We start from the raw sequence: 57,460 nt of genomic DNA on the forward strand, positions 1-57,460 counted from the left end.
ACCGGGACGACGGGAGCGCTCGTTCCCAAGGGTGGTGAAAGAGAGACCCTATAAATATCCGACAGCCAGAAGAAAAAATGCCAGTCAGGCTTAACTGACTGGCATTAGGCCAATTGGCCCGTTTTTTTTATGGATGCATTTCTCAATAACGGCGCGATTGATCGCGCATCAGAACCGCGTTTACATGGTGCGATTCATCGTGCCGCGACAGCAGATGTAAAAAAGGAAGCTCATGAGCTTCCTTTTTTTGGGCCTTAGTAGACGTCACGCAGATAGCGCTTATCTTTCTTCAACTGGTCAATGTAAGCCGCTGCACGTTCGCTAGAGAGTCCACCAAACTGGCGCACCACTTCATACAGCGCTGCATCCACATCTTTCGCCATGCGCGAAGCATCGCCACAAACATAGAAGTACGCGCCATCCTGCAGCCAGGCATACAGCTCAGCGCCTTTTTCCAGCATACGATTCTGCACGTAGATCTTCTCTTCCTGATCGCGTGAGAATGCCAGGTCGAGATGTGTTAACAGACCGCTTTGCTGCCAGCCATTAAGCTCATCTTCATAAATGTAGTCGTGTTCCTGATGCTGATCGCCGAAGAACAGCCAGTTCTTACCTTCAGCGCCGGTTGACTGGCGTTCCTGCAGGAAGGCACGGAACGGGGCAATACCGGTGCCAGGTCCAACCATAATCAGCGGAGCATTGCCGTTAGCCGGCACGCGGAACGCTTTGTTTGGCGAAATAAAGATCGCTGGCTTCTCACCACGGCGCACGCGCTCAGCCAGGTAGGTTGAACAGACGCCTTTACGCTCACGGCCACCGCTGTGATAGCGCACGGAAGCAATCGTCAGGTGCACCTGATTCGGATGCGTTTTGGAACTGGAAGAGATGGAATACGCGCGGTGCTGCAACGGACGCAGCATCGCCACCAGTTCTGGAACGGACAGCGTGCGCTTCAACTCAAGCTGCAGCAGGTCCAGCGTGTCTTTGCCCCACAGCCAGTTAGCCAGCGTGTCTTTATCGTCGTGCTGTAATACGTGCAGCAATTCCTGGTTGGCAGTGTGCTGACCCACCCACTCAATCAGCTTGCGCGATGGCTCAGAGATTTCGAACTGATAGGTCAGCAGGTCGCCGAGGTTACGGTCAAAGCCAGGTACTGGCGTTTCGTAATCCGCTTTCAATTCGCTCAACAGCAGGCTCACCAGCTCAGCATCGTTCACTGGGATGACACCCAACGCATCACCGGCTTCATATTTCAGGCCGCTGTCAGTGAGATCGAATTCAAAGTGGCGAATATCTTTCGCCGATGATTCGCCTGAGAGACGCTTGTTGGTCGCCAATGCAGCAGCATAAGGATTTTGCTTGTTGCTACCAGGAATGACTGGCGCTTCTGGCGCGCTCTCTAATACCGTGCCACTGCTGCCCGCACTGGCGGCAAATTGTGGCATTGCATCGCCAATCCATGCACTCGACGGCTCTTCAAAATCGATATCGCAGTCGATGCGGTCAAAGACACGTTTTGCACCCAGCTGTTCCAGACGCATATCGAAGAATTTACCGGCCTGACAGAAGCCATCGTAGCCGGTATCACCAATCGCCAGGATAGCAAAATGCATCTGCTCCAGGCGTGGTGCGGTGCTGGCAGAAAGTGCCTGCCAGAACAGCTGTGCGTTGTCCGGCATTTCGCCTTCACCGTAGGTGGAGGTGACAATCAGAACATGGCGCATGGTGGCGAACACGTCCAGGTCCACTTCGCCCAATGCCTGAACCACCGGCACCAGACCTTTGGCACGTGCGGCTTTTGCGGCAGTTTGCGCCAGCGCTTCAGCGTTGCCGGTCTGTGAACCGAACAGAATGTGCAACTGCGTGTTGGTGGCGCCACCGGCCGCAGGTGCCGTCTGCTTATCTTCTAATACCAACAGACGCGAGTGGAGACCGGCGAGAAAACCCGCCAGCCAGTATTTCTGTTCGCCGTTAAACGGCGCATCTTCAGGAATGTAAGGAATCTTCATGGATATCTGTACTCAAACCCGTCTCGTGATGTTCAGTCAATATACACACATTCATTGGTGCTGCTATCAGGAAAGTTTCCCGACAGCAGCGGCGATTTCTGGCAGCGCGGCGCGTGCAAACAGCTCTTCGAAATCAGGCAGATGGCCAAGCACCTCACGGTTGCGGGCATCCTGATAAATTATCCAGCCATAGGTCGCCAGGCTGTCCATGGAGCGAATGTTGCGTTGCGTTAATGCTGCTTTGTAATCGGACATACGTTTTGCTGCAATCAGACTCGCCAGTTCGTCATCGCTGTAGCTCTCAATGGCTGAGCGTGCATGGCGTTGCAGTTTGCTGACCAGCGCAAAATCTTCGGTCATCAGCAGGTTACGAACCGCTTTCTCAACCGCAGCATCTTCAACAGGCGTGCCTTTCGGCAGTTTGCCCAACGCCAGCTGCTGCGCGAAGCTCAGCACGGTGTAGTTGTTGAGCAACACGAACATTTCCGCTGTATCCGTCGCACCGTAAGCCGGTACGGCGCCATCCGCAATGGTTTTACCCGTGCGCCAGGCCGCTTTGAATTTGGCAACCTGATGTGCAGCCAGTGAGGTTGACAGCTCTTCCAGCAGATCCTTACGTGATTTCGCTTTCAGGATCTCGCCACCATCTTGATACAGCAGCAGTGAACGCGGCATCACGTAGACAAAGTGGTGGCACTCCGTTTCCCAATTCTCCAGCAGCCAGGCTGCGCGCGGCGAGTTGGTGGCTTCCAGATGCCAGTTCAGCATGGTCAGCACGGCTTGCTTGTGAACCTGCGCCAATTCATCTTCGTCAGCGATTGAACCGAAAAGCACGGAATCACCCGCTGCGTGTCCTGCCAGTGCGCCGTATGGATCGTACTGGTAAGCAAAGCCACCGCTCATGCCGTTGCCGAAACCTTTACCAAAGGTGCCGAGGTTCAGAATTGCGCCATTGGTCATGTATTCGCAGCAGAAATCGCCGACACCTTCGACGACTGCGGTTGCACCGGAGTTACGAACCGCGAAACGGTCGCCCGCCTGGCCTTGTACGAACAAACGGCCACCGGTCGCACCAAACAGCGCGAAGTTACCGATCAGCACGTTGCCGTCGCTGTCTTGAGCGCCGCCGCCCGGTGACATCACCACCAGCTCGCCACCGCACTGACCTTTACCTACGCCATCGTTACAGGTGCCGTAGTGCTTCATCTGCATACCATCGTTGCAGAAGGCACCGAATGACTGACCGGCAGAACCGCTGGTGTGGATATTCACCGTGCGCGGTGCCAGATAATGACGGCCGCGATCGTCTTTGAACACCGCTGGCAGTGCAGCACGTTGTTCAGCAGACAGTTCGTGGTTGAGCATGCGCTCGATGTCGATGGCCAACTGGCCGCCCACGCTCTTGTTACGGTTGTTCAGGGTAATGCCTGCGCCGAGCGCGATATCGCGGCTCGCCTGGTCGATCAGCTGTGTTTTCAGCTCTTCAACCCAGCCATCATCCAGCTCAAAATCTTTTTCCAGATAGACCGGCTTCGCGATTTTCTGCTCTGGCACCACGGTCAACATCGCACGCAGGTCCAGTTTGCCGACTTCCAGCGGGTGATCCATCAGGTGCAGCAGGTCTGAACGACCACGCGCTTCGCGCAGTGAACGCAGGCCAAGGCGGGCGAGGAACTCACGCACTTCTTGCGCTACGTTAACGAAGTACTGTGCCAGTTGACGCGGATCGCCATCAAAGGCTTCGGCGTTGGTGGTTAAACCGGCCGGGCATTTAACGTTACAGTTTTTCGCCATTACGCATTTCAGCATCATCAGCGCAGTGGTGCCGAACTCGAAGCTGTCGCCACCGAGCAGGGCAGATTTGATCACATCGCTACCGGTTTGTTGTGCACCGGAGCAACGCAGCTGCACTTTGTCACGCAGGCCATTCGCGCACAGCGCCTGATGCACTTCCGCGATACCGATTTCGGCAACGCGTCCGGTGTATTTCAGGCTGGTGACCGAGGCCGCACCAGTACCACCGGTATTACCTGCCACGTTAATGACGTCTGCGCCAGCTTTTGCCACGCCCACCGCGATGGTACCGATGCCTTCTGAAGACACCAGTTTCACGATAACGCGCACGCGCGCTGCCTTACAGTCGTGGATCAGCTGCGCCAAATCCTCGATGGAGTAGGTATCGTGGTGCGGTGGGGGTGAAACCAACTCAACACCCGGCGTACCGCCACGCGCGGCGGCGATCTCCACGGTCACTTTCGGTGCAGGCAGCTGTCCGCCTTCACCTGGTTTCGCGCCCTGACCGATTTTGATCTCCAGCTCTTCCAGCATCGGATCGGCCAGATAAGCCGCCCACACGCCGAATCGGCCTGACGCCAACTGCTTAATGCGTGACGCGCGGATGGTGCCGTGACGGGAATAGTGCTCGCCACCTTCACCACAGTTACTCATGCCGCCGACCATGTTAGTGCCGTGCGCTACCGCTTCATGTGCAGGTGCCACCAACGCACCGTGGCTCATCGCACCTGAGGCGAAAGTACGGGTAATTTCGTGTGCCGGTTGAATCTCTTCCAGCGGCAGAGAAGGCAGTGCGGTAAAGATCAGTGACAGATAATCTGCCGCTTTACCGTAAGCGGTGATGTGCAATACACCGCCGGCCACGCTGCTGCTTTCGATGTCGTCGCTAAAGCGGGTTTTCAGTGCACGTGCCAGCGCTTCCAGACGTTCATCTTCTGGCTTCAGGCCCGCGATGGAATCAATCAGGCGCAGCTCGAACTGGTTCAGGCTGCCTTCCACCGCTTCACACTTCAATCCACGGGTAGCAAAACCGTTGTTGACCAGTGAGTAACGGCCGAGTTTACGACCAAACTCCGCTTCGCTGTCAACGTGGGTCAAATCACACGGCAGCGCGAGGATGTCACGCAGCGCAGCAGGACGACGTTTACGCTCGGCGTGCATCAGGCTAGAGAATTGACGGTAATCCGGCGTGATTGCCAGTGAGTCAATGACCTCGTTCGGGATGCGTTCGAAGCTACTGTCTTTGAATGCGTCAGCTTTAATGCTGAAGGCATTGTCCAGTTTGGCCAGCGTCATCAGACGGATGAAATTGTCCTCTTCGCGTGCTTTGTCCGCGAAGCGAATCGGCTGTTCCGTCATATCAATAAAGGTACGCACGGCGATGGTGCCGTAAGAGTGACCTGCACCTTCCGCACGCTCTTTGAACAAGCCGAGCAGTGGCACTTCTGCCTCGCCCTGGATTTTCAGCGCACTCTGATGCCAGTCAACCGCCATCTGAGCGATAGCCGGGAAGCCCGCGCCACCCACAGGGGTTTTGATATTCGGGAAGTACTTCTTCAGAACCGGATCGTCGGTATTCAGGAAGTTAGGTTCAAAGAATTCACCACAGCTGTAGCTCTCAACGGTACAGAGACCCACTTTACCCATGGTCTTCATCAAGGCTTTTTCGGCGGCTTTGGCATAGCGTTTGAAGGCTTTGTTACCTTCTTCGCCTTCGCCATATTTCTCTTCCGCGCGCATCTGTACGCCCAGCGGGTAAACCGCTGACGCACCAAAGCCTAAAGTGGCTGCAATGTGGTGAGAGGAGATACTCTGGCCGCTTTCTACCACCAGAGAAACATCCAGACGCAGACCTTCCTGCACCAAACGCTGGTTGATGGCAGAGACCATCAGCAGCATAGGAATCGCCGCGTGAGTTGAAGAGATGTGGCGGTCAGTGATTACCGCAATGCCGCCCTGCTGGCGTGCGAAATCCACGACCTGCTGTGCAAGATTATCAATGGCGTTTTCCAGCGCTTTGGCGTTGGCGGCACGGCTGACGATATCTTTGCCGATGACCGGCTCATACAGCATCTCGAAACGCGCATAAGGTGCGACGGTTTGCTCGCGCAGACGCAGCATATCGAGGTGTGTCAGGATCGGCGTTGGCACGATAACCTGCTGACCTTTGCTGCGGCCAAGGTGCGGTTTTGCACCCAGTGCCACGCGCAGCGTCATGCCGTCCGCTTCGCGGATAGAATCCAGCGGCGGGTTGGTGACCTGAGCAAAGCGTTGTGAGAAGTAGTGCGCCATGCCGCCTTCGTGGTCGGACAGGCCATTGATGGCGTTGCCGTAACCCATCGCCGAGATCTTCTCAGCGCCGGTTTGCAGCATCGGGTCCATCATGAATTTGAAGCTTTCCTGGTTGTAGTAGTACGCCACAAAACGCTGATAGGTTTTGAGGTCGCCACGATAGCGCAGCGGTGAGCCCAGCTGCTCTGCCTGAATCTCCGGCAGATCGTGCAGGTCCACGCGAGCCGCGCTCAGCAGTGAAAGGTAATCTTTCTCTGCTGCCAGTTTTTCCAGCGCTTCCACCGTGGTGTAAGAGCGTTTTTCTTTGTGATCGTAATAGAGCATGCCGCCCGCTTCGATACGGCCACGACGCAGTACGCTTTCCGGTGGGAAGGCAATCTGACCCGCTTCTGACATCGCACCGATATATTCGGCGGTTTCGACAGAACGCAATGGGCGCAGACCCAGGCGGTCAAGGCGTGCCCCGATCACTTCGCCATTACCGAAGATCAACGCTGCCGGGCCATCGTTCTTCTCTTCATACAGAGAGAAGTACTCCAGCATGGCGCGCACTTCATTTGACAGTGAGGTGTCGTTTTCCCACGCTGGTGGCATCATTGAGACGACGGCGTTGATCAGGTCGAGGTTATCTTCCATCAAACGGCTATGAATGCTTTGGTCCAGACGCGAGCTGTCGGACTGGCCTTTCGGACGCACGATTTTCTTACCGCGCGCCAGCATCAGCGCCGCTTCAGCGATACGGTTCTTACGGTCGGTGTTCAATTCACCATTGTGCGCCATCAGACGGAACGGCTGTGCCATGGTGGTGTGCGGATCGGTGTTGGTCGAGAAGCGGGTATGGAAGAACAGCCCGCGCACCTGATGATCGGCATCGGTCAAATCTTTGAAGTACGGAATCACTTCATTAGAGTTCAGGCGTGCTTTAAATACCTGAGTGCGTGAAGAGAGCGACAGCGGATAGAGACCGCCGAATTCGCTTTCAGTAAAGGCACGCGCTTCGATGTCCAGCAGCGCACGATAGATGTGGCGCTCGAACTCGAGTTGTTCGGTGACTTCCTGCGGAGCCGCAAAGATCCACTGCACAATCGGCAGCTGGAATTGCAGAGCGGCTGGACGCGTCACGCTGCCGTCCAGCGGCATATCACGCTTCATCAGCACAGGGAAGTTATGGGCAGCGAGGGTTTCTTCCACCAGACGCTCAGCGTTCGCGCGCAGCTCGGCATCTTTTGGCACGAAGAAGTTACCGACGCCAAAGCGACCGGCTTCCAGCGGTTGGCCGGTGACTTTACGGAAGAAGTTCAGAGAAAGGTCGACGTTGACACCTGCGCCATCGCCCACGCCCTCAGCAGACATGCCGCCACGGTGCGGTACCGTGCACAGTGCGCTATGCGCCATCTGCAGGATCTCATGGGTCTGCTCGCCGTCCTTACGGGTAATAAACCCAACACCACAGCTATCACTACCGGCTGAGGGATCATACAAACCATAGGGATGAGGTTTTTGAGTGGACATTGAGGGTCTCCTTAAACTGCTTTTGACATTACCTGCATTATTTCAAGCACAGAGCACCGCTGCGTGCTGTATCAAATTCGTTTTCGCCGCTTAAACGCGGACGTCGCAATACCGAGCAAAGGCTCTCAAGAGAGTATGGTCTCGTCCTTGATGAGCTGCTCTTACTTCCGGTCTCTTACGGGAGATAACTTGCATCCAGAGGGAGTTTCTTGCTGCATAGATATGCCGAGACACAGTCCCGACTGGAAAGCATCCAGCGGAATTCCAACTTATCGGGAAAGCGAACTCAGGTCAAATAGCCAGCTTTGTTGCGGTTAATCGGCTGTTTTACCAATTAACACTATGATTATGAACAATTTATTACGTAAATAACTGTCAATCTGACGATTCTGATTCCCCTATGAAGTGTGAGCCGTCTCACTGTGAGGTACGCCTCAGATATCTAATCAATGCTGAATAACTTCATTCCATCAGCATAAAATTCTGTTGGGGCGGTTTCACGCACAGCATGTATCTGTTTTTCTTATGGCGTCATATTTGAATCAAAATAGGGCTGTCATTAGTAAAATTAATCAAGCTGATTGTGAGTAAAATGGCGCTAAAGTTGAATGAATATGCAATGACAAGGCGCAACCATCAGATGAAATGGCTGCCGGGAGGCGGAATAGCACGGGATGTGACAAAAGGGTCGCAAAAGCGCGGCCCTCCAGATTATTCAGTTGGCAGATTTAGTCAAGCGCTTTACGCATAACGACGCGAACATCGGCGAAAAGGCGCTGCGATGCACCATAATGAGGCAAAGTCAGCAGGCAATGACACGCTGAGTCGGCGCAGTGCCGCGATAATTACGCTATCATGAGCCAGATTTCGTTCAGGGAGCTCGTGATGAAACAGATTCGTCTTTTAGCGCAGTACTACGTTGATTTGATGGTCAAGCTGGGGCTGGTGCGTTTCTCGCTACTGTTAGCTTCAGCATTGGTGGTGCTGGCGATGGTGGTGCAGATGGCGGTCACCATGGTACTGCGTGGCCATGTTGAGAGTATCGATGTGGTGCGATCGGTGTTCTTTGGTCTCTTAATCACGCCCTGGGCCGTCTATTTTCTCTCGGTGGTGGTTGATCAGCTGGAAGAGTCTCGCCAGCGCCTGACAAAGCTGGTCGATAAGCTGGAAGAGATGCGCACACGCGATCTTGAACTTAATCAGCAAATGAAAGAGACCATCGCTCAGCTGAATCAGGAAATTAACGATCGTATCAAAGCGGAGCAGGCCCGCGAGCAGGTGATGGATAAACTGCGCGAAGAGATGGCGCGTCGTGAACAGGCGCAAATCGAGCTGGAACAGCAATCCTCTTTCTTACGCTCCTTCCTCGATGCCTCGCCGGATTTGGTATTCTATCGCAACATCGACAAGCAGTTCTCGGGCTGTAACCGTGCGATGGAGTTGCTAACCGGCATGAGCGAGAAGCAACTGATTGGCCTGACGCCGCGCGACATTTACGATGAAGATGCCGCCTCCAAGGTGCTGGAGACGGATGAAAAGGTATTCCGCCATAACGTCTCCCTGACGTACGAACAGTGGCTGCAATATCCTGATGGGCGCAAAGCCTGCTTCGAAATCCGCAAAGTGCCGTATTACGATCGCGTCGGTAAACGCAGCGGCCTGATGGGCTTTGGTCGCGATATTACTGAGCGTAAGCGTTATCAGGACGCGCTGGAGAATGCCAGCCGTGAGAAGACCACCTTTATTTCAACCATCAGCCATGAACTGCGCACGCCGCTGAATGGCATTGTCGGCCTGAGCCGCATTCTGCTGGACACCGATCTCAATCAGGAACAACTGAAGTACCTGAAAACCATCCATGTCTCGGCCATCACGCTTGGCAACATCTTTAATGACGTGATTGAAGTGGACAAAATCGAGCGCCGCAAAGTGCAGCTGGATAATCAGCCGCTCGACTTCACCGGCTTCCTTGCCGATCTGGAAAACCTCTCCGGGTTACTGGCGCAGCCGAAAGGGCTGAAGTTCGTGATGGCACCGGAGCTGCCACTGCCGCACATCATCTCTGCTGACGGCACGCGCCTGCGTCAAATTTTATGGAACCTGATCGGTAACGCGGTGAAATTCACCCAGCAGGGTGAGATTGTGGTGCGGGTCGCCTATCACCAGGACGAAACGCTGCGCTTTGAAGTGCAGGATTCTGGCATGGGAATTCCGCAGGAAGAGCAGGACAAGATCTTCGCCATGTATTACCAGGTAAAAGATCAGCACGGCGGAAAACCCGCCACCGGTACCGGTATTGGTTTGGCGGTTTCTCGTCGTCTGGCACAGGCGATGGGCGGCGATATTAGCGTGAGTAGTGCGCCGGGGCAGGGTTCATGCTTTGTGGTCGAGATAAATGCACCTCGTGTGGCCGATGAGGTGGAAGACGAAGATCTCGACGACAGCATGCCACTGCCGGCGCTGCACGTATTACTGGTTGAAGATATTGAACTGAACGTCATTGTGGCGCGCTCGGTACTGGAGAAACTGGGATGCAGTGTGGAAGTGGCGATGACCGGCACTGAAGCGCTGGCGATGTTTGATCCGCAGGAATTTGATCTGGTGTTGCTGGATATTCAACTGCCGGATATGACCGGACTGGATGTGTCACGCGCTATTCACCAACGCCATGCTGGCATGGCGCTGCCGCCGCTGGTGGCACTGACCGCCAACGTGCTGAAAGATAAAAAAGAGTATCTCGACGCCGGTATGGATGATGTGCTGAGTAAACCGCTGGCGGTGCCGGCCTTAACGGCGATGATTAAAAAGTTCTGGGATTACCAGGGCGAACCGGAAGAAGAGATTCAGACGTCCTCAGACGTACACTCGCGCATGCTGCTCGATGTGGAGATGCTGGAACAGTATATCGAATTGGTCGGCCCAGGATTGATTACACAAAGCCTGACGATGTTTGAACAGATGATGCCGGGCTATCTCGACGTGCTGGATTCCAACATGATGGCGCGCGATCAAAAAGGGATTGCGGAAGAAGGGCATAAAATTAAGGGTGCTGCGGGCTCAGTAGGACTGTTGCATCTGCAGAAACTGGCGAAACAGATACAGTCACCGGAACTGCCAGCATGGTGGGACAACGTGCAGGAGTGGATCGACGAATTAAAACATGAGTGGCTGCATGACGTTAACGTGTTACGCGAGTGGGTAGCTGAAAGGGAAAAATCTTCGGACGCCAGAAAAAAATGACCCCAGTCGAAACTGGGGTGCGCGAATACTGCGCCAACACCAGGGAAATGGGTACTGCTGCTATCGTTAGAAGTCGAATAGATCAGCAACAGTATGGTATTGGTTAACGCTTCGAAATCACCTTAACAAATTCGCCAACGCTTGTGACAAGATTCATTAAATTGTGTGAAGTTGAGCAGCGATTAAATACAGAAAACATTAATTTGCTGACACAGTCAAGCAAGGAATTAATTTCTTTGCCGTATTGCACTATTTTTGACCAATTGTTCTGCTTTTTGCCTGAATTTCCTTCAGCCTGAAGCAGGAAAAGCCTGACAGCTGCACTGAAATTCCTAATCAGTCGAAAAATCAGAGTTGATTGAACTTAACATGCTGATATTAGGTAACAAATAAGGTGATTCTGGTGGGTTATCCAAAACGTTTTGGAAACCCTCTGCTGAAAGTTCCAGTTTAAGGTTTTGCGGTGCAATGTAAACCAAACGGAAGGCTAAATACTTGACCATTGTCAGGGCTAATCATGATGATGTTGACGCGATTTCAGCCACGTTTATTGAAACGGCTGCGCTCATCAGTGCGCTTATTCAAACGCTTTGAAAGTTTATTGTTAAGTATTGTGAAAGTTTAAACGTGATCTTTATCACTTTGTATGAAGTATCCGATTGTAAGGGTTTTGCTGGGTTTTTCACCATGGAACCGATTCCCTCATAATGGAAGTGCTTGATGTGATTGGCTCTAATAGAGGAACGATGATGACGCAGGTAATAACTTCATCTCTAACTTTCACGCGATAAGCGGTAAAGTTTGGCCCAGGATTACAGGTAATCAAAATTGTGACCGGGGTGATTGATTAATGCAGGGAACAGGTAAGAGAAAATTGCATGAGTAAGAGTAAAGGGAAAATGGGGCAACGCCTTAAAGTGCTGATTGCTAAAGTGCTGCTCGCGTGGTTGGGAATTTGGCTGGCAGGCATCGTGATCTTTGCCTTTTTACCTGTGCCGTTTTCTGCGGTGATGGTGGAGCGTCAACTGGGCGCCTGGTTCAGTGGTCGGTTCGACTATGTGGCGCACTCCGATTGGGTCAGCATGGATGAGATTTCTCCGTGGATGGCGCTGGCCGTGATCGCTTCTGAAGATCAAAAATTTCCGGAGCACTGGGGCTTTGATGTCGATGCGATACAAAAAGTATTGGATAACGATGGCTCAGAACAGATGCGTGGTGCCTCAACGCTGTCGCAGCAGACCGCAAAAAACCTGTTCTTATGGGATGGCCGCAGCTGGGTGCGAAAAGGGCTGGAAGCCGGTTTAACCGTTGGACTCGAAACCGTGTGGACCAAACGCCGCATTCTGACGGTATATTTGAATATTGCGGAGTTTGGCAACGGCGTGTTTGGTGTGGAAGAGGCTTCACAGCGCTACTTCCACAAACCAGCCAGTCGTCTGACGATTTCTGAAGCGGCGCTGCTGGCGGCGGTACTACCAAACCCGATTCGCTTCCGCGCTGATGCACCTTCCGGGTATATACGAATGCGCCAGCAGTGGATAATGCGCCAGATGCGTCAGTTAGGTGGGGAAGGTTTCCTCGCGCGTTACAAATTGCATTAACAGCAATTAGTCTTCGTCAAACCCGGCTTCGAACAGCTCAATCACCGCAGCCAGCGCCTCGACTTCCTGCGGACCGCTGGCTTCAATCTCGATATGGCCGCCTTTCGCGGAGTCGAGCATCAGCAGCGCAATCACGCTGCTGGCTTCGGCTTCCGTACCGGCTTCATTGCGCAGTAGTACCTCTGCGTCAAAACTCTGCACCAACTCGAACAGTTTCATTGCCGGGCGCGCATGCATGCCCAGCTTATTGCGAATCTCAACGACTTGCTTCACGGTCATGATTTACGTTTTTCCAGAGTGCGATGACGAGACTGCACATTTTTGCCGCGTGAACGGAAGTAATCTGCCAGCTGTTCGGCGATGTAAACCGAACGGTGTTTACCCCCGGTACAGCCAATCGCGACCGTTAGATAGCTGCGGTTGTTGGTTTCCAGCATCGGCAACCACAGCTCCAGATAGCTGCGCGTCTGGTAAATGAAGTTATGTACTTCAGTGTGGCGGTCGAGGAAAGCCGCAACAGGACGATCAAGCCCGGTCATCGGACGCAGCTTGGGATCCCAGTGCGGGTTTGGCAGGAAACGCACATCGAAGACGTAATCGGCATCAATGGGAATGCCGTGTTTGAAGCCGAAGGACTCAAACACCATGGTCAGCTCACGCTCACGTTTTCCTGACAGGCGCGTACGCAGCATTTCAGCCAACTCATGGACCGACATTTCGGACGTATCGATGATCAGGTCGGCGCGCGAACGCAAAGGCTCCAGCAGATCACTCTCTTCATCAATCGCACTTTCCAGTGACAGGTTTTTACTGGAGAGCGGATGGATGCGGCGAGTATCACTGTAACGCCGTATCAGCGTGTTGCGATCGGCGTCCAGGAACAGTAACTGTGGTGAAAACGAATCCGGCAGATTGTTGAGCGCCGTTTCAAACACCTCCGGCGATTCAGGCATGTTGCGCACATCAATGCTGACGGCCGCCGAAATATTGCGCTCTGTTAGGGTGTTCGCTAATTCCGGTAGCAGCACCACGGGTAGATTATCGACACAGTAAAATCCCATGTCTTCCAGGGCACGCAGTGCGACCGATTTTCCTGAGCCTGACCGACCGCTAACGATCATCAGCACCATCACATTTCTCCCGTTTTAAACCGACGAATAGGCCGGTAAATGTGTCTGTCGCTTAAGAGTGTTCTTCCTGAGCTTCTGTGATAATGGCATAGAGTTCTTCATCACTCTGTGCCGCACGCAAACGGCGGCAGACGGTTTTGTCTGCCAGACGTTTAGCGACCAGCGACAGCGTATGCAAATGGGTTTTGCACTGGTCTGCAGGCACCAGCAGAGCAAACAGCAGATCAACCGGCTGATTGTCCACGGCGTCAAAGGCGATCGGTTGGTCGAGGCTGATAAATACGCCAACGGCGCGCAGCGTATCCTCCTCCAGCTTGCCATGCGGAATGGCGATACCGTTGCCAATGCCAGTACTGCCCATACGTTCGCGAGTCAGAATGGCTTCAAATAGTGTCTGGTGCGGCAGATTGAGCTGCTTCGCTGCCAGCTCGCTGATAATTTCCAGCGCGCGTTTTTTACTCTGGCAGTGTACGCCGCTACGGGTACAGTCCAGTGAGAGGACCGAGCTCAATTCCAGTGTCAGATCGTTGTTCATCATCGTTTCACTTGCGAGTTCACATAGCCGCAAGGTTAACGCCATTCATAGCACAATGGCGAGTCTCCCGTTGGCGCTTGCACAGATGACAAAACGGGGCGGTTAACCCGCCCCATTTGCGCTCTGAGTGCCGAACCAGTCAGCACTCTGCAAGCATGAAGGTTAGTGTTTTTTCAGTTTGTCTTTGTGTTTGGTTAGCTGACGGGAAAGCTTGTCGATTAACCCGTCGATGGCCGCGTACATGTCTTCCGCTTCCCCTGTGGCGTGCAGCTCTCCGCCGTTGACGTGCAGTGTTGCTTCCGCAATCTGCGTCACCTTCTCCACTTTCAGAACAATATAAACCTGATTGATACGATCAAAGTAGTGTTCCAGTTTGGCAAATTTGCTATTTACAAATTCGCGCAGCGGTTCAGTGATTTCAACATTCAGTCCGGTCAGGTTTAGCTGCATAGGTCTTCCTTCTTCGTTCGGTCAAACCAACTGCTTACGCTGGTTTGATGGCGGTATAGATAAAGACTCGCGATATTTAGCAACCGTACGTCGCGCCACCATGATGCCCTGATCGGATAACATGGAGGTGAGTTTGCTGTCGCTCAAGGGTTTTGCGGGGTTCTCCGCGGAGATCAATTTCTTCACCAGGGCACGGATCGCCGTGGAAGAGGCTTCGCCACCGCCTTCGGTATTCACATGGCTGGAGAAAAAATATTTTAATTCAAAGATGCCACGCGGGCTGTGCAGGTACTTTTGCGTGGTCACACGGGAAATGGTGGATTCATGCATGTCCACGGCCTGGGCGATATCTGCCAGCACCATCGGCCGCATGTATTCCTCGCCCTGTTCAAAGAACGCCTGCTGCTGCTCGACAATACAACGCGTCACTTTGAGCAGTGTGTCGTTGCGGCTTTCGAGGCTTTTAATCAGCCATTTGGCTTCCTGCAAATTACTGCGAATGAATTGGCTGTCGCTGTCGTTACGTGCGGAACCGCCCATCGCGGCGTAATGTTGATTGATCTTCAGGCGCGGCAAGCTGTCTGAATTCAATTCAACGGTCCAGCGCTTACTGGTTTTACGCACCAGTACATCAGGAATCACATACTCGGGTTCGCTGGTGTTGATCGATTGGCCGGGACGGGGATCGAGTGACTGAATCAGCAGCATCGCGTCTTTCAGCACTTCTTCCTTGAGGCGTGTTATACGCATCAGGCTGCGAAAATCGTGGTTGGCCAGCAGATCCAGATGTTCACTGACGATCAACCGCGCTTCTGCCAGCATTGGCGCATCGGCAGCGTATTGTGAAAGTTGCACCAGCAAGCAGTCACGTAGATCACGTGCACCGACACCGACAGGATCAAAGCGCTGAACACGCTTCAGCACCGCTTCAACCTCTTCCAGCGTCAGCTCTTCATCACCAATGCTGTCGCAGATGTCCTGGACGGAAACGGTGAGATAGCCGGTATCATCAATGGCGTCGACAATTGAAGTGGCAATCGCGCGGTCGGTATCCGTAAACGGCGTGAGCTCCACTTGCCACATCAGGTAGTCCTGCAGTGACTGGGTAGTTTCGCCTTGATAAACCGGCAGCTCATCATCCTGGTAATCGGTACCCGTGCCAGAAGGCGTTCCCGCGGTGTAGATTTCATCCCAGGTGGCGTCGAGTGGAAGCTCCTCGGGCATCTCTTTCTGTTCGAGGGCTTCACGTGTGTCTAACGAGTCGCTCTCCTGATGCTCACGTGAATCGACTTCTTCATGCAGATCGGTTTGCTCAAGCAGCGGATTGCTTTCCAGCGCCAGTTGCAGTTCCTGCTGGAGTTCAAGCGTAGAGAGTTGCAGCAGACGAATGGCCTGCTGCAACTGTGGGGTCATCGCCAGCTGTTGGCTGAGCCTGAGTTGCAAACCTTGCTTCATAATTCTGCTTGAATTTCCTAAGCAAATGTCGTGAATAACGACACCTTATCAGAGTCTGAACTCTTCGCCCAAATAAACCCGTTTAACCTGCTCATCTGCAAGAATTTCATCCGGCGTGCCATGCGCGATCAGATGTCCCTGGCTCACGATGTAAGCACGTTCGCACACCGCAAGCGTTTCACGCACGTTGTGATCGGTGATCAACACGCCAAGACCGCTGTCGCGTAGGTGTTCGATGATTTTTTTGATATCGATGACTGAGATCGGGTCAACACCGGCAAATGGTTCATCCAGCAGGATAAATTTGGGGTTGGCTGCCAGAGCGCGAGCGATTTCAACACGGCGGCGTTCACCACCGGAAAGCGCCTGCCCCATGCTGTCACGCAGATGCTCAATGTGAAACTCTTCCATCAACTCATTGGCACGATCCTGACGCTGCTCTTCCGTTAAATCATCGCGGATTTGCAACACCGCCATCAGATTGTCGAACACGCTTAGACGGCGGAAGATTGACGCTTCCTGCGGCAGATAGCCAATACCACGGCGCGCTCGCGCATGCAGCGGCAAAATACTGATATCTTCGTCATCGATCACGATGCGGCCTGCATCACGCGGCACAATCCCGACAACCATATAGAATGTGGTGGTCTTGCCGGCACCGTTTGGACCCAGCAGGCCGACAATCTCGCCAGATTTTACCTGCAGGCTGACATCTTCCACCACGCGGCGGCCTTTATAGGCTTTCGCCAGGTTTTCAGCGACTAATGTGGCCATAGCGATCAGTTACTCTTTTTAGGGCTCGTGGACGAGCCGTTTTTGTCCTGCAACTGCGACGGCACCAGTACGGTGGTGACGCGTTTGCTTTCGCCCTGGCTAAAGGCCTGCATTTTCTGCTCTTTCACCAGGTAAGTGATGCGATCGCCTTTGATGTTGCTGTCCAGCTGCTGAATGAAGGCATTGCCCGTCAGTTCAACGAAATCGTTCGCCAGCTCATAATGCAGTTTTGAGGCGTGGCCCTGCACGGGTTTGCCGTTATCCTGCATCTGGTAGAAAGTGGCGGGAGCGCCGTAGGCATCCACGATAGTTTTTTTACTGTCGCCACCTGGACGTGTAACCACCACTTTGTCAGCGGTGATTTTGATTGAACCCTGGGTCACAATGACATTGCCGGTAAAGGTCGCCACATTGCCTTGCAGATCCAGCGCCTGATTCACCGAATCAATATTAACGGGTTTGTCAGAGTCTCCCGTCAGGGCCAGCGCGGGCAGGCTGGTCGCCAGTAAGGCGCTCACCAACAACAACTTAAGGCTGTTTTTGTTCATTTTGGATTTCATAGGAAGTTTTGACCTTTTCAAGCAGCTGGGCATTCTTGGTTCGTAAATTGCCGCGCATCTTCATGCCAGTGGAATTAAAACTGCGGCCAAATAGGGTGACTTGATCGTCAGATGTCACATCCTGGGTGACCAGATTAACCTGAGCCGTATCGGTAATAATGCGCTCAAGTTGAGAATCCTGGGTCAGGGTATTCACTTCGACGTGACCATATAGATACAGCATACGATCTTTGGTCAGCTTTGCCTTATCGGCACGTATAGTCCAGGTGGGCACTTTATTTTCATCATACGTGGTTGCAACCGGATTATCGAACCAGCTCACCTCATCTGCCGCAAAGTAAGTCACTTTATCCGAGATCAGTTTGTACGCCAGCGCGCCCGTGGGGTTATACACCACAGAATGGGACTTCTCGCTGGTATAGGTTGGCTCCTGGCTATTGGTCGCCACCGGCGCTTCGCTATCGTCCTGGTTGGTGAGATTCCAGCCGATCAGCACCAGGGCGATCAAGGCCAAAATCAGCGTTATCCAACGCCTGCTCTTACTCATACTGATTGCCCTTTGGCATCCTCAAATTTGTTCTGCGCCATCAAAATCAGATCGCAGAGTTCACGTACCGCACCACGGCCACCGGCAATACGGGTGACGTAGTGTGCACGAGGTAATAACACGGGGTGGGCATCGGCGACGGCCACACTCAAACCGGCCTCCGCCATCACAGGCCAGTCGATCAAATCATCGCCGATGTAAGCCACTTGCTCAGCAGATAATGACAGTTTATCCAGGAGTTCACGCCACGCCAAAAGCTTATCTGATTGTCCCTGATAAAGATGCGTAATGCCGAGCGTCTGGCAACGATCTTCCAGCAGCTTCGCTTTGCGGCCAGTAATAATAGCCACTTCGATATCAGAGGTCAGCAGGCAGCGAATACCATAGCCATCACGGACGTTAAAGGCTTTCAATTCTTCGCCGTTGTTGCCCATGTAAATCACGCCGTCAGACATCACACCGTCCACATCGCAAATCAGCAGGCGAATCCGCGCCGCCCGAGCCATTACATCGGCACTCACCGGGCCATAGCAGGTATCGATCATCGTGGTTTCAACACTCATTATTTGTTCCTGTTCAAACTACGCCAGCGCGCAGCATGTCATGCATATGTACCACACCGAGCAGACGATCGTCATCGGCGACCAGTACCGCAGTGATGTTTTTGTTTTGCATCAGATTCAGTGCGTCAACAGCCAGCATATTTGGGCGCACGCGAATCCCGCCGCGCGTCATCACATCCTGAATGCTGGCTGACTGGAAATCGATGCCCATATCGAAGATGCGGCGTAAGTCGCCATCAGTGAAAATGCCTTCGATTTTCATCAGGTCGTCAACAATCACCGTCAGGCCGAGGTTTTTGCGCGTAATTTCCAGCAATGCATCCCGCAGCGACGCATCGCGGCTGACGTGTGGGATCTCGTCACCACTGTGCATAATATCGCTCACGTGTAGCAGCAGTTTGCGGCCCAGTGCGCCACCGGGATGCGAGAGCGCGAAGTCTTCCTGAGTAAAGCCGCGTGCTTCCAGCAGGGCAACCGCCAGCGCATCGCCCATCACCAGCGTGGCGGTAGTACTGGAGGTCGGTGCCAGACCAAGCGGGCACGCTTCCTGTGGAACCTTCACGCATAAATGCACGTCAGCGGCACGCCCCATGGCACTCTCCGGACGGCTGGTGAGGCAAATCAACGGCACTTTCTGTCGCTTGAGGACCGGGATGAGCGCCAGAATTTCGTTCGATTCGCCACTATTAGAGATAGCGATCACCACGTCGTTTGCTGTCACCATGCCGAGGTCACCATGGCTCGCTTCGCCAGGATGAACAAAGAATGAAGACGTACCGGTACTGGCAAAAGTCGCTGCCATTTTTGCACCAATATGACCGGATTTGCCCATGCCCATCACCACCACTTTTCCACGGCAGGCAATGATCATTTCGCAGGCGCGGCTAAAGTCGGCATTAATATACTGATCGAGCTGCTCCAGCCCTTCGCGTTCGATGCGCAGTACCGCTTTACCTGCCTGTTGGTAATCAAAAACCGGTTGCTGATGTGACATGGTCAGTCCGTCCTTAATAACTTGTGATGAGCGCAGGGCTGAGCCACAGCCACAGAACCCACGCAATAAATCCCGATAACAGAAGAGAGCCCGCTACGCGGCCAATCCGGCGTTTGCGTAACAGGCAAAGTAGGGCGAACAGCACGCTGACACCTAGCATCACCCAGTAATCTCGTGCGAAAGCGTGTGCATCAACGCTGCCGGGGTGCACCAGCGCGGGCAGGCCCAGCACAATGGCCAGATTAAAGATATTAGCGCCAATCAGGTTACCGATAGCGATATCGTCTTCACCTTTCAATGCACCCGCCAATACGGTAGCCAGTTCAGGCAGGCTGGTGCCGACGGCAATCAACGTCAGACCCATGACCAGCTCGCTGACACCAAAATAGTCGGCAAACACGGTGGCATTATCGATCACCATCCGCGTGGACATCGGCAGAATAATCAGCGCCACCGCCAGCCACAGAAAGGCCACGGTATTGCCAGCTTCATCGCGCGGCAGTTCAGCCAATTGTTCGCGCGTTAACGTGTCGTTGTTATCCCGCTCTGCGCGGCGGGCGATGCGAATGGCGATCAGCAGATAACCTAAAGCAATCAGCAGCAGCGCGATGCCATCAAGTCGACTAAGGTGATTATCAAACAACATGATGCCACTCAGCAGTGAGACCAGCAGCATCAGGGGGAGTTCGCGCCGAATCAGATTGGAGTGCACTGTCAATGGATGCAAAAGTGCGGCACCGCCGAGGATCAGCAGAATATTGGTAATGTTTGAGCCCAGCGCCGTCCCTACAGCTAAATCCATTTGCCCATGCTGCGCTGCAGAAAAAGAAACGATCAGTTCGGGTAACGATGTGCCAATGCTTACCACTGTCATGCCGATGATCAGCGGAGGAATGCCGAAGGATCGACACAGGATCGCGGCACTGAAAACCAGACGGTCAGCACCGTAAGCCAGTAAAATCAATCCAATAAACAGCAGGGCAGTGGCTACGAACATGAAAAATCCTTGATGGATAGGTGTGTCGGCAAACCTTGTCCGACAGGTAAATACATTGCGCGCGCGGAAACAGGCGCTGATTTTGACTGTCTGAGAGGCAAAAGTAAATTTTAAGGCCGTTTTCGCCACACCTGACGGGTAAGTTTCTGTAAAACTATCGTGCATTGTGGTCTACCAGGCTACCATCCACGACTTTGATTACGCCCGATCCGCATAAAGAGGTAACGATGATCCAGCAAAAAACGAATCTGGTTGAGGTTCGTGGCGTCAGCTTCACTCGCGGAGACCGCGTCATCTTTGATGACATTTCGCTTACCGTGCCAGCGGGTAAAGTGACCGCTATTATGGGGCCATCCGGGATTGGAAAAACCACGCTGCTGCGCCTGATTGGTGGTCAGTTGCAACCGGATAAAGGGGAAATTTGGTTCCGTGACCAGAATATCCCAGCGCTTTCCCGCACTAAATTGTATGAAGTGCGAAAAAAAATGAGCATGTTGTTCCAGTCGGGTGCACTTTTTACCGATCTTAACGTCTTTGATAACGTTGCCTGGCCGTTGCGTGAGCACACACAATTACCGCCGGAATTGCTGCACAGCACGGTGATGATGAAGCTGGAAGCAGTCGGCCTGCGCGGTGCAGCCAAACTGATGCCGGCCGAGCTTTCTGGTGGCATGGCGCGCCGTGCCGCACTGGCGCGCGCGATTGCACTGGAGCCGGACCTGATCATGTTCGATGAGCCCTTTGTCGGCCAGGATCCGATTACCATGGGCGTGCTGGTGAAATTGATCGATGAATTGAACCACTCGTTAGGTGTGACCTGCATTGTGGTTTCACACGATGTGCCAGAGGTCTTGAGCATTGCTGACCATGCCTATATTGTTGCCGGTCAAAAGATTATTGCCCAGGGCAGTGCGCCGGAGTTGCGGGAAAATCCCGATCCGCGCGTGCGCCAGTTTATTGAGGGTCATGCGGACGGTCCAGTGCCATTCCGCTTCGCTGCCGGGGATTACCTCAGCGATCTGACTCGTGCAGGGAGAACGTAAACTGATGTTGCTAAAGGCGCTGGCGTCACTTGGACGTCAGGGAATTAATACTTGCGCGGCGTTTGGCCGTGCAGGCCTGATGCTGTTTCATGCGCTGGTGGGTAAACCCGCTTTCCGCCGCCACGCGCCACTGCTGGTAAAACAGCTGTACAGCGTGGGTGTGCTGTCGCTGCTGATCATTGTGGTCTCGGGTTTATTCATTGGTATGGTGCTGGGCCTGCAGGGTTATCTGGTGCTGACGACCTACAGCGCTGAAACCAGTCTCGGCATGCTGGTGGCCTTATCGCTGCTGCGCGAACTGGGTCCCGTGGTCACGGCATTGCTGTTTGCAGGACGCGCGGGTTCAGCCCTGACGGCAGAAATTGGTTTGATGAAAGCCACCGAACAGCTCTCCAGCATGGAAATGATGGCCGTTGATCCGCTGCGTCGCGTGGTTTCGCCGCGCTTCTGGGCAGGGTTTATCAGCATGCCGCTGCTAGCCTTGATCTTTACGGCAGTCGGTATTGCCGGTGGGGCGTTGGTGGGCGTGGGCTGGAAAGGCATCGATCCTGGCTTCTTCTGGTCAGCGATGCAAAATGCCGTGGATTTCCGCACCGATGTCATCAACTGCATCATTAAAAGCGCAGTCTTTGCCGTGACGGTAACCTGGATTGCGCTGTTCAATGGCTATGATGCCATCCCGACCTCGGAAGGGATTAGTCGGGCAACAACGCGTACCGTAGTGCATGCTTCACTGGCGGTACTCGGTTTGGACTTTGTGCTGACAGCACTGATGTTTGGGAATTGATGCAATGCAAAGCAAGAAAAACGAAATCTGGGTTGGCGTCTTCATGCTGGCAGCACTGTTGGCACTGTTATTCCTCAGCCTACGCGTGGCCGATCTCAAGTCACTTGGCACCGAACCGACATGGAAGCTGTATGCCACTTTCGATAATATTGGCGGCCTAAAAGTCAGCTCACCGGTGAAAATTGGTGGTGTGGTGATTGGTCGAGTAACGGATATTTCGCTGGATGATAAAACGCTGTCACCGCGTGTCACCATGGACATCAGCGATCAGTATGCTGACAAAATCCCGGACACCAGCTCGCTGGCCATTCGCACGCAAGGTCTGCTGGGTGAACAGTTCCTCGCACTGAATCTAGGCTTTGACGATCCAGAACTGGGTTCGGCAATGCTGAAAGATGGCGGCACGTTGCGTGACACCAAATCCGCGATGGTGCTGGAAGATTTGATCGGCCAGTTCCTCTATAAGAGCGGCGATAACAAAAACGATAATCAAAAGCAGGGCACCGAGAGTGCGCCTGCTCCGGCAGCACCTGCTACAACGGAATAGAGAGGTAAAACACGATGTTTAAACGTTTCCTGATGATTGCCATGCTGGCGATTGTGCCGCTGGCGGCCAATGCAGCGGATCAGAGCGATCCTTACAAACTGATGAATGAAGCGGCGGCGAAGACCTTCACCCGTTTGAAAAACGAGCAACCTAAAATCAAGCAGGATCCTAACTATCTGCGTGAGGTGGTGCGTCAGGAGTTGCTGCCGTATGTACAGATCAAGTACGCGGGTGCATTAGTGCTGGGCCGATACTATCGTGAAGCCACGCCCGCGCAACGCGACGCTTACTTTGCCGCATTTGGCGATTATCTGGCTCAGGCTTATGGCCAGGCGCTGGCGTTGTACCACGGCCAAACCTACCAGATTCAGCAACCGCAGCCGATTGGCGATGCTAACATCGTGGCGATTCGCGTGACTATTTTGGATCCGAACGGCCGTCCGCCTGTGCGCCTTGATTTCCAATGGCGCAAGAACAGCCAGACCGGCAACTGGCAGGCCTATGATATGGTGGCTGAAGGCATCAGCATGATCACTACCAAACAAAATGAGTGGAGTGATTTGCTGCGTACTAAGGGCATTGATGGTCTGACCGCGCAGTTGAAAACCTACGCAGCACAGCCTATCACTCTGGATAAACAGTAAGCATGAGCGAACCGTTACGCTGGCAGCGCAATGCCAGCACGCTATCTTTAAGCGGCATGTTGGATCGCGATACCCTGCTGTCATTGTGGCATGAACGTGAAACCGCCATGGTGGATATCGCGACCATTGATGTCGCGGCGCTGGAGCGCGTGGATTCAGCGGGGCTGGCTTTGTTAGTCCACCTGCGCGAGATCGTGCGGGCACAAGGTAGCACGCCACTTTTCACCGGTATCAACGACAAACTCCAGTCATTAATTGCGCTGTATAACCTGCAGCAGATTATTGTTTCTGCGGAAAAAATCGCCTGATAACGTTGTCATCGCCAAAAGCCCCTGATTTATTCAGGGGCTTTTGCGTATTTAAGAGTCAGGCGCTTTCCTCTAAGATATCCGCCTTATTATTATTAAGTGAAGCAAAGAGCGATGGAAAATAGTGAAGTTCAGGCCGTGCTGATGCAGGCGCTGCCATTAGATGAAGTACATGTTCTCAGCAACGACGGCAGTCATTTTCAGGTGATCGCGGTGGGTGAGATGTTTGGTGAACTGAGTCGTGTGAAAAAACAGCAGGCTGTTTATGCGCCGCTGATGGAATACATTGCGGATAACCGTATTCATGCGGTTTCCATCAAAACTTATACCCCAACCGAGTGGGCGCGCGACCGTAAACTCAACGGTTTCTAAGCGCCTCACAGGTTGTTTTGTTGATAGATAATTGAGAGCCGTTAATGGACAAATTTCGTGTGCAAGGCCCCACCCGTTTAAGTGGTGAAGTGACCATTTCCGGGGCGAAGAATGCTGCGCTGCCAATTCTGTTTGCTGCGCTGCTGGCAGAAGAGCCGGTTGAAATTCAGAACGTGCCGAAGCTGCGTGATATCGATACCACCATGAAGCTGCTGAATTTGCTGGGTGCGCGCGTTGAGCGTAATGGTTCGGTTCACGTTGATGCTCGCGAAGTTAACGTCTTCAGCGCACCGTATGATCTGGTGAAAACCATGCGTGCCTCGATTTGGGCACTGGGTCCGCTGGTGGCGCGTTTTGGTCAGGGTCAGGTTTCATTGCCAGGCGGCTGTGCTATTGGTGCACGTCCGGTTGATCTGCACATCACTGGCCTTGAGCAACTGGGTGCGGAAATTAAACTGGAAGAAGGTTACGTCAAAGCTTCCGTTAATGGCCGCCTGAAAGGCGCGCATATCGTCATGGACAAAGTCAGCGTTGGCGCGACCGTGACCATCATGAGTGCGGCAACGCTTGCCACTGGCACGACCATTATCGAAAACGCCGCGCGTGAGCCGGAAATTGTCGATACGGCAAACTTCCTCAACACGCTGGGCGCAAAAATCAGCGGTGCAGGCACAGATAAAATTACCATCGAAGGCGTAGAACGTCTGGGTGGCGGTGTGTATCGCGTTCTGCCGGATCGTATCGAAACCGGTACCTTCCTTGTCGCTGCTGCGATTTCCCGCGGTAAAGTGGTGTGCCATAAAGCCCAGCCCGATACGCTGGATGCTGTACTCGCAAAACTGCGTGATGCGGGTGCCGAGATTGAAACCGGTGAAGACTGGATCAGCCTCGATATGCACGGTAAGCGCCCTAAGGCGGTTAACGTCCGTACTGCACCACACCCAGGTTTCCCAACCGACATGCAGGCACAGTTCACCTTGCTGAACATGGTGGCGGAAGGCACAGGCGTGATCACCGAAACCATCTTCGAAAACCGTTTCATGCACATCCCTGAGCTGATTCGTATGGGCGGTCACGCAGAAATCGAAAGCAACACTGCGATTTGCCACGGTGTTGAGACGCTGTCAGGTGCACAAGTGATGGCAACCGACCTGCGCGCCTCTGCGAGCCTGGTACTGGCCGGTTGCATCGCGGAAGGCACCACCATTGTGGACCGTATTTATCATATCGACCGTGGCTATGAGCACATCGAAGATAAACTGAAGGCCATGGGTGCCAATATCGAGCGCGTCAGCGGCGAATAACGCTGACTCAACGTTTGATGATAACCAGTCACGATAACGTGGCTGGTTTTTTTATGTCCTGGATCTCAGATCTCCTGCCGAACCCTGGGGGATCGAATACGTTTTTTGCGATCCAGCAAGCGCGATGTAATGGGATCATAATAGCGAGTTGGCCAGATCTCGGCGGGATGTACACCGATCGCGTCAGCGATCAACCACTCTCCTTTGGGCCAGGGGCGGGAAAGTGCGTTGGAGAGTGTGGACGAGTTCAGCCCCGAATTGCGTGACAATTCAGCCATTGATGTGCCTTTTTTACGCAGTGCTGCAATCACATCTGCGGGATGCCAATCCTGTTTCCTTGCTTTCATAACGTCCTGCTCCTTGTCCATGTTATTGCGTTGTCTCTGCCGCAACGGGCGTATCCAATACAGAGATATTAGGAAAAAACAAAAACCTTATAGCAAATAATTTCCATAAGCTTCCAGTAATTGTTTTGGCCTCGCATTAAACTGAGCTCTCTTTCGCAAAAGCGATGCAAGGAATGTAATGGGCAGTCAGGTGAAGCGCTGGGAAGTAAAGCAGGGGGAGAATACGGGTGAGGCAGGAAAGAAAACGGGGCTATGCCGCCCCGTAATAGCAATCAGAAATCACGCTGCACTGACATGTGGGCCAATGCTTCGAGTGCACTACGCCACGGCGTTTCTGGCAGGGCCTGCAGAGCAGCAATGGCTTTATCCGCCTCTTCTTCAGCGCGTTTGCGCGTCCATTCCAGCGAGCCAGTTTGTTGCATGGCATCCAGTACCGGTTCCAGCAGATGGCGACCGTTGCCTTCTTCGATTGCTTTGCGGATCATCTGAGCTTGCTCTGGTGTACCGTTGTGCATGGCATGGAGCAGCGGCAGTGTCGGCTTGCCTTCGCTCAGGTCATCACCGGTATTTTTACCCAGGGTTTCGCCATCCGCACTGTAATCCAGCAAATCGTCAATTAACTGGAAAGCGGTACCCAGATAGCGACCATAATCCTGCAGCGCTTTTTCCTGCGCCGGCGTGGCTTCAGCCAGAATCGCGGAGGCTTGAGAAGCCGCTTCAAACAGGCGCGCGGTCTTACTGTAGATGACGCGCATGTAGCTCTCTTCCGTGATATCGGGATCGTTGCAGTTCATCAGCTGCAGCACTTCACCTTCCGCAATCACGTTCACTGCTTCAGACATCAGCGCGAGGATCTTTAAGGATCCCATGCTGGTCATCATCTGAAACGCGCGGGTGTAGATGAAGTCCCCCACCAGCACACTGGCAGCATTACCGAACGCGGCATTGGCAGTGGCTTTGCCACGGCGCATATCGGATTCATCCACCACATCATCGTGCAGCAGAGTCGCCGTGTGGATAAATTCGATCAGCGCCGCATTGGTGACATGTAGCGATCCCTGATAGTTCAGCGCACGTGCCGAGAGCACCGCGATCATGGGCCGGATACGTTTGCCTCCGCCGCTGATGATGTAGTAACCCAACTGATTAATCAGTGAGACATCTGAATTCAGCTGGTCGAGGATGGTCTGGTTGACGGCCGCCATGTCCTGCGCGGTTAATTCATTAATCTGTTCTAAGTTCATTCGTCTGTTCAGCTTTGACTCGTATTTTGCATGGTAAGCGCTTTTACCCAGCGTGAGTTCAGGTAATCTGTTACTGATTGTACTTGAAAAATCGGGCTGAGAAACGTTTGCATTCGTCCTGCGCTTTTTTTCTGCAAGAGAGTGCAAAGTGCACTTGTCTTCTGCTAGAGATTTGCGTAGAATTCGCGCCCTATTGTGAATATTTATCGCGCCGCCTGATGAATAGAAAGGCATGCGCAGAAGCGGAGTTTTATATGTACGCGGTTTTCCAAAGTGGTGGTAAACAACACCGAGTAAGCGAAGGTCAGACCGTTCGCTTGGAAAAGCTGGACATCGCAACCGGCGAAACCATTGAGTTCGACCAGGTTCTGATGATTGCAAATGGCGAAGACGTGCAAATCGGCGCGCCACTGGTATCAGGCGGTGTGATCAAGGCAGAAGTTGTTGCTCACGGTCGTGGCGAGAAAGTTAAGATTGTTAAGTTTCGTCGTCGTAAACACTACCGTAAGCAAGCTGGTCACCGTCAGTGGTTCACTGATGTGAAAATCACTGTGATCGGCGCGTAAGAGGAGATCTGACAAATGGCACATAAAAAGGCTGGTGGCTCGACTCGTAACGGTCGCGACTCCAATGCAAAACGTCTGGGTGTTAAGCGTTTCGGTGGTGAATCTGTTCTGGCAGGTAGCATCATCGTTCGTCAGCGTGGCACCAAATTCCACGCAGGTACCAATGTAGGTTGTGGTCGTGACCACACCCTGTTTGCTACCGCAGACGGTAAAGTACAATTCGAAGTTAAAGGTCCTAACAACCGTAAGTACATCAGCATCGTTGCTGAGTAAGGTTGTTGTGACGCGGACGGTTAACGTCTGAACACACGAATTGAAGGCCCCGCAGCTTTGCGGGGCTTTTTACATTCTGCCGCAGGTTGCGGGATTCCCTCTGACCAAAACGCGCAGTTTGCTGTACAATTTATGTACTCCTGGCTTTGCCAGTCTTGTATTATCCGCCGCCGGTCAGCGCAGAAGACCCTGGCGGACCCGTTTGCTGTGCTTTAGTCGCCGCGAACGATAGCGTGACGGAGAAATAAAATGAAGTTTGTAGATGAAGCGACGATCCTTGCGGTCGCAGGCGATGGCGGTAATGGTTGCGTCAGCTTCCGCCGCGAAAAATACATTCCACGCGGTGGCCCGGACGGCGGCGACGGCGGTGACGGCGGTGACGTTTACCTGCTGGCGGATGAAAACCTGAATACCCTGATCGACTATCGCTTCGAGAAATCTTTCCGCGCCGAACGTGGTCAAAATGGCCAGAGCCGTGATTGCACCGGTAAACGCGGCAAAGACATCATTATCAAGGTGCCTGTCGGTACCCGCGTGATTGACCAGGGTACTGGCGAAACGCTGGGTGACATGACGCGCCACGAGCAGAAGCTGATGGTCGCCAAAGGCGGCTGGCACGGCTTGGGTAATACGCGTTTTAAATCCTCGGTTAACCGTTCCCCACGTCAGAAGACCATGGGTACGCCGGGCGAGAAGCGTGACCTGCAACTGGAACTGATGCTGCTGGCTGATGTCGGTATGCTTGGTCTGCCGAATGCCGGTAAATCGACTTTTATTCGTTCCGTGTCTGCGGCTAAACCAAAAGTGGCGGATTATCCGTTTACCACTCTGGTGCCAAGCCTTGGTGTAGTGCGCATGGACAACGAAAAGAGCTTCGTCGTCGCCGATATCCCTGGCCTGATTGAAGGCGCAGCGGATGGTGCCGGTCTGGGGATTCGCTTCCTGAAGCACCTTGAGCGTTGCCGTGTACTGTTGCACCTGATCGACCTTGCGCCGATCGATGAATCCGATCCGGTCGAAAACGCCCGCATCATCCTGGGTGAGCTGGAAAAATACAGCGAGAAGCTGTTCCAGAAGCCACGCTGGCTGGTGTTTAACAAATGTGACCTGCTGGACCGTGAAGAAGCGGAAAGCCGCGCTAAAGCGGTTGTGGAAGCTTTGGGCTGGGAAGACAAATACTACCTGATTTCTGCGGCCAGCCATGACGGCGTGAAAGATCTCTGCTGGGACGTGATGACCTTCATCATCGAGAACCCGAAAGAAGCGGAAGAAGAAGCGAAAGAGCCGGAGAAAGTGGCCTTCATGTGGGATGATTATCACCGCGAAGCCATGGAAACCGCTCAGGAAGTGGAAGAAGACGACGATTGGGATGACGACTGGGACGAGGAAGACGACGAAGGCGTCGAAATCATTTACCAGCGTTAATCGCAAAACAGAAAGCGGCCAATTGGCCGCTTTTTTTATGGCTGCTGAGTGCCATTTTCATCTCCCGATGAAAGGGCATCGTGTGCAGCAATCCGGCGCGATGATTCTTCCCCCTGGAATAAGGAGGTGAGGGCCGTCGCGGAAAATTACCCCAGCACCGCCACCGTCAATCGCGATGTGCAGCACAGTTGATCGCGTCCATTGCGAATCTCAATTTCCCAGCTCTGGTTGCGTGCGCCAAGGTGCAAAGGACGGCAGATGCCGCGCACTTCACCGCTGCTCACCGCGCGATGGTGGCTGGCACTGACCTCAATCCCCACCACACTTTTTCCCTCTTCCACACTCAGATAACCGGCAATCGATCCCATCGATTCCGCCAGCACCACTGACGCACCGCCGTGCAGCAGGCCAAACGGCTGCTGCGTGCGGGTATCCACTGGCATAGTTGCCTCAAGGTAATCGTCGCCAATCACCGTGAACACGATGCCGACGTGCGACACCAGCGAGTTATCCCCCAGGGTATTTAAGGTTGCCAGATCAACCGATCGTTTCCAGATTGCCATATCAGGATCCCAGCGTTGCGCCACCGTCGACCACAATATCCTGCAGCACCACGTGGCTGGCAAGATCCGAGGCCAGGAACAGGACGTTGTTCACGATCTCTTGCGGTTTCGCGATCTTACGCAGTGGGATCCCCAACTTGTACTGATCCGGGAAGCCGTTGATCATCTCCTGCTCTGCTTCCGGCGTATGCCACAGGCTTCGTTGCATATCGGTATCGGTTGAACCCGGTGAAACGATGTTGCAGCGCACGCCAAACGGTGCCATTTCCAGACCGACGGTGAGGCACAGGCTACGTAGTGCGGCTTTGGAAGCGCCATAAGCGGACATGCCGAGACGTGGCGCGTGAGCCGCGTTAGAAGCGATGGTAACAATCGCCCCCGCGCGCTGCTGGCGGAATACCGGCAGCGTTTGCTGGAACATATTGAAGGCGCCACCGGCGTTCACCGCCAGACACGCCTGCCAGTCTTCGAATGCGAGTGCTTCGGTACTGCCGACGCGCAAGATCCCGGCGCCGTTGACCAGCACATCCAGACGAGGCTGCTCAGCCAGCAGACGCTGGCACACGGCTTTCACCTCCGCCGCATTCGCTACATCCAGAACCTGAGTGGCAAACGGGTAGTCGGGCTGCTCAAAACGCAGATCGAAGCCGATCACCTGTGCGCCGGCCTGATGGAATGCCAGCGCCGTGTGGTAACCAATGCCTTTACCCGCGCCGGTTACCCAGACGATTTTTCCGTTAAAGTCGAAAGAGGCACTCATTTGGCAGGCGTCCGTGACAGTAGTGCCCACCAGCCATCAATGCTCGGATTTTTTGCCAGGCTAACGAAATCGATGTCGTTGTGCACCTGGCGCCAGCGCGCCGCCAGCGCCATCACGCGTACGGAATCCAGGCCGTAGTCGATCAGGTTTTCATCATCTTCTGGCACATCGTCATCTTCCAGCAGCGGCAGAATCAGCGCACGCAGATCGTCTTTGCTCAGCGGCAGCGGCATCAGATCGGCGGTCATCACCACTTTGCCGCTGCGGCCAGCGGTGTAGGTCAGTGCCATCATGTGCTCTTCACGGCTGAAGTCGGCCAGCGCATCCGCCACCATAAACGGCTGGATGTTACGCATAAAGGCGTCAGTGGCGGTGGTCAGGCAGCCGATGTGGGCGTAAACGCCGGTAATGATCAGCTGATCGCGGCCCATCTCCTGCAGGATCGATTCCAGCGGCGAGCGGACAAAGGCGCTGTAACGCCATTTGGTTAACACCTGATCGTCCTGATCTGGCGCCAGTGCATCTACGATCTTCTGTTGATCCGGATGCTTATTCAGGCCTGGTCCCCACATGTCGTTGAGCAGTGCGCGATCGGCATCGCTCTGCTCGTTGGGCTGCGCGGTGTAGAACACCGGAATACCATGCGCTTTGCAGTAGGCGCGCAGGCGGGCAATGTTCTCCACAACCCGATCGATCAGCGGACTGTTCTCGCCCCAGAAATTCAGGAAATAAGCCTGCATATCATGGATCAGCAGGGCAGCACGCTGTGGCTCAACGGTCCATTTCACCTTGTTGGTCGGCAGTTCAGTGGCGGCAGGCAGCGCGTAAGAATTCAGTTTTGGAATAGCCATTACAATCTCCGGAATAGGTTCAGGCTTGCGCTTGTTGGTCAGCAAGCTGTTGGCGTAAACGTTTTTTATCCACCTTGCCAACCGGGGTCAGTGGCAGGGCATCTACGCAGGTAATACGATCGGGTAATTTAAACTCGGCGACACCGAGATCGCGCAGATGACGGCGCAGCGCCACCGCTTTGATCGGCTGGCTGGCAACAATAAAGGCGCAGCTTTTTTCACCCATCAGTTCATCAGTCATCGACACCAGCGCGGCATGAATCACATCCGGATGGCGCTGCAGCAAATTCTCGATCTCTTCTGCGGCGATCTTCTCGCCGCCACGGTTGATCTGATCCTTCTCGCGGCCCTGCACGGTGATGTAACCCTGCGGATTGATCTCAATCAGATCGCCGGAGCAGTAAAAGCCGTTAGCATCAAAGCTGGCGGCATTGTGCTCGGGGCTTTTGTAATAGCCACGGAAGGTGTACGGACCGCGTGTCATGAGGCGACCCACTGTGCCGTGCGGCAGCGCATTGCCGTGTTCATCTGCCACCCAGACTTCGTCATCTTCAGAAATCGGTCGGCCCTGAGTGGTCAGCACGGTTTTCTCGTCATCGCCGAAGCGGGTGTAGTTCACCAGACCTTCGGCCATGCCAAACACCTGCTGTAGCTGGCAGCCAATTTCGCTCTGAATGCGTGCCGCCAGGGTTTCGCCGAGCTTCGCGCCGCCGACCTGAATGCGCTGCAGCGTAGCCAGCTGCTTGTTGCTACCCCATTCCTGAATCGCCTGCAGCCACAGGCTCACTGCGGGTGGCACCAGACCGGTATCGGTGACCTGGTGCTTCTCAATCAGCGGGAAGCACAGCGTAGCGCTGGGATCTGCGGCGAGGATCACCTGGCCCCCGGCATAAAACACACCAAGTGAACCCGGTGAGCTCATAGCGAAGTTATGCGGTGCGGGCAGGGCGATCAGATAACGCGTGTCAGCCGTGACTTCACAGATCTCATCGCTGGCGCGAATACTGTAGTAGTAATCGTTGTGCGTGCGCGGAATCAATTTTGGTGTCCCGGTGCTGCCACCGGAGAGCTGGAAAAACGCCACTTCATCGGCAGCAGTTGGCGTTGGCTGGTAATCGCCCGCCGCTTCCGCCATCAAAGCTTCGAGGGTGTTTTCTTTATCACCGTCATTGCGCAGGATGATCTGCTGCAGTGACGGTTGAGCGGCACAAAGCGCACCAATAAAGGTGTCATCGCCAAACAGCGCGTGACAGCGATCGGCAATTAGCAGTTTAGGCTCAATCTGCGCGGCATAGGCGGTCAGCTCGGTGCGCTGATGGCTATACAGCGCGAAGACGGATGCTACGCCCAGTTTAAACAGCGCAAAGACCGTGACGTAAAACTCCGCCACGTTGCCTAGCTGCACTAACGCAGTATCACCCTGTTGCAGGCCACGGCGCTGCAGGGCTGCCGCGAGGTTATCGGTTAGCTGATTCAGCTCGCGATAGCTGATTTGACGATCGCCGTCGATGACCGCGATTGCATCATTCTCTTGATGACGCGCCAGGATATCGGTCATTGGCACATCGAGCCAATAGCCTTTTTCGCGATAGCGCGCAGCCAAATCTTCAGGCCAGCGGGTATAGGGAATGCTCATGCTCTTTCCTTTATTGCAGTCCAAAAGCGCGCAACATGGTATCCAGCTTCACGCCGGTTTCGCGCCATTCTGATTCAGGTTGGGAATCGGCAACGATGCCTGCGCCCGCAAACAGTCGCACGCGTGCACCGTGCACGGTGCCACAACGAATTGTCACCACCCATTCACCGTTTCCTTCACTGTCACACCATCCCACAATGCCGCCAAACAGCTGACGATCAAAAGGCTCTAGCTGCTGAATCAGCTGCTGAGCACGCTGGTGTGGGAAGCCGCTTAATGCGGGGGTCGGATGAAGCAGGCAGGCCAGCGACAAGGCGTTCTCACGATCATCCTGCACCTCACCATCGATTTGCGTCGCGAGGTGCCATAAGGTCGCGGTGGTGATCAATGACGGTACCGTCGGCACGGACAGCAGGCGACTGCGCGGTTGCAGCGTATCGCGCATCGCATCTGTGACCAACTGGTGTTCATGACGATCTTTGCTGGAGTCCATCAGCGTATTGCCCGCTGCCTGATCCTGTTGGCTATCGTGGTGATCACGACGTGCTGAGCCCGCCAGCGGGCACGAGCTAAAATCGCGGCCCTGCTTACGCAGCATCAGCTCCGGGCTGGCCCCCACCAGTGCACCGCCTTGTGGCAGCGGCAGATGGAAGTGATAGCTATTCGGATTCTGCGCAATGACGCGTTGCATCAGCGCCGCGGTATCCACTGGCTGCTCGGTGACAATATCCATCAGGCGCGACAGCACCACTTTATCGAGGTCACCACGTTGCGTTGCTGTCACCGCATCGGCCACCATTTGGGTAAAGACATCGTGATCCGGCACCGCCACGCGACGACGTACCTGCGGCAGCTCACTGGCAGCCGCAGGCAGCGCATTCTGTAGGTCGGCACGATGAAAAGTTTGATACGTTTCAGGAATAAACAGGGCCGCAGGCTGACTCACGTCAAACGGGATCGCACCCACCAGGATCGGATTCTCAATGCCTTGTTGTTTTGCCGCCGCAAAATGTTGATGCAGCTGAAGTTGAAAATCACCCTGCAATGATGCAGCGTCTGCCACAGAGGTGGTTATCGTGGTATAGCAGCCTTGAGTCGCGAGGCTTCGCCACGGCGAGGTAAAGAGGAACCCACGGCATAACGCAGAAAAATCCTCTAATAAGGCATTTTCAAACATGGATGATTCCACCATAATTTTCACCTATAAATGATAAGATTATTAAGAATGATTATCATTTTTATTATGGGCCTGTAACCTACGTCGATTGGACAAAAGAGTCAATCCATTCGCGGGATTTCCCGCATGATTAGGCGTAATCGGAAGGTGACGTCGAGCCGTGCAATAAGCTAAAAGGTGGACCAAAACTTATGAATAAATGCGGTTTATTGGGACTGACAGCCCTGTTGTTTATTTTCCAGACTTTCACAGGGCTGGCACAGGCAGAACAGGGATGGCCGCGCACGGTGCAGGGGGCAAAGGGTTCAATTACCTTAAACAAAGCTCCGCAGCGTATTGTTTCAACCAGCGTCACCTTAACTGGATCATTGCTGGCAATTGATGCACCGGTGGTGGCCTCCGGTGCGACCGCTCCGAACAGCCGTCTGGCCGACGATCAGGGTTTTTTCCGTCAATGGGGTGAGGTGGCAAAACAGCGCCATGTAAAACGTCTCTATATTGGCGAGCCGAGTGCCGAAGCGGTGGCCGCAGAAGCACCAGACCTGATTCTGGTGAGCGCCACAGGTAATGATTCTGCGATTAAACTCGCCAGCCAGCTTTCCGCCATCGCACCGACGCTGGTGGTGAATTACGACGACAAGAGCTGGCAGGATGTGGTGACGCTGCTAGGCCAGGCAACCGGTCACGAAGCGCAGGCTGCACAGCGGGTGAAGGCTTTTGACGATCGTGAAGCAGCGTTGAAAAAAGCCATCACCTTACCGCCGCAGCCCGTGTCTGCCATGGTGTGGAACGGCGATGGGCGTGCCGTCAACGTGTGGACCACGGAGTCAGCGCAGGGCAAACTGCTGGAACAGCTTGGCTTTACCCTCGCCGTTCCACCCGCCAGCGTGCAGCAAGGCCACAGCATGGGCCAGCGTAAAGACATCATTCAGCTCTCGGGTGAGAATGTGGGAAGCGGTTTGACGGGCAAAACCTTCCTGCTGTTTGCGGCTGATGACAAAACCACGCAGTCGGTGATCGCCAATCCGTTCCTCGCGCAAAACGCGGCGGTTAAGGATAAGCAGGTATTCCCGCTTGGCGTCGATTCGTTCCGTCTGGATTACTACAGCGCCAGCAATCTGCTGGCGCGTCTGGAGAAACTGTTCGTTAAATCATGATGCCTGCTCCGCCAGCTCAGGGGCTGGCGGCGCATAACGACGTAAACGGCCCATTACACACCACATCACAATCCCCAACACCGCTGCCGCAAAACCAAACGCGGCGGCAGCCTGTGGCGGCAATAACCACGATCCCATGGCCCCAATCATCGCCGCACCGATCGCATCTCCGGTGACATTTTGCGCGGTCCACAAGCCGTTAATGCGGCCCAGCAGATGGTCTGGCGTCAGCAGTTGAATCATCGCGTACTGCACCAGACTGTTGATGGCACTGAAATAACCAAACGCCACCAGACACAGCAGCGCCAGCGGCAGATTGGGCATCAGACTGAATAATCCCAGCGCGATAAATCCGGCCACCGCACTGCCCAGCACCAGCTGTCCCGGTCGGGCTGCATGTTTCAGTTTACCGGTGGTGAACGCGCCGATGGCGGCACCCAGCGGCACGGCTGCGTAGAGCATGCCAAGCTGGTTAGCACTCACTGACCAATGTGGTGCGAGAGCGGGGTAGAGCACGCGAATTGCGCTGGCCAGAGTGACCAGAGCACCGATCAGCGCCACCATACCGACAATCGGGCTGGCAAACAGGAATTGCACCCCGGCGGCCAACGACTTCAGCGGATGTTCGCGCGGCTGAGGCGGTGGCGGGAGTTGCGGTAATTTCAGCAGCGTCAGTACGGTAATCAGTGTGCCAAACGCGGTTAAGCCGTAGTTCCACACCACGCCGCCGTGCGCAATGACCAGTCCGGCAATGGCCGGCGAGAGGATGGAGCCAAAGCGCACCGTCAGCATGGTGATGGCGCCGGCCTGCATAATGTTTTCGCGCCCCACCAGCGCCGGTGTGGCCGCCAGCAGCGCCGTGACGCCAATCGCGCCAAAGAAGCCATCCCAGAATCCCAGCAGATACACCGCAATCAGTGAAGGCTGCGGCAGCGCAGCGTTGATAGCCAGCGCGATAAAGCCCAAGCCGCAGGTGGATCGGGCAAGCAAAATCAGTTTTTTACGCTCGTAGCGATCGGCTAACACCCCGCCGGTCAGCAGGCCAATAAACATACCGGATGCGGCGAGGGTGACGGCCAATCCTACCAAAAGCGGGGAGTGCGTCATCTGCTGAATCTGCACTGGCACCGCCACGGCGAGCATGCCTAATGCGACAATCGAGATGAATCGGGCAATAAATACTGCGCGAAATGCCGCATGGGTTTTCAGCAGGGAGAGATCGATAAAGTGGGAAGATTTGTTCATTTGTTCGCCTTTTTGCACCAATTTTCCTCATCGTCCGCGAGGCGAGTCATGGTAACATAGGCAAACGCGAGTAATAACGATAACCATTATCAAATTGCGTTGCGCATGCGACGACGTTGAACAGTGAAGGTTTAGAACGATGCGCCAGATCCGTGCATTAGCAGGCTCAGGGATTCTGCTCTTGCTCCTCATCGCGCTCAGCTTGATGCTGGGGGCAAAATCGATACCCATTTCCGATGTTTATCATTCTCTTACCTCAGGCTGTAACAACGCTGAGTGCGTGATTGTGCGTGATGCACGCCTGCCGCGCACTCTGGCCGGATTGCTGGCGGGTGTCGCCCTTGGGTTAGCAGGCGCACTGATGCAAAGCCTGACGCGCAATCCACTGGCCGATCCGGGCATTCTCGGCGTTAACGCAGGTGCCGGGTTTGCGGTGGTGATCGGCATTGCGCTGTTTGGCGCGGATTCTCCCCTCGATTGGCTCGGCTTCGCGTTTGCCGGTGCACTGCTGGCGTCATTGCTGGTGGCGATGACGGGGGCGATTGGCGGCGGGCGAGTCAATCCGGTACGCCTGACGTTAGCCGGCGTAGCGCTGGGCGCGGTGCTGGATGGCCTGACGTCTGGTCTGTCACTGCTCAATCCCGATATTTATGATCATCTGCGTTTCTGGCACAGCGGCTCGCTGGATATCCGCAATTTCACCGTATTGCGTACGCTGTTCCCGGCCGTGCTGGTCGGCAGCGTCGTGGCACTCTATTTGTCGCAGGCGTTGAACAGTTTAAGCATGGGCGGCGATATGGCGACCGCGCTGGGCACTCGGGTGGCGCGCACGCAACTGCTTGGTTTAGTGGCGATTGCGTTGTTGTGTGGTGCGGCGACGGCTGCAGTGGGGCCTATTGCTTTTATCGGACTGATGACACCGCATTTTGCACGCTGGATGGTCGGCAACGATCATCGCTGGATGCTGCCCGCCACGGCGATCATTACCCCGATTCTACTACTGGCAGCAGATATTCTGGGACGACTACTGGTGGCGGGTGAACTGCGCGTCTCCATCGTCACGGCAATGTTGGGTGCACCGGTGTTGATTGTGCTGGTGCGCCGTAAACTCGGGCGAGGTGCACTATGACACGTCGGGTTGGATTACATACGACGTGGTTGTTGCTCGGATGCGCACTGCTGGCGTATCTGGCGATGACGCGAGGCGCATTGCCGATTGGTGCTGAGCAGTTTTGGCAGGTGCTGGCGGGAAACGGTGCCAGCAACGTCAAGCTGATCGTTTTAGAGTGGCGACTGCCGCGTGTGCTAATGGCGCTGCTGATTGGCGCGGCACTGGGCGTCAGCGGCGCGATTTTCCAGTCACTGCTGCGCAACCCGCTCGGCAGCCCGGATATTCTCGGTTTCAATACCGGTGCCTATAGCGGGGTGCTAGTGGCGCTGGTGCTGTTCAATCAGGGCATCGCCGCCATGACCGGTGCAGCATTGGTTGGCGGTATCGGCACGGCAGCATTGGTGTATCTGTTTGCCTGGCGCAACGGGGTGGAAACCTTCCGCCTGATTATTGTTGGTATCAGCGTGCGCGCGTTGCTGATGGCGCTGAATGCCTGGCTGATTATCAGTGCTTCGCTGGAATCCGCGCTCAGTGCCGGATTGTGGAGTGCCGGGTCGCTTAACGGCATCACCTGGGCGAAAACGCCGCCGGTGATTGGCGTATTGTTGCTGTCGCTGCTGCTGATGGCGTTGCTCACCCGGCGCATGCGTTTGCTGGAGATGGGTGATGATACCGCCAGCGCGCTCGGCGTGCCGGTAGAGCGCAGTCGGCTGCTGCTGATGCTGATTGGTGTAGTGTTGACTGCGGCATCTACCGCGTTGGTGGGGCCGATCTCCTTTGTGGCGCTGCTGGCGCCGCAGATCGCGCGTCGACTCGGCGGCGGCGAGAAAGGCGCGCTGCTGCTGGCGGCGCTGTGTGGCGCACTGTTGCTGATTGCGGCCGATTTTGCCGCACAGCATTTGTTCCTTCCTTATCAATTACCGGTTGGCGTGATTACCGTCAGCCTCGGTGGACTTTATCTGATTGCGTTACTGGTGCGGGAGGCGCGACGCCAATGATCGATATCCCTTCACGGCTGTATGGCGAAGGCCTGACGCTCGGCTACGACAAGAAAGTGGTGGCAGAAAATCTGTCGGTGGCGATTCCGGAAGGCGAGCTGACGGTGATTATCGGCCCCAACGCCTGCGGTAAATCCACTTTGCTGCGCACCCTGAGCCGTCTTAATACTCCGCTGAAAGGCGAGGTGTATCTGGATGGTGAAGCGATAGCGCGTTACCCGACCAAAGAGGTGGCGCGGCGGCTCGGGCTGCTGCCGCAGAGTTCCAACGCACCGGCGGGCATCAGCGTTACCGAACTGGTGGCACGTGGGCGTTACCCACATCAAGCGCTGTTTGGCCGCTGGCGCAGTGAAGATGAAGAGGCGGTGCAAAGCGCGATGCGGGCAACCGGCGTGGCGGATTTGGCGCAGCAGCCAGTGGATACTTTGTCCGGCGGGCAGCGTCAGCGCGTATGGATTGCCATGGTGCTGGCGCAGCAAACGCCGCTATTACTGCTGGATGAGCCGACCACCTGGCTGGATATCACCCATCAGATTGAACTGCTGGAACTGATGCAGGAGTTGAATCAGCAGCACGGCCGCACGCTGGTGGTGGTGTTGCACGATCTTAATCACGCCTGCCGTTATGCCACCCATTTGATCGCCATGCGTCACGGCAAGATTTTGGCCGGAGGCAAGCCCGCAGAGATCGTAACACCCGCGTTGATTGAACAGGTGTACGGTTTACGCTGCGTGATTGTGGAAGATCCGGTGGCGCACACGCCAATGATCGTGCCGCTGGGAAGAGGAAAGTAAGCGGTCTGGCTGCACAAAGCATGTTATCGCGGGAATCTAAATGCTGTGACCGGCACACCACAGTGGAGCATCGTGTCGGGAGGTCTTAACGCAGTGCCCTGCACAGGGCAGGCAGGTTGATCGCAGTGAGGCTTCATCCCAGCCCCTGTACAAGGCAGATCAGTTATCGCCGGGAGGCCCCTCGACCTCCCGGAAATCGGCTGACGTTAGCCTAATATCCGCTGCAACAGCGGGCCAATCTGCTCAAACATCTGCGGAGAAATAATCTCCACGTGTGCACAATCCATCGGCCAAACCTCTAACTCACCGACATACGGTGCCCAGGCGCGACGCGCATCCTGACCGGGCTGCTGCGTCTGCTCGGCGAGGAACAGTGTGGCGCGACCGTTGAAACGCGCACTGCGCGCGGTGGCCAACAGACGCACCGAACTGGCGTAGTTGGCTTCGATGGTATCGAACATCGCGCGCATCTCTTCGCCCGCCTGATGGCGCTGGGCAGCGATAAACTGCTCGCGCTCGCGATTCACCTCTTCCAGCACCGCCGGATCCAGCACATTCTCGCCACGCTTTTCATCCCAGTTCTGCGTTTCCGGCGGCCAGGTATCGAGCAGGCCGAGGAAGGCTACCTCTTCACCTGCCGCTTCCAGTCGTGCCGCAATACCTTGTGCCAGCGTGCCGCCCAGCGAATAACCCAGGAAGAAGTACGGCCCGTGCGGCTGCACGTTACGTAAGGTTTGCAGATGCGCATCACACACTTCATCGAGATGCGCGCTTTGGTTCAGCGGGCTCTGGGTATCCGGCGACTGAATCCCCACCAGCGACCAGCGCTGATCGAGATAGCGCTGTAGAATACTGAACTGCCAGGCAAAACCCGACGCCGGATGGAAGCAGAACAGTGTCGGACCGTTGCCCTGACGCAGCGGCAGAACGGCTTCAAAACCTGCCTGCTGATGCGATTGAGTATCGCTCAGCAACCGGGCGAGTTTTTCCACCGTTGAAGCCACCATAATCTGCCCCACCGAAACCGGCTGTTGCAGTTCGCGGCGCAGCTGGGCAGCTAAGCGCATTGCCAGCAGTGAGTGTCCACCGAGGGCGAAGAAATCATCCTGGGCGCTGATGGTGTCACGCGCCAGCAACTGGCAGAAAGCCTGCGCCAATTGGGTTTCCAGACCGGGATGCGGTTCACGGCCCACGCTGTCAGCTGCATTTTTTGGCAGCGGCAGAGCTTTGCGATCCAATTTACCGTTGCTGCTCAGCGGGAAGGCATCGAGCTGTACAATTGCCACCGGCACCATATGTGCAGGCAGCCGTTGCGCCAGTGCATCACGCAGCGCGTCGCCATCGACAACGTGCTCTGCGACGACGTAACCCACCAGCTGACGCGCGTCACCGCCTTGTGCAGCGGCACCGCCGAGTACCACCGCGTGCGTGACTGCCTGCTCGATACCGGGCTGTGCGCTCATCACATGATCGATTTCGTTAAGTTCTATACGCTGGCCACGGATCTTCAGCTGATCGTCGCTGCGTCCGAGGTATTCCACCGCGCCGTTATCCAGCCAGCGCGCCACGTCCCCGGTCAGATACATGCGCTCGCCAGCGGCAAAAGGATCGGCGATAAAGCGGCTGGCGGTCAGATCCGGGCGGCCAAGATAGCCGTGTGCCAGCTGTACGCCGGTTAAGTAAAGATCGCCCGCCACACCCGGCGGCACCGGCTGCATACGCGCATCAAGAATGCGAAGTGCGGTATTCCACACCGGGAAACCAATCGGCACGCTGGCCCCTTCAACGGCTGCCAACGCTTCGCCAAACGCCGGATACCAGCTGACATCCACTGCCGCTTCGGTCGGGCCGTACAGGTTGTGCAGTGGTACCTGCGTCAGTTTTTCCCATTCACGCGACAGATCGGTCGGCAGTGCTTCACCGCTACAGAAGACGTTACGCAAGCTGCCACAGCAGGCAATCGCTGGCGCACTGTCCAGCGCCGCGACAAAGGCGGCCAGCATCGAAGGGACGAAGTGCGTGGTAGTCACTTTGTAACGCGCAAACAACTGCTGAAGAGCTTCAGGATCGCGGTGCGCTTCCGGCGGTGCCATCACTAGTTGCGCGCCTACCAGCAGCGGCCAGAAGAATTCCCATACGGATACATCGAAACTGCTTGGGGTTTTCTGCAATACCACGTCGTCGGCTTGCAGCGGATAGCGATCCTGCATCCACAACAGGCGGTTGACGATCGCCTCATGACCGACCAATACGCCTTTCGGACGCCCGGTAGATCCTGAGGTGTAGATGATGTAAGCGCCATCCTGTGGTGTCGGCTCGCTGGCGGGTGGTGGCGCGTCTGGCGCGGTATAGAGCGCATCAAAGTGCAGCTGCTTAACAGAATCGATAGCGCTAAAGCGGGCGCTCAATTCCACTGAGGTGATCAGCGTTTTGGGGGCGGCATCTTCCAGCATTAGCTGCAAACGTTCGTCGGGGTAGCCGGTATCGAGCGGCAGATAGGCCGCGCCGAGCGACACAATCGCCTGCAGTGCCAGTGAGAGCTGCACTGAACGCGGCAATGCCACTGCGACGATATCACCGCGCTGGACGCCCGCTGCACTAAGATCCGCTGCCAGAGCATACAACTGCTGCTGCATCTCACGGTAGCTTAACTGGTGCGTCGCATCAGCCAGCGCCGGGGCATCAGGCGTACGCGCGGCCTGTTGCGCCAACAGTGAGGCCAGCGTTTCTGCCGGAACAGGGTGCGCGGTCTGGTTGATACCGGCAATTTGTACGTGCTCTTCTGCGGTTAGCAGATCCAGTTCACCCAACGTACGCTGCGGTTGCTCCGCCAGCTGATCCAGCAGCAAAGCAAAACGGCTGGCGTGGCGAATCAGCGTCGATTCGCTATATCGCTCCGCATTCGCCAGCAACTCCAGCGTTAGTTCACCCTGTTCGCTGATGTAGATAGCGATTTCCAGATCGCGCACCGGGCCTGATGCCAGCTGATGGGTTATGCCTTCAACGCCAGCAAAATCGAGTTGATAGTCAAACATCTTCAGGTTGATCACCGGACCGTACAGAGGGTCACCATCGCCCAAACGTCCGAGATCGCGCTGCACCTGTTCCGCGTCATAACGCTGGTGGCGGCGCATTTTCTTCACTTCACCAGCCAGTTGGGCAGCCAGCGCACTCAGCGGCTGGGTGGGATCGTAATGCACGGCCATCGGCAGCACGTTGATCACCGGACCAGTGGCACACAGCGCGGCGGATCCGATGCGGCGCATAAAGATGAATCCAGCGGCGAAATCATTTTGTCCGCTGAGTCGCGCCAGCCACAGCGCCACCAGCGCAAAGGCCAGGTCAGCAGCGCTGGATTGTGGATGCTGATTCACCAGGGTTTGGAAGGTGCTGCGATCGAGCGTCACGCTGTGGCGCAGCAGATCGGTGGTCGCGCTTTGTCCAGCCAGCGGCAGCGGTGATAGCGAAGCCGGTGAGGGCAGCGCTGCGCCTTTCTCGCGCCAGAAATCACCATCGCGCGTGAATGAAGAGGATTCCTGATAACGCTGGTACTCTTCGACGACTTCGCTAAACGGGATGAACGGCGTTGGCTCGGCCTCTTGCTGCTGTACGGCGGCAGTGTAAAGGTTAGCAATACGGCGAGTGATGGCGGTAAAGCTGAAACCATCCACCACTAAGTGGTGATAACGCTGATACCAGAACCAGTGCTGATCGCCAATGCGATACAGCGTGTGATGCCATAAAGGTGCACCGCTCAGTACGCGTAGATCACCGTTCATGTCTTCACGCATTAACGCGCGGGCTTTGGTGGCGGCATCGGTGTCAGCGCGCAAATCCACGATTTTTGGCGCACTGAACGTCTGCGGTTGCAGCCACTGCAGTGCTTCGCCCTCGACTTCGGCAAACGCCATATTCAGCGTATCGGCTTCCTGCATGCCAGCCACGATGGCCTGCGCGAGCAGGTCTGTGTCGATGGCGCCGGACAATTCGACAAAGTGCGCTACTGCATATGCATTGTGGTGCTGGGTCAGCTGGTCGGCAATCCAGATGCCGGGCTGGGCTGCCACTAAGGGCAAGGTGTGTTGGTCGGTCATGGTTTTGTTCATCAGAGATTCAGACATCTGTGCTCCGGTTTGCGTCCTGCGTGATGAAGTTAAGTCGGATTGCGCCACAGGGCTTGCAGACCGTCGAGCAGACCACCGCGCCAGCATAGCGCGTCATGGCCGCCCTCCACCGGCAGGTAATTCACCTGATAGCCGGCAGCGGTAAGTTTTTGTTCTAATTGTTGATTGGCTTGCAGAATCAGGCCTTCACGTTTACCCGCCTCCAGCCAGAAACGCAGCGGCTGTTTCGGAGCCAGTCCGCTATCCAGCGCCTGCAACAGCCAGCCGTATGGGTTGCCACGTTCGGGCCACCAGAATGATCCAGAGAGGCTCAGCGCATTGCCAAACGTCTCCGGGAAATGCAGCGCGGCAAACACCGATGCCAGCCCGCCGAAACTTTGTCCAGCCACCAGCGTGCTGTCTGCCTGTTGGCGATAGGGTGCCCATTGCGCCACCTGCGGCAGTAACTCCTGCTGCACGGCTTGCCAGAACTGCGGATTACAGGGCAGTTCACGACTACGGTGTTCACGATCGATGATGTCAATAAACAGATAAACGGCAGGTGGGAGTTTCCCTGCGTCAGTAAGTTGCTGCAATGGCCCGGCAATCGGCATTTGATTCGCCCAGAACTGCCCATCCAGCAGAATGGCCAGTGGACGTTGCGCGTTATCGGATTCGCCGGTGGCATAAATCCACACTTTGCGACTGTTACTTAGTAACGCGCTATCCCACTGATATTGTTGCAAAGAAACAGCCGATGCGCTGCCATCATCCACGGCTTGCCAGATTTGCTGGTCAGGGGCCTGCGGGAGATGCAGCGGCGAAACGCCCATGCCACGCCCACCGGCCCAGCCGCGCAGTGTATTCAGGGGATCGGCCTTCGCCGTGGGGAATTTGTCACGCCACCAGTTTCGCAAGGCATACATGTCCGCTTCACCGCTAAAGTCGGTTGCCTGCTCATCGGGCATCAGGCAGTAGCTGCCGCGCCAGTTTGATGGCAGCGCAGTTTGCCAGTACCACACATCGGTACCCGTTACGCGCACCAATGACTGAGGTGGACGTTTCTGGTGGTGATCGGTCACGCCAGTGATGTTGATCCATACACGCTGAGTCGCTGATGTTTTTTCGCTGCCTTGGGGATCGCGCCAGAAGAAGGTCACCAGGCAGGTGCCATCCTGCTGAGGGTCAATTCGCGGAATACCCTGAGTTTGTTGCTCCTGCCACCAGGCTTCGCTACCGGTTACATCATTTCGCCAGGTCATAGGGGCTGCCAGTCACTGTGTAGGGAAAGATTTACATAAGATTAATAATTAATACTATTGATAACTATTTGCATTTGCAATAGGGTGTTTCCGCTCAAAAGAGCACGCTCGTTCCGCCTGACTCTTTCCTTCCTGGAAGGTTACGCAACGGATGGCACTGCCAGGTCTGGAACTGGGCGCGATAAGGACAGGGATATTCTCACCGGCTCGCCAGTTAAGAATCCAACGGCATTTTACTGGCCATCCAGGAATGAAAAACAATGACGCGTTACTCACGATTATCATTAGCTATTTTGATTGAACTGGGGCTGAGCGCCTCACTGCTCTCAGGCAGCGCCTGGGCAGCAGACACTTCCAGCAAGACGACCAGCAGCCAATCCACTACCGACGCCGAATCGATGAACGGCGGCACGTTGATGGTGACCGCCCAGCAGCAAAACCTGCAGGCACCCGGCGTTTCCACCATCACAGCAGATGAAATTAAAAAGCATCCGCCTGCACGTGATGTCTCTGAAATTATTCGCACCATGCCGGGCGTTAACCTGACCGGTAACTCCACCAGTGGCCAGCGCGGTAACAATCGCCAGATCGATATTCGCGGCATGGGCCCGGAAAACACCCTGATTATGGTGGATGGTATGCCGATCACCAGCCGCAACTCCGTACGTCTGGGCTGGCGTGGTGAGCGTGATACGCGCGGTGATACCAACTGGGTGCCGCCAGAAATGATCGAACGCATTGATGTGATTCGTGGCCCGGCCGCGGTGCGTTACGGTAACGGCGCAGCAGGCGGTGTGGTTAACATTATCACCAGGAAATATACCGATCAGCAGTGGCACGGTTCGTGGAATACCTACTTCAATGCGCCGGAACACAAATCGGAAGGCGCGACCAAACGCACTAACTTCAGCCTCGAAGGGCCGCTGGGTGATGACTTCAACTTCCGCTTGTACGGTGGCTTAGCGAAAACCCAGGCCGATGCTTATGACATCAACGAAGGCCATGCGGCAGCGCGTACCGGTACGTATGCGGGCAGCTATCCTTCGGGTCGCGAAGGCTCGGTCAACAAAGATATCAATGCGTTACTGAGCTGGGCATTTGCTCCGATGCAAACCCTGGAGTTGCAAGCGGGTTACAGCCGTCAAGGCAACCTTTACGCAGGCGATACGCAGAACACCAACACCAGTGCGCTGGTGAAAAGCCTCTATGGCGATGAAACTAACCGCCTGTATCGCCAGAATATCTCGTTGAAATGGACCGGTGCCTGGGATAACGGTGTCAGTACCAATACCTATGCGCGCTACGAGAAAACCCGTAACACCCGTATCAATGAAGGTCTGGCGGGCGGTACGGAAGGTATCTTCTCTAACGATGGTTTCAACACCATTCAGTTAGACGATATTTTGCTGCACAGCGAAGTTAGCATTCCGTTTGAGTGGCTGATTAATCAGACGGCAACGCTGGGCGCCGAATGGAACCAGCAGAGCATGAAGGATCCCTCTTCAACCACTCAGGCTGCTAACTATGGTTCTGTACCTGGCGTGTCGAATACCGGTCGTAGCCCGTATTCGCAGGCGGAAATCTTCTCGCTGTTCGCTGAAGACAACATGGAACTGACCGACAGCACCATGCTGACGCCGAGTCTGCGTTTCGATCATCACTCGATTGTGGGTAACAACTGGAGCCCGTCTCTGAACCTGTCGCAAGGTTTGGGTGATGACTTCACACTGAAGATGGGGGCGGGCCTGGCTTATAAAGCGCCAAGCCTGTACCAGACTAACCCGAACTACCTGCTGTACAGCAACGGTCAGGGCTGTGCTGCCAGCACGGGTGCCTGTTATCTGCAAGGTAACCCAGACCTGAAAGCCGAAAACAGTTTCAACAAAGAGATTGGACTGGAGTGGAAACACGAAGGCTATCAGGCGGGTCTGACCTGGTTCCGTAACGATTACCGCAACAAGATTGAAGCGGGTTACGCAGCCGTTGGTAAAGCCTCAAACGGCACCACGGATATCTACAAGTGGGAAAACGTACCGAAAGCGGTGGTGGAAGGGCTGGAAGGTACGGTGAATGTGCCGTTCTCGGATAGCGTGATGTGGAACAACAACTTCACTTATATGCTGCAGAGTAAGAACAAAGAAACCGGCGATCGTCTGTCGATCATCCCGGAATACACTCTGAACTCGACGCTGAGCTGGCAGGCAACGCAGGATCTGTCGCTGCAAACCACCCTGACCTGGTACGGCACGCAAACACCGAAAAAGTATGACTACAAAGGTCAACCGGTGACGGGAAGCGCGGCCGAAAAAGTGAGTCCTTACTCTATCATTGGCCTGAGCGGGACTTATGATGTGAATAAGTACGCCAGCGTCACCCTGGGTATCGACAACCTGTTTGATAAGCGTCACTTCCGCGAAGGTAATGCGCAAACCACCGGTAACGCCACAACAGGTGCCTACCTGTACGGTGCGGGTGCCAATACTTATAACGAGTCAGGCCGTACTTACTACATGAGCCTCAACACTCACTTCTAAAGCAGTTGATGCGGTAAATAGCAGCGGGCAATCAGCCCGCTGCTATCTTTACGGTTGACCAGCTCCAGCCTGCCACGGTGCATCTGTACAATGCGCAGCACAATGTTCAGACCTAATCCGCTGCCACCGTAGCGCTGATCGCGACGGCGGAAGGCTTGCGTCAGTTCTTCTGCCGCATCGGCCTCAATGCCCGGCCCCTGATCCCACACCTCGATAATCACCTGCTGCTTGTCCTGCTGCATTTTCACCTTCACATCACTGCCTTCCGGGCTGTAGCGTGAGGCGTTTTCCAGCAGATTACGCAGCATCAGGCGCAGCAACACGGCTTCACCCTGTTGCGGAATATCTTTGCCGTGCGGCCAGTGCAGTGTTTGCTGTCGCTGTGCATAAAGTTCGGCCATTTCCGGCTGCAGCGGCTGCATGATGTCTTTTTGCCACAGCAACTGCTGATAGTGACCGCCTGCCAGCGCCTGGCCGGCTCGCGACAGCATCAGTAGTTGCTCCACGGTGTGCATCAACTGGTCGATACGTTCAATCAGCATCTCACTCTGCGGCACGTTCTGCTGGTGCAGCAGTTCAAGGTGCAGACGTAAACCGGCCAAAGGGGTACGCAATTCATGCGCGGCATCGGCGGTGAAGAGGCGTTCCTGTTGTAGCGTGTGGTCGAGCCGCGAAAATAGCTGATTAATGGAGGTGGTCACGGCAACGATTTCATCCATTTCTGAATAAACCGGCAGCGGGGTGAGATTATCGGCGGAGCGATGGGCGAGGCTATCCTGCAGGGATCGTAATGGACGAATGATCCAGTTAATCGCCCAGAATGACAGCAGCAGCGTCAGAGCGATCATCACCAGTGAAGGCAACAGCAGGGAAGCGATGGCTTCACGGATCTCATTCTCGACGCGGTCGTTACGCGCCTGAGCAGACAGCGTTTCGTTGACCAGGAAACTGATCTGTTCGCGACTCTCATGCCATAACCAGATGGCGCTCATCACCTGGCAGGTGAGGAGAATCAGCGCCAGCATAATCAGTAACCGCTGACGCATGCTATTCATTCGCGCACTTCCAGGCGGTAGCCCACGCCACGCACGGTTTTGATACGATCTTTTCCGAGCTTACGGCGCAGATTGTGGATATGAACTTCTAAGGTGTTAGATCCGGGATCGTCATTCCAGCTATAGAGATCCTGCTGCAGCGTTTCGCGATGGACATTCTGACCGACGCGCATTAACAAGCGCGTCAGCAGTGCGAACTCTTTTGGGGTAATTTCCAGTGGACGCTCTTCCAGCAAAACCTGCTGCGAACTGAGATTGAGGGTGAGATCACCTTGTTGCAGCAAATTATCGCTGTGGCCCTGAAAACGACGAATCAGTGCACGCACGCGTGCCTGCAGTTCTACCAGCGCGAAGGGTTTGACCAGATAATCGTCGGCACCGGCATCCAGGCCATCCACGCGATCCTCCAGTGCATCACGCGCCGTCAGGATCAACACCGGTACGTTGATGCCATCGCGCCGCCACTGACGCAGCAGCGTGGCACCATCGCGATCCGGTAAACCCAGATCCAGAACGATCAGGCTGTACTGCCCACTGCGTAAGAAAGCATTACTCTCTGCAGCAGTACTCGCGCAGTCAACAGCATATCCTTGTGCGCTAAGGGCCTGAGCCAGGCCCGATTGCAACAGCGCGTCATCTTCAACGATCAGCAATTTCATCAGTTGTTTTTGTTGATATCCGAGTAGAGGCGGCTTTCAAAGCGTACCAGAGGAATGCGCCGCGTTTTCTGATCTTCAGGCGGCACCGCATAACCAGAAAGATACTGCACAAAGGCGACACGTGCACCGCTGGAAGTGGTAATAAATCCAGCCAGATTATAAACGCCCTGCAGCGAACCGGTTTTTGCTGAGACTTTGCCATCCAGTCCGGCTTCATGCAGGCCACCACGATATTGCAACGTGCCGTCATAACCCGCCAACGGCAGCATCGAAATATAGTTCAGCGTTGAGTCGTTTTTCGCAATGTATTGCAGTACCTGCATCATGGTATCTGGCGCAATTAAATCGTGACGCGACAGGCCTGAACCATCGACCTGAATGCTGTTGCCGAGATCGACGCCCGCTTTTTCACGCAGTATGCGGCGTACCGCATCAGAACCGGCGCGGAACGTGCCGGGTACGTTGAAATAGTGATGGCCGATGGTGCGGAACACCGTATCCGCAATCATGTTGTCCGATTTCTTCAGCATGGTGTGCAGCAGATTGTGCAGCGGCGCGGATTGCGTCGACGCGAGCACGGTTCCCGGTGAGGTAACCTGCGTCTGACGCACTAAATGGCCGCTGTAATCGATATCCGCGGCACGCAGTTCGGCCTTGAGGATTTCGCCCGCCCAGGCGGCACCATCTTGCACCGCAAACGCCAGCGGCAAGGGTTCGGCGCGTTGGCGCATGCAGCCGGTCAGCGTGTAGCGGTTCAGTTCGCCTGGCACCACATCCAGTTCGCAATATTGCCCATCACCACTGTTGCGGCCAATGGTACGCACCTGACTGAACATATGTGCCGGATAATAGGACGCAATGCGCACAAAGGCGTTTTCGCCCGGCGTGGTGGCGCTATAGAGCGAGACTGAGAAGCAGTTTTTGTCGACAATGGCCGCCCCAGGTGGGGCGCTGAAGCACTGCGTCAGGTCATTCCACGGCCAGCCGGGTGCCATATCGTGGCTGGCGAACACGGACGTGTCGATCACCAGATTGCCTTTGATATGCGTAATGCCCTGCTTTTTCAGGGCCGCCACCATGTTGCGCAGATCCTGACGGCTCAGTGTCGGATCGCCACCAAAGCGCGCCACTAAGTCGCCATTGAGCGTGCCATCGCTGACTGCACCCTTGGTTTCCATCGTGGTTTGAAAACGGAAGTCCGGACCGAGTTCCAGCAGGGCCGCCAGCGCGGTAATCACCTTCATGGTACTGGCCGGCAATGCCATCTGTTTGCCGTGATAGTCGATTATCGGGGTTGATGCGCCCACTTTTTGTACCATCAGCGCCAGGTTTGCGCCGTCTGGCAAATACTGCATGTATTCTTCAACGGGGGCTGCTTGTGCCTGCAGCATAAACGCACAGGTTAATCCGGTAACAAGTCGTGAAAATCGCATAATCTCGCGGTAACTGACGGGTGAAGGCGTCAATACTACGTCCCGAGGCGGTGCAAAGTAAACGATGACCCACAGGGAACTCTGGGGTAAAATACGTATCAAAATGCAAAACCGAACCTGACCCGGAAAGCTTTCCGGGTCAGGCTTCTTTTGCTTGTGAAAAGAGGTAACGCGCCGCAGAAGCTGTTTTCTGCTGTCACCGGTCAGGATGACGCCGTTAACCAGGATAGATGACGAGGAGCCAAAATGAATCAGATTCCGATGACGTTGAAAGGCGCTGAGAGCCTGCGTGAAGAGCTGAACGAACTGAAAACCGTGAAGCGTCCGCGCATCATCGCCTCTATTGCCGAAGCCCGTGAGCATGGCGATCTAAAAGAAAATGCCGAATACCACGCTGCCCGTGAAGAACAGGGTTTTTGCGAAGGCCGTATTCAGGAGATTGAAGCCAAACTCTCCAACGCTCAGGTGATTGATATCACGACGATGCCCAAAACCGGCCGCGTGATTTTTGGTGCTACCGTGACCATTTTGAATGTGGATACGGACGAAGAATTCACTTACCGCATCGTGGGTGATGATGAAGCTGACTTCAAACAAAACCTGATTTCAGTGAACTCGCCGATGGCGCGTGGTTTGATTGGAAAAGAAGCAGACGACGTTGCGATTGTGAAGACACCGGGCGGCGATGTGGAATATGAAGTGTTAAAGGTGGAATACCTTTAAGATATTGCTACGCTTTGAAATGTGTAGCCGCATATTGTAAAGAAAGGAAAAAGGCCGCATAGCGGCCTTTTATCCCATGCAGGAGCATGGCACTTTCTCTGCCCGTCATGGCAGCCTTTACGGCTTAATTAACGTGGCAGAGTAATTTTGCGCTCTTTTGCAGGGCGATACAGCACCAGCGTGTTGCCGATGACCTGTACGTTACAAGCTTTTGTTTCACGTACGATAGCGTCAACGATCAGCTGCTTGGTTTCACGATCTTCAGAGGCAATTTTCACCTTGATCAATTCGTGATGCTCGAGCGCCAGTTCGATTTCGGCGAGCACGCCTTCGGTCAAGCCATTACCGCCCAGCATAACAACGGGCTTCAGTGGATGGGCAAGGCCTTTCAGGTGCTGTTTTTGTTTGGTACTCAGATTCATCGTATTTTTTACTTACTCAGGGATTGAAAACGGTTCATTCTACCGCCATCTCGGGTATATCGCCAAATCAACGCGACTCATTGCGTACTGATTTATCGCTACGATGAAGATTTAATTGGAAAAATTATGACGGGTAAAAAGCGTTCGGCCAGTTCCAGTCGCTGGTTACAGGAACACTTTAGCGATAAATATGTGTTGCAGGCACAGAAAAAGGGGTTGCGTTCGCGCGCCTGGTTTAAACTGGACGAAATTCAGCAGGGTGACAAGCTTTTCAAACCCGGCATGACAGTGGTAGATCTGGGTGCTGCGCCCGGCGGTTGGTCGCAATATGCGGTACAACAGATTGGATCGAACGGTCGTATTATTGCCTGTGACTTGCTTCCCATGGACCCGATCGTCGGTGTCGATTTTTTACAGGGCGACTTTCGTGAAGAGGCAGTGCTGAACGCATTGCTGGAGCGAGTAGGTGATCAAAAGGTGCAAGTTGTTATGTCTGACATGGCGCCGAACATGAGTGGTACACCTGCGGTTGATATTCCACGATCGATGTATTTGGTAGAGTTGGCGCTGGAAATGTGTCGGGATATCCTGGCGCCTGGCGGCAGTTTTGTAGTGAAAGTGTTTCAGGGAGATGGCTTCGAGGAATACCTGCGGGAAATTCGCTCCCTATTTACGAAAGTGAAAATTCGTAAGCCAGACGCTTCTCGTTTACGTTCGCGTGAAGTGTACATTGTGGCGACAGGGCGCAAACTATAGCTCTCGGTACCGGAATCAAAGCAAGGCGAACTGCGTTTACTCTGATGTGTAATTCTGAGTTTCAGTGAAAAGCAGTAAAATCATCAGCGCCGCGATTCCAGGTCTGAAGGATATATAGTACCCTACGCTGTCTGTTAACACCGTTGTAATATGAGGTTAATCCCTTGAGTGACATGGCGAAAAACCTGATTCTCTGGTTAGTCATCGCGGTCGTGCTGATGTCTGTCTTCCAGAGCTTTGGGCCCAGCGAGTCGAATGGCCGTAGGGTTGATTATTCAACCTTCCTGTCGGAAGTGAACCAGGATCAGGTCCGCGAGGCACGTATTAACGGGCGTGAGATTAACGTTGTCAAAAAAGACAGTAATAAATATACGACTTACATTCCTGTCAACGATCCAAAGTTGCTTGATAACCTCTTGACCAAAAACGTCAAAGTGATTGGCGAACCACCAGAAGAGCCAAGCCTGCTGGCTTCCATCTTCATCTCCTGGTTCCCAATGCTGCTGTTGATTGGCGTTTGGATCTTCTTTATGCGGCAGATGCAGGGCGGCGGTGGCAAAGGCGCGATGTCCTTTGGCAAGAGTAAAGCCCGCATGCTGACCGAAGACCAGATCAAGACCACGTTTGCTGATGTCGCAGGTTGCGATGAAGCAAAAGAAGAAGTGGGTGAACTGGTTGAATATCTGCGCGAGCCAAGCCGCTTCCAGAAACTGGGTGGTAAGATCCCGAAAGGCGTCCTGATGGTCGGCCCTCCGGGTACCGGTAAAACCTTGCTGGCTAAAGCGATTGCTGGCGAAGCAAAAGTACCGTTCTTCACTATCTCCGGTTCTGACTTTGTTGAAATGTTCGTGGGTGTCGGTGCATCTCGTGTGCGTGACATGTTCGAGCAGGCGAAGAAAGCCGCGCCTTGCATCATCTTTATCGATGAAATCGATGCTGTAGGCCGTCAACGTGGCGCCGGTTTAGGCGGTGGTCATGATGAACGTGAGCAGACGCTGAACCAGATGCTGGTTGAGATGGATGGCTTCGAAGGTAATGAAGGCATCATTGTTATCGCCGCAACTAACCGTCCAGACGTACTTGACCCCGCGCTGCTGCGCCCGGGTCGTTTTGACCGCCAGGTTGTGGTCGGTCTGCCAGATGTCCGCGGTCGTGAACAGATTCTGAAAGTGCATATGCGTCGTGTGCCGCTGGCCACTGACATCGATGCAGCGATCATCGCACGTGGTACGCCGGGCTTCTCGGGTGCTGACCTCGCTAACCTTGTCAACGAAGCGGCACTGTTTGCTGCACGTGGCAACAAGCGTGTGGTCTCGATGGTTGAGTTCGAGAAAGCGAAAGACAAAATCATGATGGGTGCAGAACGTCGCTCCATGGTGATGACGGAAGCGCAGAAAGAATCCACCGCTTACCACGAAGCGGGCCATGCGATTATTGGTCGTCTGGTACCGGAACACGATCCGGTGCATAAAGTGACAATTATCCCGCGTGGACGTGCGCTGGGTGTGACCTTCTTCTTGCCAGAAGGTGACGCGATTAGCGCCAGCCGCCAGAAACTTGAAAGCCAGATCTCAACGCTGTATGGCGGTCGTCTGGCGGAAGAGATCATCTACGGCGCAGAACACGTTTCTACCGGTGCATCTAACGACATTAAAGTCGCCACTAACCTGGCGCGCAACATGGTGACGCAGTGGGGCTTCAACGAGAAGTTAGGTCCGTTGCTGTATGCTGAAGAAGAAGGCGAAGTGTTCCTCGGCCGCTCTGTGGCTAAGGCGAAACACATGTCAGATGAAACAGCACGCATCATCGACCAGGAAGTTAAACACCTGATCGACAGCAACTACCAGCGTGCTCGTGTTCTGCTGGGTGAGAACATGGACATCCTTCACGCGATGAAAGACGCGCTGATGAAGTATGAAACCATTGATGCGCCACAGATTGATGACTTGATGGCTCGCCGTGAAGTTCGCCCACCAGCAGGTTGGGATGATTCAGGCAGCAGCAGTTCATCGGACAACAATGGGACGCCAAAGGCGCCACGTCCGGTTGATGAACCGCGTACGCCAAATCCTGGCAACACCATGTCAGAACAGCTCGACAAGTAAGAGGCCACAAACCTCAGCAAAAACCCCGGCCGGTCCGGGGTTTTTTACATTCAGTGATACCGTGATTCCCAAGGAGATTCCCGCCATGAAGTTGTTCGCCCGTGATTCCCATCTCGATCTGTCGTTTCCCCATGTGATGGGCATTTTGAATGTCACGCCGGACTCCTTCTCTGATGGCGGAACACACAACACATTGGTGGATGCGCTGACCCATACCAATGAGATGGTGAATGCGGGCGCAACCATCATCGATGTGGGGGGGGAATCTACGCGGCCAGGAGCCGATGAAGTCAGCGTGGACGAAGAGCTAGCGCGCGTGATTCCGGTGGTTGAAGCTATCGCCCAGCGTTTTGAAGTGTGGATTTCTGTTGATACTTCAAAGCCAGAGGTGATCCGTGAATCGGCGCGAGTGGGTGCTCACATCATTAATGATATTCGTTCACTGTCAGAACCGGGTGCATTGGCAGCAGCAGCGGAGACCGGTCTGCCGGTATGCCTGATGCACATGCAGGGCGAACCGCGCACTATGCAGCAAGCACCTGAATATCAGAATATCGTGGGTGAAGTGGACGCTTACTTCCAGGCACAGATTGCACGTTGCGAAGCGGCAGGCATTAAAAAAGAGAATCTGTTGCTCGACCCTGGCTTCGGTTTCGGTAAGAATCTCAACCACAATTATCAACTGCTGGCTGAACTCAGCCATTTCCACCATTTTGGCTTACCGCTATTGGTCGGAATGTCGCGCAAATCGATGATTGGCCAGCTGTTAAATGTCGGTCCGACGCAGCGTTTGACCGGCAGCCTGAGCTGTGCGGTGATTGCCGCTATGCAGGGCGCACAAATTATTCGCGTGCATGATGTGAAAGAGACTCTCGAAGCGATGCGTATTGTTGAAGCGACACGGAGAGCAAAAGGATAAAGCATGAGTAATCGTAAATATTTCGGTACAGATGGTATTCGTGGCAAGGTCGGTGAAGCACCGATTACCCCTGATTTTGTCCTAAAGCTGGGTTTTGCTGCGGGTAAGGTTCTGGCGCGCTCTGGATCACGTAAGGTATTAATTGGTAAAGATACGCGTATTTCTGGCTACATGCTGGAATCGGCACTGGAAGCGGGCCTGGCTGCTGCTGGTTTGTCGGCGGCCTTTACCGGGCCTATGCCAACCCCCGCGATTGCCTATCTGACGCGTACCTTTCGTGCAGAAGCCGGTATCGTGATCTCTGCATCGCATAACCCCTTCGACGATAACGGCATCAAGTTCTTCTCTGCGGAAGGCACTAAATTGCCGGATGAAGTGGAAGAGGCCATCGAGCTTGAGTTAGAGAAGCCACTGACCTGCGTTGAGTCCGCTGAGTTGGGGCGCGCCAGCCGTATCGTTGATGCTGCTGGTCGTTATATCGAGTTCTGTAAAGGCACATTCCCGAGCGAGTTAAGTCTTAACGGTCTGAAAATCGTAGTGGATTGCGCCAACGGTGCGACCTATCACATTGCGCCTAATGTGCTGCGTGAATTAGGTGCCAAAGTGATTGCGATTGGCGTGCAGCCCGATGGCATGAACATCAACAAAGAGTGCGGCGCAACCGATCTCCGCATGCTGCAGCAGCGCGTGCTGGAAGAGAAGGCCGATTTGGGCCTTGCTTACGATGGCGATGGTGACCGCATCATGATGGTGGATCATCTGGGCATGAAGGTCGATGGTGACCAGATTCTCTACATCATCGCACGTGAAGCCTTGCGTCAGGGGCAACTGCGCGGCGGCGTGGTGGGTACGTTGATGAGTAATATGGGGCTGGAACTGGCGTTAAAACAGCTGGGCATTCCCTTCACGCGTGCCAAAGTGGGTGACCGCTACGTGCTGGAAAAAATGCAGGAGAAGGGCTGGCGCATGGGGGCTGAAAACTCCGGGCATGTCATTCTGTTGGATAAAATCAGCACTGGCGACGGTATCGTGGCAAGTTTGCAAGTACTCACTGCTATTGTGCGTAATCACATGAGTCTGCATGATTTGTGCAGTGGCATGAAAATGCTGCCGCAGATTCTGGTGAATGTGCGCTTCAGTGGCAGTCATGATCCTCTTGAATCCGAGAGCGTGAAGGCTGTCAGCGCTGAAGTGGAGAAAACGCTAGCAGGGCGCGGTCGTGTGCTGTTGCGTAAATCGGGCACTGAGCCGCTGATTCGCGTGATGGTCGAGGGTGAAGATGAAGCGTTAGTCACCGAGCTGGCGCATAAAATTGCTGATGCGGTGAAAGCGGTCTAAGCGTGTTAACAGGCGGCGAGATTTCGACTTTCCGCCTGTTAAATCACCATCCTGGCGCTTTTTTCCGCAATCAATAAAGTTCGTGAAAATTGCGCTTGCAGAGGTATGTCCCATTGGTTAGTATTCACACCCGCTTCTGATGGGTGATGACGATACTCCCCGTCAATATTGGTGAAGCTTTAACTGTGCGGATAACGCGCAAGGAAACAGGTTGATTATGTACGAAGCTCTGTTAGTTGTTTTCCTTATTGTTGCGATTGGCCTCGTGGGTCTGATCATGCTTCAGCAAGGCAAAGGCGCTGATATGGGAGCCTCATTCGGTGCAGGCGCCTCTGGTACACTGTTCGGTTCAAACGGGTCTGGTAATTTCATGACACGTATGACGGCAGTACTGGCGACCCTGTTCTTCATTATCAGCTTGATTCTGGGCAATCTGAACACGAACAAGTCTTCTAAAGGAAGCGAGTGGGAAAACCTCACTGCGCCAGCTCAGTCTGAACAGCAGACTCAGCCAGCTAAACCGGCAACCCCGGGCAATGATATCCC

Annotated in this window: 51 protein-coding genes (1 of these 51 cut by a window edge); 24 read left to right on the forward strand and 27 right to left on the reverse strand. The window is 54.7% G+C overall.

What is annotated here, in order from left to right:
- The coding region (locus WFP70_RS21890) for a hypothetical protein (protein WP_337024441.1) at positions 1-94 on the forward strand (94 nt) is incomplete at its 5' end.
- 160 nt (positions 95-254) lie between these two features.
- Here the strand turns inward: WFP70_RS21890 and WFP70_RS21895 are convergent.
- Both WFP70_RS21895 and WFP70_RS21900 read right to left on the reverse strand, forming a co-directional pair.
- Positions 255-2,009, reverse strand: coding sequence for a sulfite reductase subunit alpha (locus tag WFP70_RS21895; protein WP_034826640.1), 1,755 nt, complete (start codon positions 2,007-2,009; stop codon positions 255-257).
- 66 nt (positions 2,010-2,075) lie between these two features.
- Positions 2,076-7,607 carry a glutamate synthase-related protein gene (locus WFP70_RS21900; RefSeq protein ID WP_097118190.1) on the reverse strand — a complete coding sequence of 1,844 codons (5,532 nt, stop codon included), beginning with the start codon at positions 7,605-7,607 and terminating at the stop codon, positions 2,076-2,078.
- 885 nt (positions 7,608-8,492) lie between these two features.
- Here WFP70_RS21900 and arcB point away from each other — a divergent pair.
- The gene (gene arcB, locus WFP70_RS21905) at positions 8,493-10,847 is read left to right on the forward strand and encodes an aerobic respiration two-component sensor histidine kinase ArcB (protein ID WP_058962133.1); all 2,355 of its coding nucleotides are present in this window, start codon (positions 8,493-8,495) and stop codon (positions 10,845-10,847) included.
- Positions 10,848-11,725: 878 nt separating this feature from the next.
- Positions 11,726-12,448, forward strand: a complete 723-nt coding sequence (gene mtgA, locus WFP70_RS21910; protein WP_045815873.1) for a monofunctional biosynthetic peptidoglycan transglycosylase — start codon at positions 11,726-11,728, stop codon at positions 12,446-12,448.
- A gap of 6 nt (positions 12,449-12,454) precedes the next feature.
- Here mtgA and npr read toward each other — a convergent pair whose 3' ends face one another.
- The 11 genes from npr to WFP70_RS21965 all read right to left on the reverse strand — a co-directional run bounded on the left by npr (position 12,455) and on the right by WFP70_RS21965 (position 20,453).
- Complete coding sequence (npr, locus tag WFP70_RS21915; protein ID WP_034826632.1) at positions 12,455-12,727, reverse strand: PTS phosphocarrier protein NPr; 273 nt, start codon at positions 12,725-12,727, stop codon at positions 12,455-12,457.
- A complete protein-coding gene (gene rapZ, locus WFP70_RS21920; protein WP_038649498.1) occupies positions 12,724-13,578 on the reverse strand; it encodes an RNase adapter RapZ in 855 nt (284 codons plus the stop codon). Before rapZ ends, npr begins: the two co-directional genes overlap by 4 nt.
- A gap of 52 nt (positions 13,579-13,630) precedes the next feature.
- Complete coding sequence (gene ptsN, locus WFP70_RS21925; RefSeq protein ID WP_176505766.1) at positions 13,631-14,113, reverse strand: PTS IIA-like nitrogen regulatory protein PtsN; 483 nt, start codon at positions 14,111-14,113, stop codon at positions 13,631-13,633.
- A gap of 162 nt (positions 14,114-14,275) precedes the next feature.
- Positions 14,276-14,563: a ribosome hibernation promoting factor gene (gene hpf / locus WFP70_RS21930; RefSeq protein WP_034826627.1), complete on the reverse strand. Its 288-nt coding sequence runs from the start codon at positions 14,561-14,563 to the stop codon at positions 14,276-14,278.
- 21 nt (positions 14,564-14,584) lie between these two features.
- Complete coding sequence (rpoN, locus tag WFP70_RS21935; protein ID WP_058962131.1) at positions 14,585-16,018, reverse strand: RNA polymerase factor sigma-54; 1,434 nt, start codon at positions 16,016-16,018, stop codon at positions 14,585-14,587.
- 48 nt (positions 16,019-16,066) lie between these two features.
- On the reverse strand, positions 16,067-16,792 hold the full coding sequence (gene lptB, locus WFP70_RS21940; RefSeq protein ID WP_034826621.1) for an LPS export ABC transporter ATP-binding protein: 726 nt from the start codon (positions 16,790-16,792) through the stop codon (positions 16,067-16,069).
- A gap of 5 nt (positions 16,793-16,797) precedes the next feature.
- On the reverse strand, positions 16,798-17,352 hold the full coding sequence (gene lptA, locus WFP70_RS21945) for a lipopolysaccharide ABC transporter substrate-binding protein LptA (RefSeq protein WP_034826619.1): 555 nt from the start codon (positions 17,350-17,352) through the stop codon (positions 16,798-16,800).
- Positions 17,321-17,899, reverse strand: coding sequence for an LPS export ABC transporter periplasmic protein LptC (gene lptC, locus WFP70_RS21950; RefSeq protein WP_034826617.1), 579 nt, complete (start codon positions 17,897-17,899; stop codon positions 17,321-17,323). Before lptC ends, lptA begins: the two co-directional genes overlap by 32 nt.
- Positions 17,896-18,462, reverse strand: a complete 567-nt coding sequence (gene kdsC / locus WFP70_RS21955) for a 3-deoxy-manno-octulosonate-8-phosphatase KdsC (RefSeq protein ID WP_034826614.1) — start codon at positions 18,460-18,462, stop codon at positions 17,896-17,898. Before kdsC ends, lptC begins: the two co-directional genes overlap by 4 nt.
- 13 nt (positions 18,463-18,475) lie before the next feature.
- A complete protein-coding gene (kdsD, locus tag WFP70_RS21960; protein WP_034826612.1) occupies positions 18,476-19,456 on the reverse strand; it encodes an arabinose-5-phosphate isomerase KdsD in 981 nt (326 codons plus the stop codon).
- Positions 19,457-19,469: 13 nt separating this feature from the next.
- The gene (locus WFP70_RS21965) at positions 19,470-20,453 is read right to left on the reverse strand and encodes a calcium/sodium antiporter (RefSeq protein WP_034826610.1); all 984 of its coding nucleotides are present in this window, start codon (positions 20,451-20,453) and stop codon (positions 19,470-19,472) included.
- 227 nt (positions 20,454-20,680) lie between these two features.
- Between WFP70_RS21965 and mlaF the strand changes: the two genes are divergently transcribed.
- From mlaF to murA, 7 genes are all read left to right on the forward strand, one after another.
- Complete coding sequence (gene mlaF / locus WFP70_RS21970; RefSeq protein ID WP_034826608.1) at positions 20,681-21,496, forward strand: phospholipid ABC transporter ATP-binding protein MlaF; 816 nt, start codon at positions 20,681-20,683, stop codon at positions 21,494-21,496.
- Between the two features lie 4 nt (positions 21,497-21,500).
- Positions 21,501-22,283 carry a lipid asymmetry maintenance ABC transporter permease subunit MlaE gene (gene mlaE, locus WFP70_RS21975; RefSeq protein ID WP_034826606.1) on the forward strand — a complete coding sequence of 261 codons (783 nt, stop codon included), beginning with the start codon at positions 21,501-21,503 and terminating at the stop codon, positions 22,281-22,283.
- 4 nt (positions 22,284-22,287) lie between these two features.
- Complete coding sequence (gene mlaD / locus WFP70_RS21980; protein ID WP_034826604.1) at positions 22,288-22,830, forward strand: outer membrane lipid asymmetry maintenance protein MlaD; 543 nt, start codon at positions 22,288-22,290, stop codon at positions 22,828-22,830.
- A 14-nt stretch (positions 22,831-22,844) separates the two neighbouring features.
- On the forward strand, positions 22,845-23,474 hold the full coding sequence (gene mlaC / locus WFP70_RS21985; protein ID WP_034826602.1) for a phospholipid-binding protein MlaC: 630 nt from the start codon (positions 22,845-22,847) through the stop codon (positions 23,472-23,474).
- A 2-nt stretch (positions 23,475-23,476) separates the two neighbouring features.
- Positions 23,477-23,782 carry a lipid asymmetry maintenance protein MlaB gene (gene mlaB / locus WFP70_RS21990; RefSeq protein WP_337024425.1) on the forward strand — a complete coding sequence of 102 codons (306 nt, stop codon included), beginning with the start codon at positions 23,477-23,479 and terminating at the stop codon, positions 23,780-23,782.
- Between the two features lie 114 nt (positions 23,783-23,896).
- The gene (gene ibaG / locus WFP70_RS21995; RefSeq protein WP_034826599.1) at positions 23,897-24,154 is read left to right on the forward strand and encodes a BolA family iron metabolism protein IbaG; all 258 of its coding nucleotides are present in this window, start codon (positions 23,897-23,899) and stop codon (positions 24,152-24,154) included.
- Positions 24,155-24,198: 44 nt separating this feature from the next.
- Positions 24,199-25,458: a UDP-N-acetylglucosamine 1-carboxyvinyltransferase gene (gene murA / locus WFP70_RS22000; protein WP_058962128.1), complete on the forward strand. Its 1,260-nt coding sequence runs from the start codon at positions 24,199-24,201 to the stop codon at positions 25,456-25,458.
- A gap of 65 nt (positions 25,459-25,523) precedes the next feature.
- Here the strand turns inward: murA and WFP70_RS22005 are convergent, their stop codons facing one another.
- Both WFP70_RS22005 and ispB read right to left on the reverse strand, forming a co-directional pair.
- A complete protein-coding gene (locus tag WFP70_RS22005) occupies positions 25,524-25,805 on the reverse strand; it encodes a helix-turn-helix domain-containing protein (RefSeq protein ID WP_058962127.1) in 282 nt (93 codons plus the stop codon).
- Positions 25,806-26,077: 272 nt separating this feature from the next.
- Complete coding sequence (gene ispB / locus WFP70_RS22010) at positions 26,078-27,049, reverse strand: octaprenyl diphosphate synthase (protein ID WP_038649473.1); 972 nt, start codon at positions 27,047-27,049, stop codon at positions 26,078-26,080.
- Positions 27,050-27,303: 254 nt separating this feature from the next.
- On the opposite strand from ispB, the gene rplU reads away from it, so the two are divergent.
- The 3 genes from rplU (at position 27,304) to cgtA (ending at position 29,313) form a co-directional block, all read left to right on the forward strand.
- The gene (gene rplU, locus WFP70_RS22015; protein ID WP_034826596.1) at positions 27,304-27,615 is read left to right on the forward strand and encodes a 50S ribosomal protein L21; all 312 of its coding nucleotides are present in this window, start codon (positions 27,304-27,306) and stop codon (positions 27,613-27,615) included.
- Positions 27,616-27,630: 15 nt separating this feature from the next.
- A complete protein-coding gene (gene rpmA, locus WFP70_RS22020; RefSeq protein WP_003851093.1) occupies positions 27,631-27,888 on the forward strand; it encodes a 50S ribosomal protein L27 in 258 nt (85 codons plus the stop codon).
- Between the two features lie 249 nt (positions 27,889-28,137).
- Positions 28,138-29,313: an Obg family GTPase CgtA gene (gene cgtA, locus WFP70_RS22025; protein ID WP_034826592.1), complete on the forward strand. Its 1,176-nt coding sequence runs from the start codon at positions 28,138-28,140 to the stop codon at positions 29,311-29,313.
- A 146-nt stretch (positions 29,314-29,459) separates the two neighbouring features.
- Here the strand turns inward: cgtA and WFP70_RS22030 are convergent, their stop codons facing one another.
- Genes WFP70_RS22030 through WFP70_RS22050 form a run of 5 tightly spaced genes read right to left on the reverse strand, consistent with a single transcriptional unit; the run spans position 29,460 to position 34,315 of the window.
- Positions 29,460-29,876 (reverse strand): hotdog fold thioesterase, encoded by a 417-nt coding sequence (locus WFP70_RS22030; RefSeq protein WP_058962126.1) that lies wholly within the window; start codon positions 29,874-29,876, stop codon positions 29,460-29,462.
- A 1-nt stretch (position 29,877) separates the two neighbouring features.
- A complete protein-coding gene (gene dhbA, locus WFP70_RS22035) occupies positions 29,878-30,636 on the reverse strand; it encodes a 2,3-dihydro-2,3-dihydroxybenzoate dehydrogenase (protein ID WP_182057551.1) in 759 nt (252 codons plus the stop codon).
- Entirely contained in the window at positions 30,633-31,487 is an 855-nt protein-coding gene (locus WFP70_RS22040) for an isochorismatase family protein (protein WP_337024426.1), read from the reverse strand. The genes dhbA and WFP70_RS22040 overlap by 4 nt, the downstream gene beginning before the upstream one ends.
- Before the next feature lie 19 nt (positions 31,488-31,506).
- Complete coding sequence (locus WFP70_RS22045) at positions 31,507-33,123, reverse strand: (2,3-dihydroxybenzoyl)adenylate synthase (protein ID WP_337024427.1); 1,617 nt, start codon at positions 33,121-33,123, stop codon at positions 31,507-31,509.
- A gap of 10 nt (positions 33,124-33,133) precedes the next feature.
- Positions 33,134-34,315, reverse strand: coding sequence for an isochorismate synthase (locus tag WFP70_RS22050; protein ID WP_045833015.1), 1,182 nt, complete (start codon positions 34,313-34,315; stop codon positions 33,134-33,136).
- Positions 34,316-34,491: 176 nt separating this feature from the next.
- Between WFP70_RS22050 and fepB the strand changes: the two genes are divergently transcribed.
- The gene (gene fepB / locus WFP70_RS22055; RefSeq protein ID WP_337024428.1) at positions 34,492-35,457 is read left to right on the forward strand and encodes a Fe2+-enterobactin ABC transporter substrate-binding protein; all 966 of its coding nucleotides are present in this window, start codon (positions 34,492-34,494) and stop codon (positions 35,455-35,457) included.
- Here the strand turns inward: fepB and entS are convergent.
- Positions 35,452-36,702 (reverse strand): enterobactin transporter EntS, encoded by a 1,251-nt coding sequence (entS, locus tag WFP70_RS22060; RefSeq protein ID WP_337024429.1) that lies wholly within the window; start codon positions 36,700-36,702, stop codon positions 35,452-35,454. The two genes, fepB and entS, sit on opposite strands and share 6 nt — an antisense overlap.
- A gap of 139 nt (positions 36,703-36,841) precedes the next feature.
- Between entS and fepD the strand changes: the two genes are divergently transcribed.
- The 3 genes from fepD to WFP70_RS22075 are packed head-to-tail and all read left to right on the forward strand — an operon-like array spanning position 36,842 to position 39,605.
- Positions 36,842-37,831, forward strand: coding sequence for a Fe(3+)-siderophore ABC transporter permease (gene fepD / locus WFP70_RS22065; protein ID WP_337024430.1), 990 nt, complete (start codon positions 36,842-36,844; stop codon positions 37,829-37,831).
- On the forward strand, positions 37,828-38,811 hold the full coding sequence (fepG, locus tag WFP70_RS22070; RefSeq protein WP_058959456.1) for an iron-enterobactin ABC transporter permease: 984 nt from the start codon (positions 37,828-37,830) through the stop codon (positions 38,809-38,811). The genes fepD and fepG overlap by 4 nt, the downstream gene beginning before the upstream one ends.
- Entirely contained in the window at positions 38,808-39,605 is a 798-nt protein-coding gene (locus WFP70_RS22075) for an ATP-binding cassette domain-containing protein (RefSeq protein ID WP_337024431.1), read from the forward strand. Before fepG ends, WFP70_RS22075 begins: the two co-directional genes overlap by 4 nt.
- A gap of 206 nt (positions 39,606-39,811) precedes the next feature.
- On the opposite strand, the gene WFP70_RS22080 is transcribed toward WFP70_RS22075, so the two are convergent.
- Both WFP70_RS22080 and fes read right to left on the reverse strand, forming a co-directional pair.
- Positions 39,812-43,726, reverse strand: coding sequence for an enterobactin synthase subunit F (locus tag WFP70_RS22080; RefSeq protein ID WP_337024432.1), 3,915 nt, complete (start codon positions 43,724-43,726; stop codon positions 39,812-39,814).
- Positions 43,727-43,758: 32 nt separating this feature from the next.
- Positions 43,759-44,970, reverse strand: a complete 1,212-nt coding sequence (gene fes, locus WFP70_RS22085; protein ID WP_337024433.1) for an enterochelin esterase — start codon at positions 44,968-44,970, stop codon at positions 43,759-43,761.
- A 260-nt stretch (positions 44,971-45,230) separates the two neighbouring features.
- On the opposite strand from fes, the gene WFP70_RS22090 reads away from it, so the two are divergent.
- Positions 45,231-47,504: a TonB-dependent siderophore receptor gene (locus WFP70_RS22090; protein ID WP_337024434.1), complete on the forward strand. Its 2,274-nt coding sequence runs from the start codon at positions 45,231-45,233 to the stop codon at positions 47,502-47,504.
- On the opposite strand, the gene pmrB is transcribed toward WFP70_RS22090, so the two are convergent.
- Genes pmrB through dacB form a run of 3 tightly spaced genes read right to left on the reverse strand, consistent with a single transcriptional unit; the run spans position 47,501 to position 50,651 of the window.
- Complete coding sequence (gene pmrB, locus WFP70_RS22095) at positions 47,501-48,559, reverse strand: two-component system sensor histidine kinase PmrB (protein WP_160868488.1); 1,059 nt, start codon at positions 48,557-48,559, stop codon at positions 47,501-47,503. The genes WFP70_RS22090 and pmrB overlap by 4 nt on opposite strands.
- The gene (gene pmrA / locus WFP70_RS22100) at positions 48,556-49,218 is read right to left on the reverse strand and encodes a two-component system response regulator PmrA (protein ID WP_034826547.1); all 663 of its coding nucleotides are present in this window, start codon (positions 49,216-49,218) and stop codon (positions 48,556-48,558) included. The genes pmrB and pmrA overlap by 4 nt, the downstream gene beginning before the upstream one ends.
- Positions 49,218-50,651, reverse strand: coding sequence for a serine-type D-Ala-D-Ala carboxypeptidase (dacB, locus tag WFP70_RS22105; protein WP_058959462.1), 1,434 nt, complete (start codon positions 50,649-50,651; stop codon positions 49,218-49,220). The genes pmrA and dacB overlap by 1 nt, the downstream gene beginning before the upstream one ends.
- A 246-nt stretch (positions 50,652-50,897) precedes the next feature.
- On the opposite strand from dacB, the gene greA reads away from it, so the two are divergent.
- Positions 50,898-51,374: a transcription elongation factor GreA gene (greA, locus tag WFP70_RS22110; protein WP_034826545.1), complete on the forward strand. Its 477-nt coding sequence runs from the start codon at positions 50,898-50,900 to the stop codon at positions 51,372-51,374.
- A 128-nt stretch (positions 51,375-51,502) separates the two neighbouring features.
- Here the strand turns inward: greA and yhbY are convergent, their stop codons facing one another.
- Positions 51,503-51,796: a ribosome assembly RNA-binding protein YhbY gene (gene yhbY / locus WFP70_RS22115; protein WP_034826542.1), complete on the reverse strand. Its 294-nt coding sequence runs from the start codon at positions 51,794-51,796 to the stop codon at positions 51,503-51,505.
- Positions 51,797-51,922: 126 nt separating this feature from the next.
- Between yhbY and rlmE the strand changes: the two genes are divergently transcribed.
- From rlmE to secG, 5 genes are all read left to right on the forward strand, one after another.
- The gene (gene rlmE, locus WFP70_RS22120) at positions 51,923-52,552 is read left to right on the forward strand and encodes a 23S rRNA (uridine(2552)-2'-O)-methyltransferase RlmE (RefSeq protein WP_034826540.1); all 630 of its coding nucleotides are present in this window, start codon (positions 51,923-51,925) and stop codon (positions 52,550-52,552) included.
- 173 nt (positions 52,553-52,725) lie between these two features.
- Positions 52,726-54,657 (forward strand): ATP-dependent zinc metalloprotease FtsH, encoded by a 1,932-nt coding sequence (gene ftsH, locus WFP70_RS22125; RefSeq protein WP_034826538.1) that lies wholly within the window; start codon positions 52,726-52,728, stop codon positions 54,655-54,657.
- A gap of 85 nt (positions 54,658-54,742) precedes the next feature.
- Positions 54,743-55,576: a dihydropteroate synthase gene (folP, locus tag WFP70_RS22130; RefSeq protein ID WP_337024435.1), complete on the forward strand. Its 834-nt coding sequence runs from the start codon at positions 54,743-54,745 to the stop codon at positions 55,574-55,576.
- Positions 55,577-55,579: 3 nt separating this feature from the next.
- Positions 55,580-56,914 carry a phosphoglucosamine mutase gene (gene glmM, locus WFP70_RS22135; RefSeq protein WP_034826534.1) on the forward strand — a complete coding sequence of 445 codons (1,335 nt, stop codon included), beginning with the start codon at positions 55,580-55,582 and terminating at the stop codon, positions 56,912-56,914.
- A gap of 217 nt (positions 56,915-57,131) precedes the next feature.
- Positions 57,132-57,460 carry the 5' portion of a preprotein translocase subunit SecG gene (gene secG, locus WFP70_RS22140; RefSeq protein ID WP_034826531.1) on the forward strand. The gene runs 7 nt beyond the window's last position, so only the first 329 of its 336 coding nucleotides appear in the window; it begins with the start codon at positions 57,132-57,134; its stop codon lies off the right edge, out of view.

This window comes from Pantoea sp. USMM079 (assembly GCF_037153115.1).
In the GTDB taxonomy this organism is placed as follows: Bacteria; Pseudomonadota; Gammaproteobacteria; order Enterobacterales; family Enterobacteriaceae; genus Pantoea; species Pantoea communis.

What these genes read in the sequence shown, in the direction of transcription:
- WFP70_RS21895 (WP_034826640.1), bottom strand. Translation starts at nt 2,009, where the DNA reads ATGAAGATTCCTTACATTCCTGAAGATGCGCCGTTTAACGGCGAACAG.
- WFP70_RS21900 (WP_097118190.1), bottom strand. Translation starts at nt 7,607, where the DNA reads ATGTCCACTCAAAAACCTCATCCCTATGGTTTGTATGATCCCTCAGCC.
- arcB (WP_058962133.1), top strand. Translation starts at nt 8,493, where the DNA reads ATGAAACAGATTCGTCTTTTAGCGCAGTACTACGTTGATTTGATGGTC.
- mtgA (WP_045815873.1), top strand. Translation starts at nt 11,726, where the DNA reads ATGAGTAAGAGTAAAGGGAAAATGGGGCAACGCCTTAAAGTGCTGATT.
- npr (WP_034826632.1), bottom strand. Translation starts at nt 12,727, where the DNA reads ATGACCGTGAAGCAAGTCGTTGAGATTCGCAATAAGCTGGGCATGCAT.
- rapZ (WP_038649498.1), bottom strand. Translation starts at nt 13,578, where the DNA reads ATGGTGCTGATGATCGTTAGCGGTCGGTCAGGCTCAGGAAAATCGGTC.
- ptsN (WP_176505766.1), bottom strand. Translation starts at nt 14,113, where the DNA reads ATGAACAACGATCTGACACTGGAATTGAGCTCGGTCCTCTCACTGGAC.
- hpf (WP_034826627.1), bottom strand. Translation starts at nt 14,563, where the DNA reads ATGCAGCTAAACCTGACCGGACTGAATGTTGAAATCACTGAACCGCTG.
- rpoN (WP_058962131.1), bottom strand. Translation starts at nt 16,018, where the DNA reads ATGAAGCAAGGTTTGCAACTCAGGCTCAGCCAACAGCTGGCGATGACC.
- lptB (WP_034826621.1), bottom strand. Translation starts at nt 16,792, where the DNA reads ATGGCCACATTAGTCGCTGAAAACCTGGCGAAAGCCTATAAAGGCCGC.
- lptA (WP_034826619.1), bottom strand. Translation starts at nt 17,352, where the DNA reads ATGAAATCCAAAATGAACAAAAACAGCCTTAAGTTGTTGTTGGTGAGC.
- lptC (WP_034826617.1), bottom strand. Translation starts at nt 17,899, where the DNA reads ATGAGTAAGAGCAGGCGTTGGATAACGCTGATTTTGGCCTTGATCGCC.
- kdsC (WP_034826614.1), bottom strand. Translation starts at nt 18,462, where the DNA reads ATGAGTGTTGAAACCACGATGATCGATACCTGCTATGGCCCGGTGAGT.
- kdsD (WP_034826612.1), bottom strand. Translation starts at nt 19,456, where the DNA reads ATGTCACATCAGCAACCGGTTTTTGATTACCAACAGGCAGGTAAAGCG.
- WFP70_RS21965 (WP_034826610.1), bottom strand. Translation starts at nt 20,453, where the DNA reads ATGTTCGTAGCCACTGCCCTGCTGTTTATTGGATTGATTTTACTGGCT.
- mlaF (WP_034826608.1), top strand. Translation starts at nt 20,681, where the DNA reads ATGATCCAGCAAAAAACGAATCTGGTTGAGGTTCGTGGCGTCAGCTTC.
- mlaE (WP_034826606.1), top strand. Translation starts at nt 21,501, where the DNA reads ATGTTGCTAAAGGCGCTGGCGTCACTTGGACGTCAGGGAATTAATACT.
- mlaD (WP_034826604.1), top strand. Translation starts at nt 22,288, where the DNA reads ATGCAAAGCAAGAAAAACGAAATCTGGGTTGGCGTCTTCATGCTGGCA.
- mlaC (WP_034826602.1), top strand. Translation starts at nt 22,845, where the DNA reads ATGTTTAAACGTTTCCTGATGATTGCCATGCTGGCGATTGTGCCGCTG.
- mlaB (WP_337024425.1), top strand. Translation starts at nt 23,477, where the DNA reads ATGAGCGAACCGTTACGCTGGCAGCGCAATGCCAGCACGCTATCTTTA.
- ibaG (WP_034826599.1), top strand. Translation starts at nt 23,897, where the DNA reads ATGGAAAATAGTGAAGTTCAGGCCGTGCTGATGCAGGCGCTGCCATTA.
- murA (WP_058962128.1), top strand. Translation starts at nt 24,199, where the DNA reads ATGGACAAATTTCGTGTGCAAGGCCCCACCCGTTTAAGTGGTGAAGTG.
- WFP70_RS22005 (WP_058962127.1), bottom strand. Translation starts at nt 25,805, where the DNA reads ATGAAAGCAAGGAAACAGGATTGGCATCCCGCAGATGTGATTGCAGCA.
- ispB (WP_038649473.1), bottom strand. Translation starts at nt 27,049, where the DNA reads ATGAACTTAGAACAGATTAATGAATTAACCGCGCAGGACATGGCGGCC.
- rplU (WP_034826596.1), top strand. Translation starts at nt 27,304, where the DNA reads ATGTACGCGGTTTTCCAAAGTGGTGGTAAACAACACCGAGTAAGCGAA.
- rpmA (WP_003851093.1), top strand. Translation starts at nt 27,631, where the DNA reads ATGGCACATAAAAAGGCTGGTGGCTCGACTCGTAACGGTCGCGACTCC.
- cgtA (WP_034826592.1), top strand. Translation starts at nt 28,138, where the DNA reads ATGAAGTTTGTAGATGAAGCGACGATCCTTGCGGTCGCAGGCGATGGC.
- WFP70_RS22030 (WP_058962126.1), bottom strand. Translation starts at nt 29,876, where the DNA reads ATGGCAATCTGGAAACGATCGGTTGATCTGGCAACCTTAAATACCCTG.
- dhbA (WP_182057551.1), bottom strand. Translation starts at nt 30,636, where the DNA reads ATGAGTGCCTCTTTCGACTTTAACGGAAAAATCGTCTGGGTAACCGGC.
- WFP70_RS22040 (WP_337024426.1), bottom strand. Translation starts at nt 31,487, where the DNA reads ATGGCTATTCCAAAACTGAATTCTTACGCGCTGCCTGCCGCCACTGAA.
- WFP70_RS22045 (WP_337024427.1), bottom strand. Translation starts at nt 33,123, where the DNA reads ATGAGCATTCCCTATACCCGCTGGCCTGAAGATTTGGCTGCGCGCTAT.
- WFP70_RS22050 (WP_045833015.1), bottom strand. Translation starts at nt 34,315, where the DNA reads ATGGTGGAATCATCCATGTTTGAAAATGCCTTATTAGAGGATTTTTCT.
- fepB (WP_337024428.1), top strand. Translation starts at nt 34,492, where the DNA reads ATGAATAAATGCGGTTTATTGGGACTGACAGCCCTGTTGTTTATTTTC.
- entS (WP_337024429.1), bottom strand. Translation starts at nt 36,702, where the DNA reads ATGAACAAATCTTCCCACTTTATCGATCTCTCCCTGCTGAAAACCCAT.
- fepD (WP_337024430.1), top strand. Translation starts at nt 36,842, where the DNA reads ATGCGCCAGATCCGTGCATTAGCAGGCTCAGGGATTCTGCTCTTGCTC.
- fepG (WP_058959456.1), top strand. Translation starts at nt 37,828, where the DNA reads ATGACACGTCGGGTTGGATTACATACGACGTGGTTGTTGCTCGGATGC.
- WFP70_RS22075 (WP_337024431.1), top strand. Translation starts at nt 38,808, where the DNA reads ATGATCGATATCCCTTCACGGCTGTATGGCGAAGGCCTGACGCTCGGC.
- WFP70_RS22080 (WP_337024432.1), bottom strand. Translation starts at nt 43,726, where the DNA reads ATGTCTGAATCTCTGATGAACAAAACCATGACCGACCAACACACCTTG.
- fes (WP_337024433.1), bottom strand. Translation starts at nt 44,970, where the DNA reads ATGACCTGGCGAAATGATGTAACCGGTAGCGAAGCCTGGTGGCAGGAG.
- WFP70_RS22090 (WP_337024434.1), top strand. Translation starts at nt 45,231, where the DNA reads ATGACGCGTTACTCACGATTATCATTAGCTATTTTGATTGAACTGGGG.
- pmrB (WP_160868488.1), bottom strand. Translation starts at nt 48,559, where the DNA reads ATGAATAGCATGCGTCAGCGGTTACTGATTATGCTGGCGCTGATTCTC.
- pmrA (WP_034826547.1), bottom strand. Translation starts at nt 49,218, where the DNA reads ATGAAATTGCTGATCGTTGAAGATGACGCGCTGTTGCAATCGGGCCTG.
- dacB (WP_058959462.1), bottom strand. Translation starts at nt 50,651, where the DNA reads ATGCGATTTTCACGACTTGTTACCGGATTAACCTGTGCGTTTATGCTG.
- greA (WP_034826545.1), top strand. Translation starts at nt 50,898, where the DNA reads ATGAATCAGATTCCGATGACGTTGAAAGGCGCTGAGAGCCTGCGTGAA.
- yhbY (WP_034826542.1), bottom strand. Translation starts at nt 51,796, where the DNA reads ATGAATCTGAGTACCAAACAAAAACAGCACCTGAAAGGCCTTGCCCAT.
- rlmE (WP_034826540.1), top strand. Translation starts at nt 51,923, where the DNA reads ATGACGGGTAAAAAGCGTTCGGCCAGTTCCAGTCGCTGGTTACAGGAA.
- ftsH (WP_034826538.1), top strand. Translation starts at nt 52,726, where the DNA reads ATGGCGAAAAACCTGATTCTCTGGTTAGTCATCGCGGTCGTGCTGATG.
- folP (WP_337024435.1), top strand. Translation starts at nt 54,743, where the DNA reads ATGAAGTTGTTCGCCCGTGATTCCCATCTCGATCTGTCGTTTCCCCAT.
- glmM (WP_034826534.1), top strand. Translation starts at nt 55,580, where the DNA reads ATGAGTAATCGTAAATATTTCGGTACAGATGGTATTCGTGGCAAGGTC.